The sequence below is a fragment of the Serratia sp. CY33525 genome (assembly GCF_052169115.1).
GTDB lineage: Bacteria > Pseudomonadota > Gammaproteobacteria > Enterobacterales > Enterobacteriaceae > Serratia > Serratia sarumanii.
Window position 1 is genome coordinate 1 of sequence record NZ_JBJNLK010000004.1, and the last position, 57,671, is coordinate 57,671.

Below are 57,671 nucleotides of genomic sequence, written 5' to 3' on the forward strand. Positions count from 1 at the left end.
TCTGCCGAGCGGCTGTCGCCCGCCTGCTCCAGCGCCGCCAGCGGGCTCCACGGGCTGGCCGGATCGTAGCTCCAGCTGCGGCGGCTGCCGTCGTCGCGCTGCTCCTGCAGCAACCGGTAACCCTGCCACAGGAAACGAGTCGTCTGTTCGGTTTTGCCCTTGTAGCGCACCGCCTTGCGGCTGCGGCGGCCCAGCGCGTCGTAATGGTACTGCACCTCGAACTCGCCCTGCGGGCCGCGGCCATGCGCCTGCACCAGCCGGTTGTCAGCGTCGTAGCGGTAGTGCTGTTCATACAGGCCGTTGCGCCGGCTGATCAGGTTGCCCCAGGCGTCGTAACGGTAAAACAGTTTTTGCCAGTGCGTCAGGCGGTTATCGGCGATCGGCGCCAGCGGCAGGTGCGCGTCGATGTCGCTCTGCGGGCTGCGCTCGCCCAGCAGGTTATCCGCCAGATCGTACACCAGCCGCGCGCCCGGTTTGCCCTGATTGGGTTCGCGGTGTTGCAGCAAGCGGCCTTCGGCGTCGTAACCGTAGTGCACTTCGCCGCGCAGCGCGTCGCTCACCCCGGCCAGCTCGCCGCGGCCGGTGTAACGATAGGCGCGCCACAGCACGCCGTCTTCCGGCCGGGTCAGTTTGTCGTGGCCGAAGGCGCTGCTCTGCCAGCTGCGGCGGCCCATGGCGTCGTAACGCCGCTGCTGCTGCAGCGCGCCCTGGCTGCGGCCGGTTTCCCGGTGCAGGCGATCGCGGGTGAACTCGCTCACCACCTGCTGGTTGAATTTGATGGCGCTGGCGTGGCCGGAGCCGTAATACAGCCACTGCAGGCGATCGCCCTGCGGCAGCGTCAGCGCCTGCAGGTTGGCCAGCGCATCCCACTGGTATTGCAGCTCGCCGTTCACGCCCTGCTCGCCGAGCAGCCGCCCGGCGGCGTCATAGCGCATCTGCACGCTGTCCGGCTCAATGCCCAGCGCCGCGCCGCTCGCCGTCGGCAGGCGGTTCAGCTCGCGCAGCCGCCCCATGGCGTCGAAGCGGTAATGCCATTCCGCGCTGGCGTTGCCGCGCCAGACCAGCTGCCCGGCCTCGTCGAAGCGGAAGCGCTGTTCGCGCTGCGTCAGCTCACCCGCGCTGCCAGGCAGGCCGACCTCGCGGTGCTCCTCCAGCAGCCCGGCCGCGCCGTAGCGATAATAGTGGCGGGTGTCGTCCGGGCGCTCTTCGGCCAGCACGCGGCCCACCGCATCGTAGCTGAAGCGGTATTCGCCGCCGTTGCCGTTCTCCAGCCGCGTCAGCCAGCCCTGCGGGCTGTAGTGATAGCGCCGGGTGCGGTTGATGCGGTCGGTGATGCTGACCGGCAGCCCCAGGGCGTTGTACTGCCAGCGGGTCAGGCTGCCCAGCGCGTCCTGATGTTCGGCCAGCTGGCCGTGTGCATTCCAGTTAAAGCGCTCTTCACCGCCGTCCGGGTGGATCAGGGTGTGCAAGCGCCCGCCGTTATCCCACCGGTAGCGCGTCTGGTGGCCTTCGGCATCGGTCTGCGCCGTCAGTTGCCCCAGCGCATCGTAGGTATAAGCCGTCACGCTGCCGGAACAGTCGGTGTAGCGCGTCAGCTGGCCGCGGGCGTCCCACTCCAGCTTCACTTCCCCGCCCAGCGCGTCGATCACGCCGGCCGGCAGGCTCTCTTCGTCATCCGGATAGCGGTACAGCGTGGCATTGCCCAGCGCATCGACATAGCGCGTCGGGCGCCCCAGCGTATCCCAGTGCTGCGCCTCGCTGCTGCCGTCCGGGTACGCGACGGCGAACAGCCGGCCGCTGTTGCGCGAATATTGATAGCGCGTCACGCGGCCGAGCGGATCGGTCTCCGACAGCAGGCGGCCGTAAGGATCCCATTCGCTCTGGCGCTGCGCGCCGCCGGGCAGCAGCACGCTGCACAGTTCGCCGCGTTGGTAGATAAAACCGTAGCGGCGCTGGTCGAAGTCGGTGTACTGCGCCACGTTGTCGTCGTCATCCAGCCGCCACTCCGCGCGCTTGCCGTCGCCGCGCACCGCGCTGCGGCGCCCGCCGGCGAAGTCATAACCGAACTCCAGCGATTCTCCGGCGCTGTTGCGGTAGGCCGTCACGCGCGGCACGCCGTCTATCTCTTGCCATTGGTATTCGTTCAGCAGCCCGGCGGCGTCCTGGTGGCTGATCATCAGGCCGTCGCGCCAGCCGAAGCGGCGCGTTACCTCAGCGGCGCGGTTGTTCACCGTCGTCAGTTGGCCCTGCTCATCGTAATCGTAGCGCGCCAGCGTCCGTTCGCCTTCGGCGGTTTGCAGCGCCACTTCGCGCAGGCGGCCCTGCGCATAGCGGCACATCAGGCGCTGCCCGGCGCTGTCCACCAGTTCGCTCAGCAGCCCCTCGTCGTCGTAAAACAGCGAGGTGGCGTTGCCGATGGCGTCGGTGATCATGCTGAGCCGGCTCGGCTGGTCGCCCGCCAGCGGCGGGTAGTGGAAAATCTGTTCGCCGACGTCAAACAGCTGCCAGCTGCCGTCGTCGTTGTGCATCAGCCAGCATTTTTCGGCTTCGCAGTAGGTTTTGTGGCCGCGCGGCACCCTGGGGAAAGCGACGAAGTCGCCGGAAGGCGCGCGCCACACCAGGCCGTCCTGATACGGCTGCAGGCTGCTCTCCCAGAACAGGTTCCAGCCGCGGCCCAGTACGCCGTCGCCGGGGTTGCCGCTGCGCCAATAGCGCTGCCAGGCGACCGGCAGGCGCGAAGGCAGCACGAAATCGAGATCGTCTTCGCCGTCGAGGAATTTCTGGCCGCTGACGATATCCACCGGCCGGGCGATAATGCCGACGGCGGCGGTGGCGGTCATCAGGGTGCCGGCGCGGCAGGCGATGCGCGCCAGTTTGTTGATGCCGGGCAGCTTGCCCAGCAGTTTGCCCAGCGCCCCCAGCTTGCCGGCGGCGCCGCCCACGCCGCCCACCAGGCCGGCGAACAGCAGCGTCAGGTCAGAGACCTTGTACAGCCAATCCGGCACTTCGGGCTTGATCGGCAAGGTGGTGACGGTGCCGCCACCGATAAACACGTTGGGCGAACCTTCCATCACCTGCGCGTCGCAGTTGGTTTTGTCCCCTACGCGCGAGGCGGGCTGGCCGTTGATGCTGACCTTGTCGGAGCCCTGCGCCATCTGCATGCTCGGGCCGTCGTCGCTGCAGGCCACCTGGCTGTTGGTGGCGAGCGCGGCGGGTTTGCCGTTGATGAAGACGTTGGGGGAGCCGGTGACGATATTGCCTTTGGGGGTCAGGCTACCGGCACCGGCGTCGGCAATGCCGTCGCGCGCCGCGGTGGCCGCCTCCCCGGTGAGATACCCCACCGCCAGACTGGCGCCGATGAGCAGCACGCCGACGCCGATACAGGAAGCCGCCAGGCCGGCGACGAACAGCGCACCCGCCGCCACCGCGCCTGCGGCGGCGATCAGGCCGCCGACAATCGTGCCGGCAATCATGCCGGCCAGGGCATGGGAATGCCCGATGGTATCGCCGACGCGAGCCGCTTCGGTCATCGTAAGGTCCTTTTACGCAAAGAGTTCATCGTTAGGCCGCCCGGTAGCTGCTCAGCACCTGCTGCAGCAGCGCGTCGTCTTGCGGCGTCAGCTTGCGCGCCATCGCCAGAGTGAACACCAGCACCCGGCCCTCCGCCAGCGCGAACACCGCCTGGTTTTGCCAGATGCGCTTGCCGTCGCGCAGGTAGCTGGCGCGCACCCATTCACCGGCGGTTAATCCATCGCCCAACGTCGCCGGCTCGCGGCTTTTGAATGCCCAGCCTTTCAGCCCCTGCGCCAGCGCATCAAGCTGGCGGGTGACGTAGCCTTCCAGGTTTTCCGCCGGCTGCAGCGCATCGCGGGAAATATTGATTGAGGGGGAAACATCATCGCCGGCCAACAGCACGTTGACGGTGCGATCGGCATAGCCTTCCGGCAAAGCGACGCTGCCTTCGCTGAAAGCGCAGCGGGATAAAGCGGACATGCGAGGATCCTTTTGCATAAATAATGCTTAAGCATCGCATAACTTAGCCTTGAAATAAAACCATCAGGCACCGCCAATGTTGCGCGGCGTGACCGCGTTCACTGTGTACAAGGCCGTGGCCGGAACCTTGCCCGGGATCGGGCCGTAACATTACAGAATTATCTGAAACTGCTGGCGCGCCGACGCCCTGATTGTGGCTATACTCGGCTATCGTCCGTTTTTCAGGAGATCAGGATGCTGAGATTTACCCGTCGCGCGCTGCTGTGCGCCACGCTGGCCGCGTTCCCCGCCGCCGCCGAAACGCCGAAGTTCGGCCCGGAGCTGCAGGGCTTTCACTACCCTTACCCGCTGCAGCAGTTCAGCTTCACCTCGCAGGGGCAGCCGTTAAAAATGGGCTATATGGACGTGCCGCCGGAAGGTGCCGCCAACGGCCGCACCGCGCTGTTGCTGCACGGTAAAAACTTCTGCGCCGCCACCTGGCAGGACACCATCAAGGCGCTGAGCAAGGCCGGTTACCGCGTCATCGCGCCGGATCAAATCGGCTTTTGCTCCTCCACCAAGCCGGCGCATTACCAGTACAGCTTCCAGCAGCTGGCGCAAAACACCCACGGCCTGCTGCAGAACCTGAAAATCAGTAAGGCCATCGTCATCGGCCACTCCACCGGCGGCATGTTGGCCACGCGCTACAGCCTGATGTATCCGCAGGCGGTGGAGCAATTGGTCATGGTCAACCCGATCGGCCTCGAGGACTGGAAGGCCAAAGGCGTGCCGTGGCGCAGCGTCGATCAATGGTTCGAGCGCGAGCTGAACACCACCGCCGAGGGTATCCGCAACTATGAGCAGCGCACCTACTACGGCGGCCGCTGGAAGCCGGAGTACGATCGTTGGGTGGATATGCTGGCCGGGCTGAACAACGGGCCGGGCCATCGCCTGGTGGCGTGGAACTCGGCGCTGATCTACGACATGATCTTCACCCAGCCGGTGTACTACGAGTTCAAGGATCTGCAAACCCCCACCACGCTGATGATCGGTACCGCCGACACTACCGCCATCGGCAGCGATATCGCCCCGCCGGCGGTCAAGGCCAGGATCGGCCATTATGACGTGTTAGGCAAACAGGCGGCGAAGCTGATCCCGCACGCCACGCTGATCGAGTTCGCCGGGCTGGGCCATGCGCCGCAAATGGAGGAGCCGGAGCGTTTCCATCAGGCGTTGCTCAAGGCGCTGCAGCCCTGAGCGGCCGGTTGGCGCAGCCGCCGCGCGGCGGCTAAACTTTCAGCTGGCACTCAACGGCAGGAGACAGCCATGCGACAGATTATTGCCAGCGCCTTCGTCAGCCTCGACGGCGTGATGCAGGCGCCCGGCGGGCAGGACGAAGACCGCAGCGGCGGCTTTCGCTTCGGCGGCTGGACAGCCCCCTACTGGGATGACGCCATTGCGGAAACGATGGGCGATCTTTTCTCTGCGCCGTTCGATCTGCTGCTGGGGCGGCGCACCTACGACATCTTCGCCGGCTACTGGCCGCAGATCACCGACGAGGCCGACCCGTTATCCGCCGATATCGCCCGCGTGTTCAATCAGGCCACCAAGTACGTCGCCACCCACCACGGCGAGACGCTGGCGTGGCAGAACAGCCAGTGGCTGGGGCGGGACATCCTCGCCCGGCTGCGCGAGCTGAAACGCGCGCAGGGGCCGGTGCTGCTGGTGCAGGGCAGCAGCACGCTGATGCAACAGCTGCTGGCCAACGATCTGGTGGACGAACTGCGCCTGCTCACCTACCCGGTGCTGCTCGGCGGCGGCAAACGGCTGTTCGATGACAACGCGGCGCCGGCGGCCTTCACGCTGGCCCAATCGGTGGTCTCGCCCGGCGGCGTGATCGTGGCCCACTACCGCCGCGCCGGCGCGGTGGCAACCGGCTCCTTCGTAGCGGAAAGCGCCGCGGTGGCCCAGCCGTAAAAAAAGGGCCGTTCGGCCCTTTTCTCTTTCCCCTGCATCGCCCTCAGGCAAACAGAATATCGCTCTGCTCCACCTGCCCAACCACGTGGATCTTGAAGTCGGCGGCATAGCTGTTGCTTTGGGTGTTCATCAACAGATCGGTGGTGCCGTTGAAGGCGTCGAAGTTGAGCTGGATCTCGCCTTTCTGGCCGCTGAAGGCGCTGCCGCTGTCGATAAAGCGCAGCTCGCTCAGGCTGTTGTTGAAGCGTAGGCCGGAGAGATCGATCTTGTCGATGCCGTGCTCGAAGTCTTCAATCACGTCGAACGCCGCCACCGTGGACTCTTTGGCATTGAGATAGACGAAATAGTCGGTGAAGTTGTTGGCGTCTTTGCCGCCCCACAGATGATCCGCCCCCAGGCCGCCGTACAGGATGTCGGAGCCGGCGTTGCCCGCCAGCAGGTTGTCCTGATCGTTGCCGATGATCACATCGCGCCCGCTGCCGCCGATGGCGTTCTCGATGATCGCCCCGCGCGCGATGGCGACGTTCTGCGTGCCGCCGCCGACGCTGGAGAACGCGCCGTCGTTCAGGTTGATCATCTGCTGCTGGCTGTAGCCGGAGAAGTCCAGCGTGTCGTTGCCGCCGGCGTCCCACACCGCGAAGTTGACCGGTTTGCCGTTGTCCGCCGTGGCGGTCAGGAAATCGCGCCCGGTGTTGGAGTTGAAGCCGTACACCGTGTCTCCGGTGCGGGTGCTCATGTTGGCGCCGTACAATTTTTGGATCGCGGCGATGTCATCCACCATCGGGCCATAGCCATACACCCCTTTGGTGTCGGCGCCGGTGTAACCGGCGTTGAAATAGCTCATGATCGAGTATTGCAGCGAATCCTGATAGTAAGCCGCGTCGTTCTGGTAGCTCGGGTTGCCCAACGAGGCGTCATAAGATCCCGGATGCGCCAGCCCCAGGGCATGCCCCAGCTCGTGGGTGAAGGTCTGGCTGCTGAAATCGCCGCTAACCGGCGCCTGATGGGTGGCGAAGTTCTTGTTGAACCACACCGTGCCGGCAAAGGCGTTATCACTGCCCGGTTTGGAGCTCGGCGGGTAATAGGCGTAAGCATTAATGGCATTCGGGCCGCTGCCCTCAGCGGTGCTGCCGTCGGCGCGCTGGGTGAAGTACGCGAAGGTGATGTCCGCGCGATGATTGATATCGGTGGACGCCGTTTCGGTAAAGGTCACGTTCGCCACGTCGGCCCAGGCCTGCATCGATTTCAGCGCCTGCGCCTGCGCCGCCTGGGTCAGCGGCTGCAGCCCCTTGTCGCCGTCGCCGGTCTGGCCGATGCGGTTCAGCGCGCTCTGCGTCAGGAAGGAATAGGTCAGCGCGATCGGCTGGTGATACACCTGGTCGCCGTTGTGCGTCAGGCCCGGCCGCGTCAGCTGGTCGGCGGCGCGATCGAAGCTGAAGTTATCGCGGATTTTACCCAGGTTGTTGATGGCTGCCCCACCGCGCTGGTTACTGTAGAGGTTGGCGTTGTCCAGCGTAAACAGCGCGCCGTAGCCCAATCCGTCATAGGGGCTGCCGGGCTGGTGATAGTAAAATTGATAGTTATGATCGTTGGGGGATGTGGCGGCCAGGCTGGTGAACTCATCATCATCTTGCAAAATGTCATTGTGGCTACGGCGCATTGCATTCTCCTTTTACACAATAGGAACCCACTCGCTTTGTAAGACTATTCATCAGTCGTTCTAATCTAATCCAAGGCTTAGGAATGACCAGTATAGTGACTCACCCCGGCGGCGCGAGCCCGCCCGGCCTGGCTTCACCGTGCCGGGCATTGAGATGGAGATACTCGTAACAATTTGTATTCTCACTATATTAATGAGAAAAATAAGTGTATTAACGGGTTAATCATTCGTCTTTTTGCGCATTTTATCGCCGGTTAGATCAGAATAATCGAGGATTAAAAAACCTAATCCTTCCCTCATCATCAAGGTGGGTACGTGCTAAAGTGTGAACGGACAGCCGAAAGGAGTGACCCGATGCCAACCTTTTTTCTTATGCGCGCCTTGCGCCGCGCCAGCCTGACGGGAGTCGTTATGAGCGTATTGTGCAGCAGTGCCCTGGGCAGTTCACTGCCGTTGCTGGAACCCGCCGCGCTGAAGGGCGACTGGCAGCTCGCCGCCATCGGCGACGGTAAAGCCGTCTGCGAGGTGCAGCTGAGCGACGAAGCGGTGGCCAACACCAACGCCTTCCGCTTCAGCGCCTCCGCCCAGTGCCTGCAGCCGCTGGCGCTGCAAACGTTGCCGGTCGCCTGGCGGCCGACGCCGGACGGCATGACGCTGACCGACGCCGAAGGCGGCATGGTGGCCTTTCTGGCCCTGACCGCGCCGAAGCGCTATGAGCTGATCGATCGCAACGGCCCTTCACGCTTTATGCTGATCCCGCGCTAATCCCTCAGGCGAACAGCAACCCGAGCAGCGCGCCGCCCGCCAGCACCCACAGCGGATGGAGGCGCTTGCTCATGCTCAATCCCGTCGCCAGCGCCACGATCGCCGCCAGCCGCCAGCTGGGCGCAGAAGCCTCGGCGATCAAGATGCCGCTGGCCGCCACCAGCCCCACGGTCAGCGGCACCAGACCGGCCTGCACGATGCGGCGCCACGGGCGATCCTTAAAGCGCCGCCAGGCGCCCATCACCAACAACGTAACGATGGAAGACGGCCCGAACTTGGCGACCGAAGAAACCAGCAGCCCCGCCCAACCGGCCACGTGCCAGCCGACCAGCGGCACGATCATCATGTTCGGCCCCGGCGCGGCCTGCGCCATGGCGAACAGCGCGCTGAACTCCTGGGCGCTCATCCACCGATGCACCTCCACCACCTGCCGCTGCATCTCCGGCAGAATGGTCATGCCGCCGCCAAACGCCAGCAGAGAAAGCTCGGTAAAGATCAGCGCCAGCGCAATTAAAACCCCGCTCATGACGGCCACCGCCACATCAGCAGAATGCTCAGCGGCGCCAGCACCAGCATGGTCGGCAACAGTGGCAGGCGCAGCCAGGCGATGGCGATCAATGCCAGCGCGACGATCGCCAGCGCCGGCCATTTACCGCGCAGCGGCAGCAGCATCTTGATCCCGGTCGACAGCAGCAGCCCGGCGGCAGCGGCGGCCAGCCCGGCGAACACATGCTGCACATGCGGATCGTTTTGGAAGCGGGCGTAGACCACGCCCAACCCCACCACGATCGCCGTCGGCGCGCTGATGAGGCCCAGCAAGGCGCACAGCGCGCCGCGCAACCCGCGAAATTCCATGCCCACCGCCACCGACAGGTTGATGACGTTGCCGCCGGGCAGGAACTGGCACAGCCCGAGCAGCTCGGTGAACTGTTCGCCGCTCAACCAGCGCCGGCGCTCTACCAGCATGCTGCGCGCCAACGGCAGCACGCCGCCGAAGCCGATCAGCCCCAGCCACAGAAAGCCCACAAACAGCTCCGCGTTGCCCGGCGCTGCCGCCGGGTGCGGTTTTAACGTATTGATATCTGACATGACATTGCCGTTCCACATCGCTTGTTTTGATGTCTGGTATCATGCGCGCCGCCGTGCCATGATGTCTAATGCATTCCGGAACAACCAAAGATACCTTTGAGGTATGGCTATGATCGAACTGCGTCGCCTGCGGGCGTTCGTCACCGTGGTGGAAGAAGGCAACATCACCCGCGCCGCCGAGCGGCTGTTTATCCAGCAGCCGCCGCTGACCCGCCTGCTGCAGGGGCTGGAAGACGAACTGGGCGTAACCTTGTTGCAGCGTCTGCCGCGCGGCGTGCGCGTCACCGAGGCGGGCGGCGTGCTGTTCGAAGAGGCCCGCGCCCTGCTGGCGCGCGCCGAACGCCTGCGCGAAGCGGTGCAGCGCGCCGCCCGCGGCGAGCAGGGCCACATCGCCATCGGCTTCACCAGTTCCGCCGCGCTGCACCCGTTCGTGCCCAACCTGCTGCGCCGCTACCGCGACATCCTGCCGGGCATCACTACCCAGTTGGAAGAGGCCGGCAGCGGCGAACTGATGGAGGCGTTGCTGGAACAGCGCCTCGACGCCGCCTTCGTGCGCTCGCCGGCCAGCGGCATTCCCGGCCTGAGCGTGGAGCCGGTGCTCAGCGAGCCGATGATCGTCGCCCTGCCGCTGGGCCACCGGCTGGCGCATGAGACGCAGCAACCGCTGCCGCTGGCCGAACTGGCCCACGAAGCGTTTATTCTCTATCGCCGCCCGGCCGGCCAGGGGCTGTACGACGCCATCCTGGCCGCCTGCCACCGCGCTGGCTTCAGCCCGCGCATCGTGCAGGAAGCGCCGCGCCTGCCGGCCACCCTCAGCCTGGTGGGCGCCGGGCTGGGGTTGTCAGTGGTGCCCGGCTCGATGCGGCGGCTGGGCGGCGACGGCATCGTCTACCGCACCCTCGCCGAAGAAGCGCAGCTCAGCGCCCCACTTTACCTGGCGCTGCGCCGCAGCCCGGCTTCGCCAATCGTCGAGCGCTTTCGTCAGCTGGTGTTGGAGACCGTGGCGCAGTCATAAAAAGCCCGAACGGCCAATAATAAATGAAGTTCGTTTATTATTTATTTAAACTATTCGTCGACTAAATTTAATTCCACTTAATGACTATTCAACTTCCGATTAATTAATTAAACCCGCTCTCACTTAGTAACAAACGCAAACAAATAAGCGCCTACGCAATACATTCCAGCCGCTAGGATTTAAGGGTCGCAGCCTATTTCGCCGATGACAAAACACCTTTCAAGAGCAATTTTGCCTTCCCTGCGCCTGCCTATTCAGACGCGCGGTTTTATATTGGAGAAAATGCTATGCTATCGCGTCGTGATATATTGAAAGTCTCCGCCGTCAGCGCGGCCGCCGCCGGCATGATCGGCGGCATCGTAAAAAATGCCGCTGCCGACGATCATCGCAATATCGTCCCCCCCAGCAGCTATCAGCCGCCTGCCGATGCGCAGCATCTCTATAAATACAAATTCACCGACAGCAAGAAACGCAGCCTGCCCAGCGGCTGGGCGCGCGAAGCCACCGTCGAGCAATTTCCGATCTCCGAAGGCGTGGCGGGCGTGGACATGACGCTGGAGCCGGGCGGCGTGCGCGAGCTGCACTGGCACGCCATCGCCGCCGAATGGGCGTTTATGCTGGAAGGCCATGCTCGCATCACCATCCTCGATCCCGAGGGAAAATGCGAGGTGGCGGATTTCGGCCCCGGCGACGTGTGGTATTTCCCGAAAGGCTATGGCCATTCCATTCAGGCGCTGGCAGATGGCGCGCATTTTATTCTGGCGTTCGATAACGGCCATTTCTCCGAATTCGGCACCTTCAGCATTACCGATTGGGTGGCGCATATGCCGAAAGAGGTATTGGAAAAAAGCGTCAACATGCCGGCGGCGGTATTTTCCAAGGCCAAACAGGGCGAGGCCTATATTGTCGGCGGCGCCGTTCCGCCCACCTTGCCATTGCCGAAAAACGACGGCGGATTAAATAACGCCCCGCTGACCCACCGCTATGAATTAATGAAGCAAAAACCGTTCTTTGAAAATGACGCCGGCAGCGTGCATTTGGTGTCGTCGAAAGAATTTCCCATCTCCACCACCATGACCGGCATCATCGAGATCGTGAAACCCGGCGCGATCCGGGAATTGCACTGGCACCCCAATGCCAACGAATGGCAATACTATATTGCCGGTAAAGGCCGCATGACGGTGTTCAGCTCGCACGGCCACGCGCAGACGGCAGAGTACGCCCCTTCGGACGTCGGTTACGTGCCGCAGGGTTTCGGCCATTACATCGAGAACATCGGCGATGAGGATTTGAAGGTATTGATCGTGATGGACAACGGCATTTATCAGGATATTTCGTTGTCCGACTGGCTGGCGAAAACCCCGGCCTACCTGCTGGCGGACAACTTCAATAATCAGATTGAGGACTGGCAGGATAGACCGAAAGACAAGCGGGTCATGTCGCGCCGCAGCCGCTGACGCCACGGCGAGGGAGAAGCTCCCTCGCCCCCTGGCCTGCCTCTTACAGCGTGGTTTTAAAGAATGGCACCAGCTTCTCCAGCGCCCGGGCTACCGGCTCCGGTTTGTCGTAGAGATCGTAATGCGACCAGCCTTCCACCACCACCAGCTCTTTGTGCTGCGATTTGGCGCGGCGCACAATCTCATAGCCGTCGCGCAACGCGCCGAACAGGCCGGGCTTGCCGCCGACGATCACCAACAGCGGCTGGGTCAGCAGCACTTCCGCCAGGTGGAACGCGTCCCAGCCTACGGCCGCCGCGTTGTGGGAATACAGCGTCTTGTTTACGCCGTTCGGCTTCTCGCCGCGCGCCGTACGGTAGTACTCCGTCGCTTCGCGCAGATCGATATCGGCGCCGTCTTGTTGCGCCGCCTCAACGCTCGGATACAGGCCTACATCCACGCGCAGCGCCGCACCGCGCGCCTCTGCGGTGCGCTGCCGGGCAATATCCTCAAGAAAAGCCACAGGATCGCCATTGGCCAACACGCCCTCGCGCATCACCCGGCCATAGTTGGCGCCGGTGATGGTCGCCACCGCTTTGATGCGCCGCTCCGTCATTGAGGCGTTGATGGCGTAACCGCCGCCGCCGCAGATGCCGAGCACGCCGATACGCTGGTCATCAACGTAATCCAGCGTCACCAGATAATCGGTCACGACGCGAAAATCTTCCACGCGCTGGGTGGGATCTTCGATAAAGCGCGGTTCGCCGCCGCTCTCGCCCTGGAAGCTGGCGTCGAACGCGATGACCACAAAACCGGCTTTCGCCAGCGCCGCGCCATAGACGTTCCCCGAGGTCTGCTCTTTGCAGCTGCCGATCGGGTGGGCGCTGATGATCGCCGGGTACTTTTTCCGCTCGTCGAAATCCGGCGGGAAATGAATATCCGCCGCGATGTCCCAATACTGACGCTTGATTTTGACCGTTTTCATCATGAGTTCCTCACAGGGTTGCTGGCTCGGGAAACGCGCTCGGCATCGCTTCCGCTGGGATAACGCTCACTTTAGACGCCGTATTGTTCTTTGAGAAGCCCAGGGAATGGACTACAGTGTTAAGCTGTGATTTACAATGCGGAACGTATCGATGGATCCTTCCCTGCTTCCCTCACTGGCGTGGTTCGCGCATATCGCGCAGCATCGCAGCTTTACCAAAGCGGCGGCCCAAATGGGCGTTTCCCGCGCCGCACTGTCGCAAAATCTAAAGGCGCTGGAAAAACAGCTGAACGTCAAGCTGCTCTACCGCACTACCCGCGATATGTCGCTCACGGAGGAAGGACAACGCCTGCTCGAGGCCCTGGCTCCCGCCCTCAACGCGATCGAACACGCCGTCGGCACGCTGGAAGAGAGCCGCCACGAGCCGGCGGGGCTGCTGCGGATAAATGCTTCGCGCACGGCCGCCAAGCACTTTATCGAACCGCATGTCGGTGAATTTCTGGCGCGCTATCCCAGGCTGAAGCTTGAGCTGGTGATGGACGACGGCATGGCCAGCATCATTTCCGAAGGCTACGACGCCGGCGTGCGGCTGGGTGAAAGCCTCGCCGAGCATATGGTGGCGATCCCCATCACCCCGCAGGTGGAACTGGTGGCGGTGGCCACGCCGCAGTACCTCAGCCGTAACGGCACGCCCGCCACGCCGGCGGATCTGGTCAACCACAACTGCATCGCTTTTCGTCACGCAACCAGCGGTGCCATTTATCAATGGGAGTTTTCCACTATCGAGCGGCACGCGCGCCATACCTTTTCCGTCGAGCCGCAAGGCAGCGTGATCACCAACGACGACGACGGCATGATCCGCGCCGCGTTGCAGCATGTCGGCATTATTCAGCACTTTGATTTCGCCGTGAAGGCGCTGGTGGAACGCGGTGAATTGGTACGGATCCTGCAGCCCTGGTCGCAGCCGTTTCCCGGCTTCTACCTGTATATCCCCTCCCGTGAGCACATGTCTTCCAAGGTCAGGGCGCTGCTGGACTTTCTGGTCGAGAAGCGCGCAGGCTAAACCGGCCCGCGCGCCTTTTCGCTTTACTGCTTGCGCTGCTCCGCCACCTGTTTGGCGGTGACTTTGCCCTGCTTATCGCCGAAATGGCCGACCACGAAGTTGGCGACCGCCGCCACTTCCTCGTCGGAATAGGCGCTGCCGAACGCCGGCATCATTTCATGCCGTTCGCCGATGCTGATGCTCGTCCCCTTCAGGATGGCCTGCACCACGCTGCGCCCCTGCGGATCGTTCACCGCCGTGCTGCCCACCAGCGACGCATACTCGCTCTGGCGGCCCGGCCCGTTCCACTGGTGGCAGCCGCTGCAGTCGTTGGCGAACACCCGCCGCCCTAGCGACTGCTCTTGCCCGCCCGGCAGGATCGGCGTGGAAGCCCCCGCGCCCTTCGGCTGCAGATTTACCGCCGCGGCGGCGTCGCCGGCGATCGGTTCGATATCGCGCAGGTATTTCACCAGCGCCAGATTATCTTCCGGCGTCAGGAACTGCAGGCTGTTTTCCACCGCTTCCGCCATCGGGCCGGCGGCGCTGCTGCGCCCCGGCGCATGGCCGGTGGCCAGATATTGCGACAGCTGCTGGTCGCTCCAGCCGCCGATGCCGCTCTGTTTGTCCGGCGTGATGTTGGCGGCGAACCAGCCCTGCACCACTTCACCGCTCAGGTGCTTGCTCTGGTTGAGGCCGAACCCCAGATTGCGCGGCGTGTGGCACTCGCCGCAGTGGCCCAGCGCGGTTGCCAGATAGGCGCCGCGGTTCCACTGCTCGTCCTTGTTGAGATCCGGCGTAAAGCGTTGCTCATGGAAGAACGCCAGGTTCCAGAATTTCATGCCCCAACGCTGATTGAACGGGAATGACAGATCGTTTTGCGGGTTGGCCTGCTTCACCGGCGGCAGGCTGAACAGATAGGCTTTTATCGCCAGCACGTCGTCGCGGCTCAGCCCGGTGTAGGAGGTGTACGGCATCGCCGGATACAGGTTGCCCTGCGGGCCGATGCCCTCACGCACCGCGCGTACGAACTGATCGTCGCTCCAGTTGCCGATGCCGGTCTCCTTGTCGGCGGTGATGTTGGTGCCGTAAATGGTGCCGAACGGCAGTTTGAAGGCGAAGCCGCCCGCATAAGGCGTGCCGCCCGGCGCGGTGTGGCACGCCACGCAGTCGGCGGCGCGCGCCAGGTACTCGCCGCGCGCCAGTTTATCGGTGATGCCGGCCGGCGCTCCGGCGATCGGCGCCGCAGGCTCCGCGCCGGTGGGCCGCAGCAGCGTGTACAGCGCATATCCTCCCGCCAACACCACCACGGCGATAATCAGCCATAACAGCCCTTTCAAGGCGTTGCTCATCGCATCTCTCCCTAACCCAACGCCTTGGCGGCCTGGTGGATGGCGGCGCGAATGCGCACATAGGTGGCGCAGCGGCAGACGTTGCCGCCCATCGCCGCGTCGATGTCCGCATCGCTCGGATTTTTACTTTGCGCCAGCAGCGCGCTGGCGCTCATGATCTGGCCGGACTGGCAGTAGCCGCACTGCACCACATCCAGATCAAGCCAGGCCTCCTGCACCGCCTTGCCTTCCGGCGTGGCGCCCACGGCTTCGATGGTGGTGATTTTTTTGCCGACGGCGGCCGAAATCGGCGTCATGCACGACCGCACCGGCACGCCGTCCAGATGCACGGTGCAGGCGCCGCACATGGCGATGCCGCAGCCGAACTTGGTGCCGGTCAGGCCGGCTTCGTCACGCAAGAACCACAGCAGCGGCATGTGCGGATCGCCCTCGAAGGTCAGCGGCTGATCGTTTACGGTTAATTGAATCATCAGGTTCTCTCCTTGTCAGACGCCGGGTTCGCGGTAGGATTATGCAGCGGTAGGCTCAGCGAGGTGCGCGGCCGCCCGAGCAGCGCCAGCGCATTGCCGACCGCCGGGGCGATGGTCGGCACCCCCAGCTCGCCCACGCCGGTCGGTTTCTCGTTCGAGGGCACGATGATCACTTCGATCTCCGGCATCTCATCGATGCGCAGCGGGCGGAAGTTATTGAAGTTGGACTGTTCGACCACGCCGTCTTTCAGCGTGATGTTGCCGTACAGCGCCATGCTCAGGCCGTAGCCGATGCCTCCCTCGATCTGCGCGCGGATCACGTCGGGATTCACCGCCACGCCGCAGTCCACCGCACACCACACCTTGTGCACTTTCGGGATGCCACCTTCGCCGATCGACACCTCGGCCACCTGCGCCACATAGGTATCGAACGCCTTGGCGACGCCCACGCCGCGCGCGCGCCCGTCCACCACCTTGGCGCCCTGCCAGTCAGCGGCTTTCGCTACCGCCCGCAGCGCGCCCGCCGCGCGCGGCGCGTCGCCCATCAGCGCCAGCCGCCCTTCGACCGGATCCTGGCCGGTTTCCTGCAGCAGTTGATCGATAAAGCTCTCCACCGCGTGGCCGGTGTGGGTGCTGGCGACCGACCGCAGCGAGGTAGTCGGCACCTTGCCGGGCACGATGTGCGCATCGCAGCGGAAGGCTTCAAAGCTGTATGACACCTCGCTGGCGCCCTCGACCATCATCTGATCGAGGCCGTTGACCACCAGCGCATCCATCGCGCTGTGCCGCGTCCAGGAGTGGCCGACCACGGTATCGGTCCAGCCCACCACCTTGCCGCCGCGGATGGCGCCGCGCAGGCGGTGCAGGATCATCGGGCGATACCAGCCGTTGCGGATGTCGTCCTCGCGCGTCCATACCACCTTCACACCGTGGCCGGGGCCGATGCCCTTGGCCGCCGCCGCCATGTCGGCCGCCAGATCCGGCCCCAGCGTCGGGTTGCCTAAATCGATGCGCCGGCCGAAGCTGCCGCCCGCCAGAATGGTTTCAATCTGCACCTTGTCCGGCGGCAACTCGAACAGATCGCACAGCTGCTTGTGATCGAGCGTTTGAATTTGGCAACCGTAGCGCGCCTTGACGCTCTCGCCGTCCCAGAACAGATAGCCGTCCAGCGGCTCCATCGGCGCGTGGGCGACGTACGGGAAGGTGTATTCGGCCTCGATCACCTTGTCGGCCTTGTCGAACACCTCGTCCGGCTTGCCGTGGCTCTTCGCCACCACGCCGGTTTTCTGCGCCACCTGGCGGAATTCGGCGTAGATCTCCTCGGTGTTGCGCCGTTCGGCCTGCGCATCGTCCCACGTCACCTTCAGCCGCTCCCGCCCCTGGATCGCCGCCCAGGTATTTTTGGCGTAAACCGCCACGCCGGTGGCGATTTGCTTCACCGCTACCACCCCCGGCACCGCCAGCGCCCGTTCGGCGTCGAAGGCCGCCACCTTGCCGCCGAAACGCGGCGGTTTCTTGATGGTGACGGTCAGCATGTCCGGCTCATGGATATCCTGCGAGAACTGCGCGCTGCCGTTGGTTTTCGCCAGCGAATCGACGCGATGCAGGCCGCGCGTTTTGCCGATCAGGGTGAAATTAGCCGGTTCCTTCAGCGTCAGGCTGGCGGGATCGGGCGGCGGCAGCGTGGCGGCCAGCGCGGCGAATTCGCCGAAGCCCGCTTCGCGTCCGCTGGCGGCATGGCGAATCTTGCCCGCCTGCACGGTAATTTCCTGCGCCGAGGTTTTCCAGCTCTGCGCGGCGGCCTGCACCAGCAGCGCACGCGCCATGGCGCCCATGCGGCGCATTTGCTCATAGGCATTGGCCACCGAGCTCGAACCGCCGGTGCCCTGGAATCCGAAGCTCAGGTTTTTGTAGATATGGGTGTCCACCGGCGCGGCGACGACCCGCACCTGCGCCCAGTCGGCATCGAGCTCTTCGGCAACCAGCGTCGCCATGCCGGTATAGACCCCCTGGCCCACTTCGGTGTGTTTACTGATGACGGTGACGACGCCGTCGGCGCCGATCTGAACGAAGGCGTTGGCATCAAACGCTGCCGCGCCGGAGGCGGCCGGGGCATTCGACCGCGCCAGCGCGCCGGTGGACGGCAGATAGGCGCCGATCACCAACGCCCCGGCGCCGACGATAAACCGCCGCCGCGAAAGCGGAACTTGGGATATGCTCATTGCTCATGACTCCAAAAAAGCCGAAGGCGTCACTGCCTTCGGCGAAACAAATCTTGTTATGGGAATGGGTTGTTGCGCCCGTCGGGTGACATAGCGCAACAGAGCAATAATTAGCGTAGCCTATTATCCAGCAGGCCTAATCTTGATAAGGGATTTTTTCGTTGAGGAATCGTGCGCTGCGGGCGGGTAGCCCGCACATCGTGCATCAATTCTGCGTCGTCGCCAGATACGAAAAGACGCTGAGCAGGTGGATTGGCGCCGCCATGTTGTCGCTGTCGAAGGCCACGGTGAGCGCGTCCTGGCGCTCCACGCCGGGCACCAGGCTGAACAGATCCGCCAATACCGGTTTGGCCGCCATCAGTGTCAGCCGGTAAGGCGGCATGAAGCGGCGCTCCACCGGCAGCTTCCCGCCCTGGCGCACCTGCTGCATTGCCCGTTCGCGGATCTCGGCGCGCGCCCGCTGCGGGCTGAGCGATTCGGCGGCGGTTTGCGAGATCGCACGCTTGACGCAGGCATAGCCGACGTGCGGGTAACGTTCCGCTACCCAGCGTTGCAGCTCGTCGTCGCCGCTCACCAGCCACAGCGGCACGTTCAACTCGGCCGCCGCCGCCGCGTACAGATCGCTTTCGCCCACCGCTTCGCCGTTCAGGCTGACGCGGTAAAAGGCCCGGCCGTTGATGGTATGCGCCAGCACGCCATGCTCGCCGGCGGCGCTGTGGTAGCCGATGAACATCAGGCCGTCGTAACGTTGGTGTTGCAGCCCTTCCACCATCGACAGCCCACGCGGTTTACCCTGCACCAGGCGCGCGCGCCCATCGAGGCGATCGGCGCGCAGATTCTGCATCATGGCGTGGCTGTCGGCCACCGTCACCGCGGTGGCCCCGCCGGCGAAAGCGCCGTCGATGGCCGCGTTGACCTCCTGCTCCATCAGCTCGCGCGCCGCCGCATAGTCGGCATGGGCCGGGTTGCATTGCTCCGGCCGCATTACGCCGGCGATACCTTCGATATCCGCAGAGATAAAGACTTTCACGTCACGCTCCCGTTATTTAATTTTCCGCCAGCCGATCGAGCAGCGGGCCCAGCGCCATGCGATCGTGCCGCTGGAAACCGCTGACGCCCTCGGCGCTCAGCAACGCATCCAACACCGCGTATTCGGTGGCGTCCGCCGCCGCCGCAAACAGCGGCTCCAGCCGTTCGTCCGGCAGCGTCGCCCCCAGCAACCGGGTGGAAAACGCCAGCGCAATATCGCCGGAGCCGTGCCCCCAATGGCTGCCCACTCGCCCCAGGCCCGCGCCCGCTCGGCGGGCGATGCGGTTCAGCTGGCGGCTGTCCAGCGCCCGATCGCAGGCGATGATGATAATGACCGAACCGGCGTCCACCTGCGGCGGCGGATCCGCCAGCAGCCTGCCCAGCGCCTGGCCAACGCGCACGCCGCTCAGCGTCAACGATTCAAGGGTGCCGAAGTTGGCCAGCACCAGCACGCCGAGCGTGGTGCCAAGCCCCGGGCAATAGCGCGAGGCGGTGCCGATGCCACCTTTCAGGCCGAAGCTGCTCATGCCGCGCCCGGCGCCGACGCTGCCGCGCGCAAAGCGGGTGGAATGGTTATCCAGCGCGCTGAAGACGTGCTCCTCGCGCACCGCCATCGCCTGAATATCGTTGAGGTAGCCGTCGTTGCACTCCAGCACCAGCGGGTTGATGGTGGCGCTGCCGCGGCCGATCTGCGGGTAGCGCAGACAGCTGCGCCGCACCATGGCATTGAACAGCGTGCCGACGGCGAAAGTGTTGCTCAGCAGGATCGGCGTTTGCAGCACCCCCAGCTCGTTCAGCTGCACCAGCCCCAGCGGTTTGGCGAAGCCGTTGAGCACCGCGCTGCCGCACGGCAACGGCTGGTTGAACAGATCGCCCGGCGGCACGATGGCGGTAACGCCGGTCTGGCATTCGCCGTCGGCCAAGGTGTGATGCCCGACGCTGACGCCCGGCACGTCGCACAGGGTGTCGGTCGGGCCGGCCGGATAGCGCGCGCCTGGCAGGCGGCGATGGCGCCGCCAATAGCTCAGCAGATTGTCGAGGCTTTGTTGTTCAAACGCCTGGCTGTCCGTCATGGTTCCCTCATCCGCCGTTAGCCCATCAGAAAACCAGAATATCGCGCAATGTAAGCGCCCAGTAAATTGAAAACCGGAGCGGGCAGAAAAAATAGCCTTGCTCCGTCGCCGTTCAGACCAACTCGCCGGCATGTGGGGGACCATTTTGGCGGCCCGCAGGCCTGAGCCTTATTGGGTTTTTAGGGGGCAAAACAGGGTTAACGGCCGGTGCCGCTGGTGATATCCCCCCTTATCCAAAATGGATGACCCGATCTGCCGACGCAATGGTCGTTTCACGGTGGGCAATGATCACCTTAGTGATATTGAATCTCTTGATGGCCTGATTCACCACAGCTTCGCTCTCCTTATCCAGTGCGCTGGTGGCCTCATCCAGGAACAAAATCGCCGGCTTCTTGTAAATCGCCCGGGCAATGAACAGGCGTTGCTTCTGCCCGCCGGACAATCCTTCCCCCAGCTCGCCGATCGGGGTTTCATACCCCATCGGCATACGCATGAGCACGTCGTGCAGATAGCTGGCACGGGCACAGGCTTCCATCCAGGCGTCGTCCACCTCATCCGCGAACCCGCAGATATTTTCCCGGATCGAGCCGGAGAACAGCTTGTCGTCCTGCATCACACAGGCGATCATCTTGTGGTAGTTGTTGATGCCAAGCTGCCGGATATCGACGCCGTTCACCTCAACCCGCCCTGAGTCCGGGGGAAACAACCCGCACAGCACCTTCATCAGCGTGGTCTTGCCGGCGCCCGACGGCCCCACGATGGCCACGCTCTCGCCCGGCGCAACACTGATGTCCAAGGCATCGAAGACCGCCGGTGACTGGCTGTCGTAACGATAGCTCAGGGCATGGGTCGTCAATCCCAAAGGTTGCAGGCCCGCCGCGTAAGGAAGGTCCGGTTTACGGTTTTCTCGTGGGTGCAAGGCGATATCGGCGATGCGCTCGTTATGCAGGCTCATCATGCGCAGCTGCAGCAAAAATTCCGTCAGCGACCCGATGCGGTCGGAAAACTGCCCGCGAAAGGCGCCGAACGCCACGAACATGCCGAGGGTCATCTGGTTATCGATCACCAGGCTGGCTCCCAGCCAAAGAATAACGACCTGATCGCAGGCGGCAATGAAGGTGTTGATCCCGCCAAACAGCATGTCCATGCGGGTGACCCGGATACCGGTATTGATAGTGTCGATTTCAAGGTTGAGCCAATGGGCAATGCGACGTTCCGCCATGCCCTGCATCTTGACGGTGGCGATACCGTACAGCGTCTCCATAAAATACGAGCCGGCGCGGGCCTCCCTGACCAGCGCTTCTTCGGACAGTTGGCGATAATAGCCGTAGGTCAGCAGCCGCATCAGCACGTAGAGCGCGGTGAACGCAATCACCACCCAGGTCAGCCAGCCGCCATACAGCACCATCATCACCAGCACGCCGATCACCATGATGCCGTCCATGATGGCCCCGACAATGCTCGTGGTGAAGGTGCTGCGCAGCGTATCCAGCGAGCCGAAGCGCGATTGAATGTCACCCAGCTTGCGTCGTTCAAAGTAGCCCAGCGGCAGGCGCAACAGGTGGGTAAACAACCCGGATTGCCACTGCACGTTGATGAGCGTCGACATGACCAGCCCGGACCAGGCGCGCACCATGCCGACAGCTGCCCGCAGCAGGATGAACAGCATCAGACCAACGCAGATGAGCGTCAGTAACCCGCGATCCCCGGCGGGAATAGCATGATCCATCACCAGCTGCGTGCCGATGGGCATCACCAGGTTGATGGTTTCGAACACCAGAGACAGGCAAAAGATTTTGCCGAGCGCCCCCTTAAGACCGTGTACGCTGCCAATCAGCGTGCGCAGGTGAATGCGGTGGCGGACGCTGTCGGCGGTGAAGGCGCTGCCGGGCCAGGCCTCAAGCGCCACGCCGGTAAAACTGTGCGAAAGTTCCGTCAGGCTGATGGCCCGGCGCCCGCGCGCCGGATCATGCAGCACCGCGCGGTGCCCCTTGATACTGACCAGCACCACGAAATGGTTGAACTCCCAGTGCAAAATACAGGGGAGTTTCAGCGCGCTGAGCTCGTCAATATCAAGTGATAGAGGGCGAGTGGCCAGGCCCAGCTGTTCGGCTATACCGGTTAACCCGGTCAGCGTGGCGCCGCGGGTCGACAGGCTGAACTGCCGACGCAGCGCGATCAGGTCGACGTTTTTACCATAGTAACCGCAGATCATCGCCAGGCAGGCCAGCCCGCATTCTGACGACTCGGTCTGGTGCACCATAGGAACCCGGTGGCGCAGCCGCAGATCCAGCTGGCTGATCCGCTGTTTGAACGTGGGCTTACTCATTGATCGGCCCCGTCGCGCTGTGTTTCATGTCGTAGAACGGTGACAACATCCACTGATAAATCTGCCTTTTTTCCAAAAACAGGGTGCTTTGCGCTTTCATGCCGTTTTCCAGGCTCAGACGTTTACCGTCATAGGCAATGACCTGTTTTTCCGGAATGACGATCGTCTTGTAGTACGGCACGGCGGCGGTCAGCGCCGCTTTGGGCGCCCCCTGGTAGGTCAGCATTTCCTGCGGTGAGGCCGGGGCTTTGGAGATGACGGATACCGTAGCGGCAAACTGGCCGAATTTCTCCGCCGGAAAGGCGTCATAACGCACATTGACTTTGTCACCGGCGGCGATGTAGGGGATGGCGTCGTTGGGCACCCATAGCACCAGGGCGTAGTGAGCGATATTATGGGGAATCACTTGCAGCAGACTGTCACCGACGTTGACCATCTGGCCAACCGTGACGCTCAGCGAATCGATGCGGCCGTCGGCCAGCGCGCGAACGATGATCGCCCCGCCGGCATCAATGTTGAGCCGCTCCTTCTGCAGCTCGTGGCGCTGCAGCTCCATCTGGTAAATCTGGTTGTCGAAGTTGGCGGCCTGGATATGGATCTGGCTTTCCAGCGCGGTGATCTGCAGCGCATTCTGTTCGTTCTGGCCGGACAGGCCCAGCAGGTTGTTCTGCTGCTGGTAATACAGCGCCACCTGGTTGGTGAGCTGATCCTTAGTGATCAATCCCTTGGTTTGATAGTGCCGGTAATTCTCCATATTTTCCTTCATGATGCGTATCCCTTCCTGGGCGCGTTTGAGGATGTCGGTTGAACGGGTGAACGCGGCGGTATACTGCGCCTTTTGTTTTTCCAGCATGGTAAGCGTGGCCTGCTTGCTGCTTTCCAGCCGGCTGATGATTTGCGCAATGCGCGCCAGCTGGCCGTCGATATCCCGCTGCTGGTTATCGCTGACTACACCGCTGCGGGTGCTTTTGCTGACGTCAATCTGGTAAATGGGCGCGCCGGCGGCGATCACCTGCCCTTCGGTGACGAATTGTTTGACCACCACCCCCTGGACGGCGGAATAGACGTTGGCGGCCCGGGGATAGGTGCTGATTTCGCCGGTCACGTTGACCCGCCGGGTATAGGTGCCGGCGATTGCGAAGGTGAGAAAAGCAATGAGAAAAAACAGGCAGAGCCCTGCCGTGAGCCAAAAGGGAATACCGGGTAGCAGGATGGCCCGACCACGCCATTTCATTTTCTGATTATCGATCGCTTCCTGGCGAAACATGATCAGCGTCCCTTATTGAAAGCTAATATTCAAATTCACAGGCTATTGCATTGGTAATCAAACAAGCGGAACGTCAGTTAATCTGCATTACAAACCATCCCTTTTTATTTGCGCCACGTGGAATAGGCGCCATCAGGGGTATCTATGGTGTGTTGAAACAATGCAATTCCAAAATCAGGATTTTGCATATGTTCCGCAATGCTGGATGGCTCTATCAGACACCCAATATTAAAGGCCTTATAAGCCAACCCCAATAAAACCTCAACAATTAAACCCGGCCCCGTTAAGACCGAGGTAACGCAATAGTTCCTTGTTGTTAACTCGCTCCTCCATGGTAATATCCTGGTCAGATAACACCTTGACCCATCATCAATATAACAGTCAAATATGCAATTGTTTCTTTCTAAAAAGCGGTATCTTTTTTTCATTACTCTAAGAATGATCCTTACCGCCTTGGATTTTTGGTGAGAGGATATGAAGTTATTAAAATAAACACCTTTAAATCTTCTGAGTGATCCTAGCGCCAATAAATTTTTATGAACGTATGTCTCCCCCAATGGCAATATCATATCCAGAGAAAAATCAGTGAGGTCCAGTTCGATAAGCCTTTTTATTTCTTCAAATCCAACAGCATCTAGCCCTAACTCATTTTCATCGCAGCCGATCACGGCTTCAGGCAGCCCCCCTTCTGAATTTATCTTTTTTAAAAAACATACGGTTTTAAACAATAGAAACGAGTCACTCTCGACAATGCCCTCTTTTCTTATATATTCATTTAATTTATGATATATATTGTCAATGTATGGGAGCGTATCAACATCTATATAAGTACCGCCATACTGATAGATAATTAAAAGCCTGACAATGTCACTTGCACTGGCAATGTTATGCCTTAGTATAATCTCATAGTGATAATACCTCATAAAATCATCGAAATCATTGCAAAAAAGCTCCGTTATAGACTTTTTTATAAAACCTCTGTTGCCAAACCATGCGTCTTCAATCGCTTTTGGCGGTCTCTGATAAGGGATTTCATGCTTGGTTAAGAATTCAATAACGAGCTCATCAAAAGAAAAACCTGTCTTTACTTTTGGATATATATATTTGAAGGCTTGATTTTTTATTTTTAATTCAGCCTTAACTTTATTTTTAATTTTTTTGACGCTGACGAAATCGCGTATGGCATTGTTTAGCAAATGGCACAGTGAAGAGTCTTGGTCATACCAAAAGAATATCTGCTTATCTTTGTTTGTTTTTTTCCATATGTCGATATAATGCGTATTTACTTCATTTAAGTCACCAATCCATACAAAATGCAGGATATTTGGAACGGATGACCTTTCTACCTTTGATAAATCAATACCCAATGCCTGATGGCTCATTTAAATCACCACGAAAACTATAGTATGGAAAACTTGAATGATTCAATGCTGGATTATGGCTTAGCTAAAAAAATAGACGATCGCCATCACAATAACACAAATAGAACAGAGCAATAAATCACCGGAAAAATTTTTCAATGAATCCAAATAGTCATTGCTGTTCTTATTTAATTTGTTAATGGCATCGCTTTCGTTATCAGCCTCTACTTCGACATGATGCTTTCTGAAGCCCTTCAGCTTCATATCCTTAATGATTTCGCGTGTAACCACGTCCTTTCTTAGCACTCTTGATTCATCACTCTTTATAAAAACAACATATCTATTCATCATATACCCCATAAAAGCACAGAATTTTACTTCTGTGCTGGGATTGCATCAGTTAATTAGCGTTTGGTTCCGAATTCTCTGGCTTCTCTCGGCCCAGTGCCATTGCCGCCATACCCATTTCTTGCAGAACTGCCATTCCCCCAGAAACCACTGGCGCCGGAACCACTGCCATACGGGCTATTTTTTGACAGGAATGACTGAAGCCCGCGGTCACCGCCGTTATTTCCGCCGCGACTTGAAGAACCGGAACCTCCGTTATCAGACGATCTTTTTCCACTCCCATCTCGATCCTGCCATCCACCCGACACCGCATCAAGTTGGCTGCTTAAAATTTCCTTCATCAATATTCTCCTATGGATTCACTGGGGTTACCCCGTTTAAAACGGGTTGTAGTTGCAAAAGTAAAATACACTAATAACAATCCATAACCACTCTGTATTTCATAAACAAACCAATAAGCAAAGTGTATTTTAAATATCGAAAACAATCATATTAGAATAAAACCCAGAATAATATACCGAACCTGATTACACGTAGATGCTATCGATTCAATTAATTGAACGCCAAATAATCTCAACGCCCAAGATGAATAACCCAATAAAGAAAAGGCGACGAAAAATCAGCGGGCTGCTGTGACGACGCGCGATCCCGCCCAGCCACATGCCGGCCAACGCCGGCAGCAGTGCCAACAGCGAAACACCGAGCAGCGCGCCGGGCAGCGCCTGATGCCAGGCTAATCCGGCGGCCAGCGCCAGCGTCGAGACGGTGAACGACAGCCCCAGCGCCTGCACCAGATCGTCACGCGCCAGGCCCAATGCGTTCAGATAGGGCACCGCCGGTATGACGAACACGCCGGTGGCGCCGGTCAGCACGCCGGTCAACAGGCCGCACAGCGGCCCCAGCCACGGCTCCGCCGCAGCGGAAACGCGCCAGTCGAAACGGGTAAAACCCAACAGCGCATAGCCGGTCAGGCAAATGCCCAGCGCCAGCGGCGCCAGGCGGCCGTCGATGGCGGTGAGCGTGCCGGCGCTCAGCAAGGTGCCCAGCGTGACGCACAGCATCATCGGCCAGAGCCGACGGCACAGCGCCCCCAACCGCGGCCCGCACAGCAGTTGCCACAGGTTGGTGATCAATGAGGGCAACAGCAGCAGCGCGGCGGCCTGCCCCGGCGGCATCATCAGGCTGAGCAGCCCCATCGACACCGTCGGTAATCCCAAACCGATCGCCCCTTTGACCGTGCCGGCCAGCGTAAAAATGCCCGTCAGGGCGACAATTTCGAGTAACGTCAGCGACATGCGTCTATCCTTATGGCGAATCAACGGCCCGATTGTGGCCGGCGCCGCGCCACGGCACAATGCGGCAATGGCAGAGCCTGCCTGCGGCAAAGACAGAGGAAGAACGCATGCATTTTGACTTTATCGATCTGCGGCTGTTGGCGGCGGTGCTCGAGACCGGCAGCATCACCGCCGGCGCCGAGCGCGTCGGGCTGTCGCTGGCCGCCGCCAGCGCACGCATGCGCGGGCTGGAGCAACAGGCCGGCGTGGCGCTGCTGACGCGCAATCCGCGCGGCGTCCAGGCGACGCCCGCCGGTGAACGCCTGTTGCAACACGCGCGCGTGCTGCTGCAGCAGCGCGACCGGCTGCGCGGCGACATGGCCGAGTTCGCACCGGGCCAGCGCAGCCAGCTGCGCATCGTCGCCAATACCGTCGCCGCCGACGCTTTTCTGCCGGAACTGCTGGCGGATTTTCTGGTGCTGCACCCGTACACCGACATCGCGCTGGAGGAGCTGCCCAGCCCGGCCATCGCGCAGGCGATCGCCGAACGGGCGGCGGATATCGGCATCGTGGCGGATCATGCCGATCTGCGCGGGCTGGCAAGCTACCCCTTCCGGCAGGATCGTCTGGTGCTGGCGCTGCCGCCGGGGCATGCGCTCAGCGGCCGCCGCCAGCTCAGCTTTGCGGACGCCCTGCCTTTCGACTTTATCGGCCTGCCGGAACAGAGCGCGCTGCAACAGCATTTGGAGCAGCTGGCGATACGCAGCGGCGGCCCGATGCGGCTGCGGGCGCGCGCCGCCAATTTCGACGCCATCTGCCGCATGGTGCTGCGCGGCGCCGGGCTGGCGGTGGTGCCGGAAGAGAGCGCCCGGCGGCTGCCCGAGATCCTGCGCAACGCCCTGCCGCTGACGGACGACTGGGCGATCCGGCGTCTGTCGATCGTGGTGCGCGAACGGGCGCAGCTGCCATTGCCGGCGCAGCGGCTGGTGGCATTTCTGCGCCAGGAGGAGGACGATATTACAGGTGCTCGTTGAACCAGGCGATCTGACGGCCGATGATGCCGGCGAAATGCGGGCCGGCGTACATGTCGTAGTGCTTCGCATTCTGCTCGACGTGCAACGCCTTTTTCGCGCTGCCTACCGCCTCATACAGCGCGATGCCCTGCTCCGGCGGGTTGACGGTATCGTTGCCCGCCACCACCACCAGCACCGGGCATGTGACGCGCGCCGCATTGTCGCGCGGCTGATAGCGCAGCGTTTCGCGCACGGTCAGGAACGGGATCTTGATGTCCATCGCCGGGTAGCGCGCCTTGTTCTCCTCGAAGAACGCTTTCGACTCGTCGTCGCTCAACACCCGGGTGACGGCGACAAACATCTCTTTGCCGGTGGCCTGTTTCTTCTCCGCCATTTTGTCCAGCGTGGCGATGAACGCCTGTTTTTCGTCGGCGGCCATTTTCCCCGTCACGATGGTTTCCCCGTCGGCGAAGGCCAGCTGGCTAACGATGCACTTGATGGCCGGATCGGCCGCGGCAGCGCCGAACACGTGGCAACCGCCAAACGATGTACCCCACAGGCCGATGCGCTCACTGTCGATCTGCGGCTGCGTTTGCACCCAACGGCTCACCGCCAGAATGTCCTCAATCTGCAGCGCCGGCACCAGCCGCCCGCGTTCACCCTCGCTAGCGCCGAAGCCGCGATAGTCAAACGTCACCGCCGCAAAACCGGCGTTGACGAAGGCCTCGGCAAAGGCCGGCAGCAACAGCTCCTGAATGCCGCAGAAGCCGTGACACAGAATAATCGCCGGAACTTTGGCCTGATTCTCAGGTAAACGAACTGTTACGGCCAGGCCGCTTTCCATTTTATGCGTGGTTAATGCCATGTTAACTTCCTGTTTTTTATAGGTAAGGTAAAAATCAGGCTAACATTAATCACCAAATGAGCGCCGCCAGTCAATAACCCAATGTAACAATTTACAATGTTAATGATTTCCCGGCTCCGCGCGCAGCCGCGCCACCTGCGCCTCCACGTCGCGCCAGGCCGGTTTGTCGCCGGCATAGCGTTGGCGCAGATAATTCACCAGCGCCGTCACCTGCCGATCGGAAAAGCTGTCCTTAAAGCCCGGCATAAAGCCCAATTCGGCGGTAGCCGGTTTGGGGATCCCTTGCAGGATCACCTTGATCAGGTTATCGGGGCGATCGCTGAAGATATTGGTGTTATTGGCCAGATCGGGACTGACGCCGAACAGCTGCGGCCCGCCGGCGGCGGCGCTGTGGCAGGCCTGGCAAGCGCCCTGAAATAACCGCTCGCCGGCCAGTTGCCCCGCCGCCGGCAAGGCGCGGGCCGCCAACTGCGCCTGCGGTTCCACATTCAGCGTCGCCTTGGTGCTCAGCGACATCACATAGTTGGCCATCGCCCGCAGATCGCTCTGCGGCAACGTCGCCAGTTCGCTGACCACCGGCCCCATCGGCCCGGCCGCCACGCCGTGCTCGGCGGAATGCCCGCTGCGGAAGTACTGAAACAGCTGTTCCTCGGTCCAGGGCTTGTCCGCATTGGCCAATTGATTCAGCGCCGGCGCTTCCCACCCGTCCACCATTCCCCCCGCCAGGAAAGCCGCGCCGCCCTTTTCCGCCCCCAGCAGATTGCGCGGCGAATGGCAGGCGGCGCAGTGGCCGAGCCCGTTGACCAGATAGGCGCCGCGGTTCCACTGCGCGCTTTGTTGCGGATCGGGTTGATATTCCCCCTGGCGCAGGAACAGCGCGTTCCAGCCGGCCATCAGCGGCCGCAGGTTAAACGGGAAGCGCATCTGATTGGCCGGATTGCTCTGGCGCACCGCCGGTTGCGACATCAGATAAGCGTACAGCGCCTGCATGTCGCCGTCGGTCATTTTGCTGAAGGCGGTGTAAGGAAATGCCGGATACAGATGGCGGCCGTCGCGGGCGATGCCCTGGCGCATCGCCCGATCGAACGCGGTAAACGACCAGTTGCCGATGCCGGTTGCCACGTCCGGGGTAATGTTGGTGCTGTAGAGCGTGCCGAACGGCGTCGCCATCGCCAGCCCGCCGGCGTTGGTCGCCCCTTCCGACGCGGTATGGCAAACCGCGCAGTCTCCGGCAGCGGCCAACTGGCGGCCGCGCTCCAGCGTGGCCGCCGACCAGGTGCCGGCGCCGGGCGTCGCCACCGGCGCGATCTCCGCCCGCCACGGCAAGGCGCTGCCGGCGATGCCCAGCACCGCGCCGAACAGCCCCGCCGCGCCGCCGAACCACCATTTGCCGCGCTTCTTTTTCTTGGGCGGGGCGGCCTGCCGCTCGGTGTCCGGCCCGTTCAGCGCCTCGCGCAGTTTGTCCGAGGTGATCGGCAGCTCGCGAAAACGAATGCCGGTAGCGTCGAATACCGCGTTGGCGATGGCCGCCGCGCTGGGCACCGACGCCGATTCCCCGGCGCCCAGCGGCGGATCGTAAGGGCGCGGCATCATCACCACGTCCACTTCCGGCACCTCCGGGAAGGTCAGGATCGGGTAAGCTCCCCATTCTTTGGCGGAGACCGTCGATTCCTCAAAGGTCACGCGCTCTTTCAATACCCGGCTGGTCGATTGCAATACGTTGCCGTGAATTTGGTGGCGCACGCCGTCCGGGTTGACCATCATGCCCGCGTCGTGGCCGACCACGATGCGCGTCACCACCACTTCGCCGCTGGCTTTGTCGATCGCCACGTCGGCCACCCAGGCGGCCCAGGCCGCGCCAAAGCCGGGAAACTTGCTGTGGATGTAACGGGCGTAGGCAAAGCCGCGCCCGCGCAGCACGCCGTCTTCCGCCGGGGTCTGCATCGGTTCGGTATGCGGCGTCCAGCCGGCGCGTTCTGCGGTGCTGCGCATCAGCTCACTGGCGCGTTCGTCATCGATATAGCGCAGCCGATATTCCAGCGGATCGACGCCGGCGGCGTGGGCCAGCTCATCGATATAAGATTCGTGGGCGAAGGTGTTCGGCAAGGCGGAAACGCCGCGCATCCAGGAGGCGCGCACGATCGGCGCCATGTCCTCGATGCTGACGCGCAGCGCCGGATATTCATAAGGCGGCACCGAGGTGCGGTCGCCCATTTCATAGGCCACCGGCAGCGGCTCGACCCGGCCGGTCAGCAGCAGCGCCAGCGTCGGCGCGCCGTTGGAAGGATAATAGGTGCGAAAATCGTAGGCGACCGGATGCCCGGCGGCGTCCAGCCCGCCGTCCACCTCCATCAGCTGCGCGGTACCCTTTGGTTCCCACACATGCTCTTGCTCGCGGGTCAGCTGCACCCGCACCGGCCTGCCCACCGCACGCGACAGCAGCGCCGCGTCGGCGCAGACGTCATCGGCGCAATTGCGGCCATAGCAACCGGCCGCCTCCATGCGAACGATCTCGATCTGCGCTTCCGGGTATTCCAGCAGCCAGGCCAGATCGGCGCGCAGCAGGTGCGGGTTCTGGCTGCCCGACCAGACCTGCAGGCGCTCCGGCCGGTAGTCCGCCAGCGCGCAGGAAGGGCCAATCGAGGCATGCAGCTGATACGGCCACAGGTAGCTGCGGGTGAAACGCCTGTCGGCCGCCGCCAGCGCCGCGTCCACATCGCCGGTATCGTGCACCACCCGGGTCGAGTGCGGGTTGTCGCGCAGCGCCTGCGCCACGTCGGCCATCTGCGGCAAATTGCGCCGCCAGTCTTTCCAACTGACCTGCAGCGCCTGCGCCGCCTTGATCGCCTGCTCTTCGCGCTCGGCGACAATGCCGATGAAATCGCCGATCACCACCAGTTTGACGATGCCGGGAATATGCGCGATCGAGGTTTCATCCACCGCCAGCAGGCTGGTGCCGACAAATTCGCCGCTGTCGTACCCGGAATAGGGCGGCCGCACCACCCGGCCGTGCAGCATATTCGGCAGGCGCATATCGTGTACGTAGGTGGTTTCGCCGGTCGCCTTGGCCGGAATATCGACGCGCGCGGCGCTGGTGCCCACCAGGCGATATTCCGCCTGCGGTTTCAGCGGCGCGTCGCCGGAAATCGACAGCTCGACATGACCGCCGTCCACCAGCTCGGCGTAGCTCAGCGCCTGCCCCTGCGGGCTGCGGATCACGCCCTCCTCCAGCGTCAGCTGTTCCACCGGCGCATCGAAGCGCTGCGCCGCCTGGCGCAACAGCCAACGGCGCGCTTCGGCGGCGGCGTTGCGCAGCGGCACGGCGGAGATCTGCAGCGTGGCGCTGGCGATGGTGGCGCCCTGATTCGGCGCGCGCTCGGTATCGCCCAACACCATGCGCACCTGATCCATGCGCAGATACAGCTCTTCGGCGACGATCTGGCCGAGCGCGGTGCGCACGCCGGTGCCGAGATCGACATGGCCGTTAAAGGCATAGATTTCGCCGCTGTCGCACAGGGCGATAAACAGCCCTTGCTCCCTCGGCTTCAGCACCGGCGCTTGCCCTTTGGGCACCGGCCCCGAAGGCGGTTGCACGCTGCCGACGATCAGCAGCACGCCGTCGCGCTGCAGCAATTCGGCCTGGCTCGGCGATGAGGGACGGGAATCAGTCATAAGCGTGGGCGCCCTCATCGCGGCAGAGAATGATGGCGCGCTGAACCGCACGCAGGATTTCGAGATGGGTGCCGCAGCGGCACAGGTTGCCGGACAGCGCCTGACGGATCTCCGCCTCGCTCGGAGCGGGATTGCGATCCAACAGGGCTTTGGTGGTCATGATCATGCCGTTGAGGCAGTAGCCGCATTGCGCCGCCTGCTCTTCGATAAAGGCGCGCTGCACCGGATGCAGGCGCTGGCGATCGCCAAGGCCTTCCAGGGTCACGATCGCCCGGCCGGACACGCCGAGCGCCGGGATCACGCAGGAGCGCGCCGCCACGCCGTCGATCAACACGGTACAGGCGCCGCATTCGCCCAGGCCGCAGCCGTATTTCGGGCCGTTGAGCGCCAGATCGTTGCGCAGTACCAGCAAGAGCGGCGTATCCGCCATCACCTGCGCATGAAGCTGTTCGCCGTTCACCGACAGCATCATCGGATGCTCCGTCAGCGTGGTTTTCGCGCCTTCCCTGGGCGATTGCACTTCAGATATCGCCATTGTTCGCGTCTCCGCCTGCACTTGATGGTCTTATGGGCTGGCCTCTCGCCACCGACCACCAGGCAACCGACGTTGCGCGGGCGAATCAGCCGGTGGGCGGATCTTCCAGCATTTTATTCAGCAGGAATATCAGCGCTATCCGTTCGGCCGGGTTGAGCGTGCCGAACGTCAGCTCTGTGATTTTCGCCGCCTGCGGCACCGTTTCCGTCAGCAGCACGGCGCCGGCGTCGGTCAGGCCGACCACCACCTTGCGCCGATCCACCGGATCCGGCGTCACCGTGATCAGATCGCGCGCCTTTAGCCGCTCGACGATACCGCGTATGGTGGCCTGATCCACCGCCGTCACCTGCACCAGCTCGGTCAGCGAGCTCGGCCCCATATCGCGCACCGCGCACAGGGTGATGAACTGCACCGCCGTCAGCTGCGAATCGCCGACGTTTTGCTGAAAAATCGCCAGGTGGCGCTGATAAACCTTGCGCAGCAGGTGCCCGACTTGCTCGGTAAAATGATAATTTTCGGGTTGGCCGCTCACGGCTGACGGGTATTCGGGGGGCGTCATTGCGTTACTCTCACCATCTATGGAATTCACGAGAATAGTACAAACCCCCGCCGTTGGCAGCAACGATTAAGCCCGACGCACGCGCGAGGCCTCCGGCGCCACCACTTCCCCGTCCGCCACCACCGTTTGCCCGTCGAGGCGGATGTCGCAGCGGCGCAGCGCGATGTCCATATGGCAAGGCGTTTTGCGCGTGCCGCCCACTTCGGTATTCGGCCCGGTGGAGAACAGGAAGTTGCCGTAGAAAGCGCGCGCGTCCATGCACATGCCGTCGTTCTTGTCGTGCAGGCCCATCGCCGTCCACTGGGCGCGCGGCTGCAGGCCCCAGCCGATATGCGAGATGCCGTACACCTCCGGATCGTCGAAGTATTTCATGTATTCGCGCAGGTATTCCGCCTCGAAGCCGCCGTGAATGCGGGTGACGAAGCCTTGTTCGATCTCCAGCGTGATGCGTTCGCGCGCGTAGCTTTTAAACGGCAGCAAGATATCGCCGACCTCCAGCACCAGCACCCCTTCCGCCTGCTCCTCATTCGGCCAGGTGAACAGGAAACCGCTCGGCCAGTGATCCCAGCGCCCCGGTTCATCGGCATAGCCGTACTCGGTCACCGTCGGGTATTGCCCGAGCGGCGCGCGGAAATCGCTGCCGGCGGCGGACGTCACCTGCATCAGCTTCGCCTGCTCCAGCACGGCGGCGGCGGCCAGCACCCGCGCCTTGTCTTCCGCGTTAGGCAACATGCGCGCCAGCACCTCCGGCGGCTCCACCGCCAGCAGGATGCGGGTGCCGGTTTTCAGGATCTGCTCCTGCTCCGGCGAATGCAGCAGCATCATGGTATCGACGATCAGGTCGGCGGCTTCCAGCGCACGCTGCGCCGCCAGGTTGCCGGTCAGCGCGGTATCGCCGCAATAGGCGGTCATGTCGTTGCCCATCGCCCGCGGATGGTTGAACGCCGGCAGCTCGACGGCATACACCCTGGCGCCCAGCCGCAGCGCCGCGTCGGTCGCGGCGCGCACCGTGCGCGCATCGGAATAATGGCTTTTCAAAATCGCCACGCTCTGCGAAGCATCGACCTTCGACAGCGTAAGCACCTGCTCGAACAGCTGTACCAACTGGGTTTCATTGACCGCCATGGCCTGTCTCCTGTCTCGTCAAGGGTGTCCGACGCCCGCAAGGCGGCGGTGATTTTTCAAACAATTTAAAGCGAACACACTCATTTTTATCTAAGTCAAAAAATCAAAGGAAAGCAAGCTGCGAATATCCACCATAAGAAAGTCCTATTTCATCCCTTGTCAATCCTGTGATTAACATGAGTTTAACAGTAAAGCGCTGTCAATTAGCGTGAGCGAGATCTGATTTAACACTTTTGCAACTTTGCGTTATCTAGCGCATACACTATAAATCGATCGTCCAGCCATGCGTTGGACCTACGCTGAAAAAGCCAACAGACAGGGGAAACATGATGAGCAAACAACCACGCATCGCCGTCGTCGGCGCCGGGCTGGGGGGCGCCGCCGCCGCCGGGCTGCTGCAAAAAGCCGGCTTTACCGTCGATCTGTATGAACAGAGCCCGGCGTTCTCGCGCCTCGGCGCCGGCATTCACATGGGGCCGAACGTACTGAAGATTTTCCGCCGGCTCGGTATTGAGCAGCGGCTGGAGCAGATGGCGTCTCATCCCGATTTTTGGTTCAGCCGCGACGCCGAAAGCGGCGACTACCTGTCGCGCATCGAACTGGGCGGCTTTGCCCGCCGGGAGTACGGCGCCGCCTATGTGACGGTGCACCGCGGCGATTTGCAGGCGTTGCAGCTCTCCGCGCTGCAGCCCGGCACCCTGCACTTCGGCAAATGCCTGAGCAAGATTGAAGATCGCGGTGACGAGGTGGTGCTGAACTTCATCGACGGCACCTCGGCCCATGCCGACATCGTGATCGGCGCCGACGGCATCAATTCGCGCATCCGCGAACATCTGCTGGGCGCCGAAGCACCGACCTACAGCGGCTGGGTGGCCCACCGCGCGCTGATCCGCGGCGAGAAGCTGGCGAAATACAACCTGACGTTCGAAGACTGCGTGAAGTGGTGGTCGGCGGACCGCCATCTGATGGTCTACTACACCACCCAACGGCGCGACGAGTATTACTACGTCAGCGGCGTGCCGCACCCGGCCTGGGATTTCCAGGGCAGCTTCATCGACAGCAGCCGCGAAGAGATGTTCGAGACCTTCGCCGGCTACCACCCGATCGTGCAGGCGCTGATCGAATCCAGCGAGCAGGTCACCAAATGGCCATTGCTGAACCGCAAACCGCTGCCGCTGTGGAGCGAAGGCCGCCTGGTGCTGCTCGGCGACGCCTGCCACCCGATGAAGCCGCACATGGCGCAGGGCGCGGCGATGGCGATCGAAGACGCCGCCATGCTGACCCGCTGCCTGCAGGAAACCGGCCTCGGCGACTACCGCACCGCCTTCCAGCTGTATGAAGCCAACCGCAAGGAGCGCGCTTCACGGGTGCAGGCGGTGTCCAACGCCAACACCTTCCTGCGCACCCAGGAAGATCCGGCCTGGGTCTACGGCTATGACCTGTACGCGCAAGCGCTGAAATCGGAGAACGCCGCATGAGCACCTTCCTCTACGGCGCCCACGTTCACGCCAACGGCATTCGCCAACACTACCTGCGCTATGGCGGCCACGGCCCGGCGCTGATCCTGATCCCCGGCATCACCAGCCCGGCGATCACCTGGGGTTTCGTCGCCGAGCGGCTGGGGGAAAAATACGACGTCTACGTGCTCGACGTGCGCGGCCGCGGTCTGTCGTCCAGCGGCCCGGAACTGGCTTATGACGCGGAGACCTGCGCGCAGGACGTCAACGCCTTCGCCGTCGCGCTGAGCCTGGACAGTTACGCCCTGCTCGGCCATTCGATGGGCGCCCGCTTCGCCCTGCGCGCCGCCGTTTTGCAGCCCGCCGGCGTGCGGCGGCTGGTGCTGGTCGATCCGCCGGTTTCCGGCCCCGGCCGCCGCGCCTATCCCGGCCAATGGCCGTGGTACGCCGACTCGATCCGGCAGTCGCTGCCGGGCATGAGCGCCGAGCAGATGCGCGCCTTCTGCCCGACCTGGAGCGAAGAGCAGCGCCGGCTGCGCGCCGAGTGGCTGCACACCTGTTACGAGCCGGCGATCCAACGCGCCTACGACGATTTTCATCAGGTGGACAGCCACCGCGACTACCCGCTGCTGACCATGCCGACGCTGCTGATGGCCGCAGGCAAAGGCGGCGTCATTCAGCCCGAAGACCGGGCGGAGATCCGCGCGCTGCAGCCGGAGATCGCCATCGTCGAGGTCGAGAACGCCGGGCACATGATCCCGTGGGACGACTTCGACGGCTTCTTCCGCGCCCTGGGCGATTTTCTGGATTAACTGAGGAACACCGACATGAGCAACCACTACCGCATCGGCCAGATCGTGCCCAGCTCCAACACCACGATGGAAACCGAGATCCCGGCGATGCTGGGCGCGCGCCAGCTGATACGCCCGGAGCGCTTCACCTTTCATTCCAGCCGCATGCGCATGAAGCACGTCAATAAAGAAGAGCTGGCGGCGATGGACGCCGAGTCCGATCGCTGCGCGCTGGAGCTGTCCGACGCGCGGGTCGACGTGCTCGGCTACGCCTGCCTGGTGGCCATCATGGCGATGGGGCTGGGCTACCACCGCGAATCGCAGGCTCGGCTGGCGCAGGTGACGAAAGACAATCAGGCCGCCGCGCCGGTTATCAGCAGCGCCGGCGCGCTGGTCAACGGCCTGAAGGTGATCGGCGCCAAACGCATCGCGCTGGTGGCGCCCTATATGAAACCGCTGACCCAGCTGGTGGTGGACTACATCCAGCACGAAGGCATTGAGGTCAAGGTATGGCGCGCGCTGGAGATCCCGGACAACCTCGAAGTCGGCCGGCACGATCCGGCCAGGCTGCCGGGGATCGTCGCCGAGATGGATTTACGCGAGGTCGATGCTATCGTGCTGTCCGCCTGCGTGCAGATGCCTTCGCTGCCGGCGGTTCCGACGGTGGAGGCTCAAACCGGCAAGCCGGTGATCACCGCCGCCATCGCCACCACTTACGCGATGCTGACCGCGCTGGAGCTGGAACCGATCGTTCCCGGCGCCGGCGCCCTGCTGTCCGGCGCCTATTGAGGAGGCAGAATGAACGACACCCTCAGCGACAACTACCGCGGCGTCTGGGGCCAGCGCATCGGCTTCGGCCGGCGCCCGGCGCTGCTGGCGATCGACTTTATGCAGGCCTACACCACCGAAGGCGCGCCGCTGTTCGCGCCGGGCGTGGTGAGCGCGGTCGAGGAGAGCCGCGAGCTGCTGGCCTGCGCGCGCCGCACGGGAATTCCTGTCATCCACACCCATATCCGTTATCATGCAGGCCATTTTGCCGATGGCGGTTTGTGGGTCAAAAAAGCGCCGGTGATGAAGGACATGGTGGCGGGCAACCCGCTGGCGGCGTTCTGCCCGGCGGTAGCGCCGCTGGCCGATGAGGTGGTGCTGAGCAAGCAATACGCCAGCGCCTTCTTCGGCACCGCGCTGGCGCCGCTGCTGGTGGCGCAAGGGATCGACACGCTGCTGATGATCGGCTGCTCCACCAGCGGCTGCATCCGCGCCAGCGCGGTGGACGCGGTGCAGCACGGCTTTCGCGCCATGGTGGTGCGCGAGTGCGTCGGCGATCGTCACCCCGGCCCGCACGAAGCCAACCTGTTCGATATCGACAGCAAATACGGCGACGTGGTGCACAAACGGGAGGCGCTCGACTACCTGAACCGGTTATGAGTCAAGGATTCACCTGCAACGACAATAACGAAGGCGCAAACAGCGCCTCACGCGACCGCCCGAAACAGGGCGGCGCCCATGCAACGCAAACACAACAGGCGCCTCCTGCGGAGGCCAATACGCACCACCTGGAGACAACATCATGGCCATTGTCGACACCCCGCTGGCGGGGAAAGCGGACGCAGAATCGCTGCTGCTGTACCGCAAAATCACCTGGAAACTGATCCCGTTTCTTTGCCTGTGTTACCTGGCGGCCTACCTCGATCGCATCAACGTCGGGCTGGCCAAGCTGCAGATGGCCGACGCGCTGCAGCTGAGCGAAGCGGCCTTCGGCCTCGGCGCCGGGCTGTTCTTCGTCGGCTATATTCTGTTCGAAGTGCCGAGCAACCTGATCCTGCAGCGCGTCGGCGCCAAGATGTGGATCGCCCGCATCATGATCACCTGGGGGCTGTTGTCTACCGCCACCATGTTCGTCACCACGCCGACCCAGTTCTACGTCATTCGTTTCCTGCTCGGCGTGGCGGAGGCCGGTTTCCTGCCCGGCGTGCTCTTTTACCTGACGCTGTGGTTCCCGACCTATCGCCGCGGCCGCATCATCGCGCTGTTCATGATCGGCCTGCCGCTGTCCAGCGTGATCGGCGGGCCGCTGTCCGGCTGGATCATGGGCCATTTCGACATGCTTCACGGGCTGCACGGCTGGCAATGGCTGTTTTTGCTGGAGGGCATTCCCAGCGTGCTGTTGGGCGTGCTGACCTTTTGGCTGTTGCCTAACACCTACCAGCAGGCCAAGTGGCTGACGCCCGAGGAGAAACAGCGCATCGCCGACGATCTGGCGCGCGACGACGCCGAGGCCGATCACGGCAAGCACAGCTTCCGCGACGGCTTCTTCAACCTGAAAGTCTGGATGCTCGGCGGCATCGACTTCGCCATTCTGCTCAGCGCCTACGCCATGGGCTTTTGGATGCCGACCTTCATCAAAACCGCCGGCGTCACCGACATCACCACCATCGGTTACCTGACGGCGATCCCCAGCGTCGCCGCCCTGCTCGGCATGCTGCTGATCGGCAGCAGTTCCGACCGGCTGCGCGAACGGCGCTGGCATATCATCGTGCCGTTTATCGTCGGCGCGCTGGCGATGGCCGGCAGCACCTTCTTTACCCACAACGCGCTGGCCACGGTGCTGCTATTCTCCATCGCCCAGGCGGCGATCATCGGCGCGGTGCCGGTGTTCTTCAGCCTGCCGGCCACCTTCCTGCGCGGCACGGCGGCGGCGACCGGCTTCGCGCTGGCCTGTTCGCTGGCCAACATCGCCGGGCTGGTGAGTAATTCGCTGATGGGGCTGGCGCTGGATCTGACCGGCAAGAGCGGCGGCGCGCTCTGGGCCTTCGCCGGCTGCCTGCTGCTCAGCTCGCTGCTGGTGGTGGCCCTGCCGGCCAAGGTGGTGAACCGCTGAATGTCGACCAAGCCAAAAAGACCAAGGGCGCATAACGCGCCCTTTTGTTTGCTTACCGGGAGTGGCCGAACTTACTCGTCCTTCAGCCCGCGGTTGATCAGCATCGGTTCGATGCTCGGCTCTTTGCCGCGCCAGTCGATGTACAGCTTCTCCAGATCCTGACTGTTGCCGCGCGACAGGATCATGTCGCGGAAGCGCTGGCCGTTTTCGGCGGTCAGGCCGCCGTGTTCGGTGAACCACTGGAAGGCGTCGTCCGCCAGCATTTCCGTCCACAGATAGGCATAGTAGCCCGCGGCATAGCCGTTACCCCAGATGTGCTGGAAGTAGCTGGAGCGGTAGCGCGGCGGCACGTAGCTGAGATCGACCTTGTCTTTTTGCAGCGACTCGGCCTCGAACTTGTCCACGTCCTGCTGCGGCTGATCGGCGGTCAGCATGTGCCAGTGCATGTCCAGCAGCGCGGCGGACAGCAGCTCGGTCATGCTGTAGCCCTTGTTGAACTTGTCGGCCTTCTTGATCTTGTCGACCAGTTCCTGCGGCATCGCTTCGCCGGTCTGGTAGTGCTTGGCGAAGTGGCTGAACACTTTCGGATCGCTGACCCAGTGCTCGTTGAACTGCGACGGGAACTCGACGAAGTCGCGTGCGGTGTTGGTGCCCGACAGGCTCGGGTATTCCTGATCGGCGAACATGCCGTGCAGCGCATGGCCGAACTCGTGGAACATGGTGATTACGTCGTCATACGACAGCAGCGCCGGCTGGCCCGGCGCCGGTTTGGTGAAGTTGGCGACGTTGTAAATCACCGGCTTGGTGCCGTTGAGCTTCGACTGATCGACGAAGTTGCTCATCCAGGCGCCGCCGCCCTTGTTGTCGCGCTTGAAGTAGTCGGTGTAGAACAGCGCCAGCGACTTGCCGTCCTTGTCGAACACTTCGTACACCTTGACGTCCGGCTGATAGACCGGGATGTCCTTGCGCTCCTTGAAACTGATGCCGTACAGCAGGTTGGCGGCGTAGAACACGCCGTTGTTCAGCACGTTGTTCAGCTCGAAGTAAGGCTTGATCTGCGACTCGTCCAGATCGTACTTGGCCTTGCGCACCTGTTCGGCATAGAACTGCCAGTCCCAGGCCTGCACCTTGAAGTCGCCTTTCTGCTGGTCGATCACCGCCTGAATGTCTTTGGCTTCACGCTCGGCGCGCGCGGTGGCCGCCGGCACGATGTTGCGCATAAAGCTCAGCGCGGCATCCGGCGTCTTGGCCATCTGGTTTTGCAGTTTCCAGGCGGCGTAGTTCGGGTAGCCCAGCAGCCTGGCCTGCTCGGCACGCACCTTGGCCAGACGGGAAATGGTCTGGCGGGTATCGTTGCCGTCGCCCTTCTCCGCACGCGTCCAGGAGGCGTCGAACAGCGCCTGGCGGGTGTCGCGATCTTTCAGGCTCTGCAGCAACGGCTGTTGCGTGGTGTTTTGCAGCACCAGCAGCCACTGTTTCTCCAGCTTGCGTTCGGCGGCCGCCTGGGCCGCCGCAGCCAGCTCGCCTTCCGACAGGCCGTCCAGCTTCGCCTGGTCGGTTATCGCCAGCGCGCCGTTTTTGCTCGCCGCCAACAGTTTGTTGGTGAACTGGGTGCTCAGCGTCGCCGCTTCCTGGTTCAGCGCCTTCAGCTTGGCCTTGTCGGCGTCCGACAGGTTGGCGCCCGCCAGTTCGAAGTTCTTGTAGGTCACTTCCACCAGCCGGCGCGACTCCGGATCCAGCTTCAGCGCGTCGCGATCCTGATAGATGGCCTTGATGCGCGCGAACAGCTTGCCGTTGAGCATAATGTCGTCGTTCAGCGCCGCCAGCTTCGGCGAGGTTTCTTCATCCAGCTTTTGCAGCGCGTCGCTGGTGTTGGCCGAGGTCATGGCGCCGAACACGTTCATCACCCGCGTCAGCAGCGAACCGGCCTGCTCCAGCGCCACCAAGGTATTCTTGAAATTAGGCTTGGCCGGGTTGTTGGCGATCTTCTCCACCTCTTCCCGCTTTTGCTTGATGCCCGCTTCGATCGCCGGCGCGTAGTCGCTCTCCTTGATCAGGTTGAACGGCGGCGCCTGGAACGGCAGACGGCTTTGATAGAAGAACGGATTTTGAGTCTTTTGCTTGTCGTGCTGATTGGCTTCACCGGTCACGTTAGCCTCCTTCGCCTGGCCGCTGGGCAGTGCGCTATGGTCGGCGTGAGGTTGGGTTTCTGCTGCCTGTGCCTGCGAGCCCAGCGCCATGCCGATCGCCAGCACCAATGTGGATAAACGCATCAAATCGAAACTCCTCCATGTCCACGGAATAAGGTCTCGGGGAATCGCTCCCTCTGAGTCACCTCCTAGCTTAGGTGCAGTTGGCAGTTTGAGCAAAAACAAGTGATTAGAAGTTAGCCGCCTCGCCGGCCGCTGCCAGAAGCGCCAGTGACATCTTTGTTTTTTATCATCAATATATAGTCACATAATGTAATTAGTTTATTGGAAATTAATTCAATGCCATTGATAAATAAAGAAGAATCATAAAATACCCTGTTGACTTATCAGGTTACTCAATGTAACTTGATGTAAATTTTGATTAATGGAGCTAATCAAATTGCAACTTATAACGGAAATAGTTCTTATTGTCATTTTCATCCTCATTATCAGTGCAACTTATAAAAACGCGAAGAAAAAAGGCTTGCGCACGTACCATATCGTCATGCTGTTCTTGATATTCCCCCTTGCCGTATTTTTAGACTACTGCCTGCAGCGCCAAGCGATCCTTTTGGATACGGCCGCCCTTAAAATCACGGCAATGTATGGTTTGTCGATGGCAGTTATTTTTTCGCTTGTGTTATCTATTACCTCTCGCAAGAAGGAGCTTAAATGAGAGCCTTAACGGAAGTTGAGTTGTCATGTATTAACGGTTCTGACGGCAATGATTCTTATAATCCGACTTCACTTATTGTCGGCAGCCTGAGCACAATAGCGAAATTGCCCACCCCCGTATCATTAGCCGTGGGCGTGGGCACGGAAATCGCTATTCAGGCCGCACCGCACATGCCGGTTAACGTTGCTATTCCACAGGTTCCCATGGGCCCAACATGGAATGGCAGTGGCGGTGGTCGCCATTCACCGTCGTCGTCACTTTCAACACCGGATTCTTCAAATTAAAAAACGTGGGCCTTATTATCCCTTGAACAACAAGGCCGATATTTAACTTGCCCTGCACCCATAAAAATAACGATTAAAAAAATGAAAAACCTCGCCATGCTTCACGAAAGCTTGATTCCTTTTGTCGCAAAAAAGACAGGTTCTCAATTACTCTGGCACAACGAATTAAGCCCTGCCGAGCAGGACGAACTGAAAAATGAGGCCAGCTATCTCATCGAAGAAAATAATCGTCATGCTATTTTTGATGACGGCACGCCGCTCTTAAACGATGAAAAAGTCTTTTTCGCCGAACGTTATGGCGGCGGGGCTATTTCGCGCAACGGCGGTGGCGCACGCTGTGGCTTTGATGGGCGATGGCAGGTTAAAGGCATCGGAGCCAATGCGTTAGTCGGTCAAGGGGCAAAGCATGTCGATGGCGAGTTGACAATGACCGGCGCAGTATTGGAGGCATTGTGGGGAAACGTCATGGCCAAACTGCTGCCTTACGGCGCCGTGCCCAATAAGGCGATCTTGCTGACCGACAACCCCATCGCCACCCTCTCTCCTGCATCGGCGGGAGATGTCCATAACCGCAAGGCGTTGCTGGTGCGCGAACCCGTCGTGCGCCCTGCACATTTTTGCCGCGCGCCCTACTATCATCCTCATGATGCGATGCAAAGGCAGCCTTCGGATATTGAGCGGACCGAAAAGCTCATTGTCGCCGCACCGTCCTTTCTGCCTCGTCCCTCTGAGTTTGACGCTGTGCGCTGGTTGGCATTGCCGCAGGAAGAACGAGCATTCTACGGGCTCTGCGAGCTTGCCCGGCGCCTTGCGACGCAGATAGCTTACTGCCGTACCCGCCATTTGGTGATGATGACCTCACCCTCCAATTGCGATATGGCCGGCAGGCTGCTGGACTTTCATGGTGTTCGCAGCGTTTTTCCCGCAGAACGTCGAGATCCCGGCCGCAGCTACATTCAGCACAACAAACTCAACGAAGACGCCCCTTTGTTGCTGAGAGGCATGCAAGATCTCGCTTTTTATTTAGCCAAGCATCAATTTGGCCCGGCATTTCTCGCGGCAGCGCACCAAGGCATCGGCGCGGCCTTTAGTATGGCCTACAAGCGAGCCTGCCTGCTGGATAATCTCGGTATGGCGGGTTTTGCCCCTGCATTTTTACAACGCCTGCCTCTCACCGCCGAATGGTTCGCCTTAGGCGAACGCTTGCAAAAAATGTTCGATTTGGCTCCCGGCGTCTTTAGCCGTCGACAAGGTCTGGGCCAGGGGAATGCTCATCCGGCGATTGCCCTGTTGCATCGGCTCATCGACTCGCCCGTAAGGGTTTCCGCCGAACAACAGGGTACGACAGCAGAGGAGAAATTTTCTCTGGCATTCCAGCGGTTATACGCGAAGTACCTTCAGGAAACATCAGCGGATCAAACCGCCGCCGGATTACAACAGGCGATGAAGCAGACCGTCACCCGAAGGTTGGGCTCCCGCGCGTTCATGCGCCGTGAAGTGATTTTTCAAGAAATTGCCGGCTGGCGCGGTGAAGTCAGCGAGATCAGCGAACAGTTGCAAACCTATCTGGATCGTTTCGAGCGCCAGGCGATCAACGTATTACAATAATAACGCTGAGGATATTTCGTGAGTTTTATCAAAGAAAACCAGCAGGGTAAAAGTAAGTTCAGTCAATACGAGAGCCTGGGCTTCGCCGTTAACTGTATGCTGATGAATAAAAATTACAGTTTGTACCATATAAAAACGTTGCAGCTATGGACTCAGGAAGCGATTAATCAAAACCAATTCAAAATATTATTCGACCATTTGGACAATCCGTTAGGATATATAACCTGGGCCTACCTGAGAGATGAGACGCTGGGTCGATTTATTAACGATCCGCAGTTTCTTCTCCATACCTCAGAATGGGATGAGGGCGGCACGCTGTGTATTTTAGATTTTTGCTGCAAGCCAGGCAGCGCGCATTTATGTTTGGAACACCTTAAAACAGTTCACCCAATCGCAGAACGTCGCACGGTTGTATGGCGTTCCCGCCGAACGGGCAAACTGATGACGTTAAAAAAATAAAGAAAAATAAACATCAGGGATGAGCCGATGAGCAAGCATCAACTATTGGATTCACAGGCGGGATTTTACTACGGCACCAAGATCGGCGATGACAAATCGAGCTATAATATCGCGGAATATGTCGAAATAAATCACACTCTCGATATCGCAAGAATGAAACGTGTCATTCATCGCGTCATCAGCCAAACGCCGACGCTGCACGTTCTGTTTGATGAAGATAACGGTACGCCTTATCAATATCCCGTCACCGCCAACATCTCAGTGGAATGGGTAGATCTTTCGCAGCGCGCCAACAATATGGCCACCGCTATCGAATTAATGGAAGCGGATGCCAAGCGCCCGTTCTCGTTGAACGCTGCGCCGTTATTCAGACAAAAAATCATTAGACTGGGTGAGCAACGCTTTCTGTGGTATTTCTGCAGCCACCATCTGCTGCTTGATGGTTACGGCACTTATTTGCTGATCCACCAAGTGGCACAGGCCTACCGAGGCCAAACGCAGCAACCGCAAGACGTACCTGCGATCGATGCCTTGCTCAGGGCTGAATCTGAGTATAAACAGTCAGCCGCCTATCAAGCGGACCGACATTTTTGGCAAGCAGCCAGCGCCTCACTGCCAGACCCGATGACATTAGCCTGCGCCAATATTCCCTCGGGACAAACGATCCGCCATGTGACTTCGTTGCCCTATCCTGCCGAGCGCCTTGCGCTGCAAACCGGGCACCCTTCTTGGCTGGCGCGCACTTTCGTGGCAGTGATGGCATATTTGTACTTGTGTACCGGCGAGAAACAGCAAACGATCGGCGTCCCAATGATGGCGCGAACAGACTCCCTGACGAGGCAGGCGCTGACTTGCAAAACCAACGTTGTTCCTTTGACGCTCGATATTGAGGACACGGCCTCATGCCGACAGTTGGCGCAAACCATTGAACGCATGCTCAGGCAACTCAAAAAACATCAAGCGTTCCGTTACGAAGAGATAAAAAGTCTGAGGAGCGTCACCAGCCGCTCGCCGCTGTTCAACATCGTGGTCAATATCATTCCCTTTGAAGCGGCAGCCTCATTTTCTTCCGCGCAGCGCAGCGAAATCCGTAATTTACGCTCAGGAGGCGCGCAGGATCTGGTCTTCAACATGCGTCCCGATCTCGATAACCAAACGCTTCGGCTGGAGATCGATGCCGACTCAGGGCTTTACGATGCGGCCAGCCTGGTGCGGCACAGCCAGGGGATACAGACCTTGTGCGACTTGCTGTATCACGACCCGGAAAATCTTTCCGTCGCGGCATTGCGACAACGTTTCCCGCTCTCGCTGCAGGGTAAAGCAGCCAACGAGAACGTGGTCGATATAATGCAACGTATCGATCGTGCCGTCGTTCAAGCGCCGCAACGCACGGCGATCCTCACGCCCGCACACGCTTCGTTGTCGCTAAGAGCGCTGTCTTATGCCGTTTTGCAGCAACAGTGGCGTGCGCTGGCCGATACCCTGGCCCCCGCCCGTGCTGCATACACCGTGCTGTTGCTCGACTTGCCGCAAGGGCCGGAAGCCATCATCTGCATGCTTGCTGCGCTGCAGTTGAAAATGCCGTTCGTCAACCTGAATGCCAAAGGGGATGGAGCGGCTCATCGTCAACTGCTTGAACAGTTTAGCGACGCTATCCTGATTACCGATCGCACACTTCCCTCCTTTCATTCCGAACCTGACGCATTGGCGCATTGGCGCGCATCGACACTCGATATGCCGGCGGATTTCGCGCACTTCACCGTGTTTCGCCGGCAAACAGCGGCAGAGGCGCCGCCATTCCCGGCCGGAACCGGCTATATCATGTTTACCTCCGGCTCGACGGGAATGCCTAAAGGCGTGATAGGCGCCCGACATGCTCTCAACGTTTTTGTCGATGCGGCGATAAAATGCTATGGCATTCAACCGCATGAACGCGTGTTGCAATTTGCGCCCTTGCATTTCGATGCGTGCATTGAAGAAATTTTCATGACGCTGGGTGCCGGCGCCCACCTGTGTATCGCCCCTGAGGCCGTCAAGCACAGTTTTGCCGCTTTCTTCACATTCTGCGCCGATCATCAAATCAGCCTGCTGGATCTGCCGACTGCCTACTTTAATGAGATGCTGTTCGCCTCCGGCGGCGAACAGACGCTGCCGCCGGCCGTCACGACCGTTATCATCGGCGGCGAAAGCCTTTCACCGCGAGCCAAAGAAAGCTGGTTCGCGCACTATCCCAAAGGCAGAAAGTTATTCAACTCCTACGGCCCAACCGAGACAACCGTGGTGGCGACGGTCGCCGAAATCAAAAACGATGGCGCCGCCGTGACGATAGGCGCACCGTTGGACGGTATATACACGGCGATCGTCGGCGAGGATCTCAGGCTGTTGCCGCTCGGCTGCAGCGGCGAATTACTGATAGCCGGAGCGACCGTCAGCCTGGGATATTTGCATCAGCCAACGCTGAGCGCGGAAAAGTTCGTCACCCTTGAGGTTAACGGCCATCCCATGCCCGCCTTTCGTACCGGCGATATCGCCTGCCAGCGCCAGGATGGGCAGCTGGTGTTCCTTGGCCGCAAAATTCGTGAAGCGAAAATCGCCGGGCAGCGCGTCAATATGGGTGAGATAGAAAGCTGTCTGGCCCGGTTGCCTGCAATTGTCGAAATTGCCGTGCTGGCCAAAAGCGGCGACGCGGGAACGGAACTGTACGCGCATTATCACAGCCGGCAGCCGCTCAGCGAGGCAATGCGCCGCACGCTGTATGGCGAACTGCCCAATGCACATATTCCTCAGCGCTTCGTGCATCACCCAACGCCGCTGGCCAAACTGGCTAACGGCAAGATTGATTATCGCACCCTGGAAAGACAATCCCGGCTGCCTGAACCCACACGGGAATTGCGTTCGACGACATTCAACACCCTGGTGAATGAGGTTTGGCTCGCGACGCTGGGCAGTGACGATGGCGACTTCTTCACGCTCGGCGGCGAGTCGCTGCAGGCCATAAAAATCATTAACGCGCTTAACGCCCACTGTCGGTTGGATCTGAACCTGAGCGATATTTTTGAACATCCGAGACTCGCCGATTTCTGCCGACACCTAACGCAGCTGGCCCATGCACGCTATGGCCTGGATCCGCAGCATCTGGACATCCGCTGCGCTATCGGCCGCCGCCTATCAACCGAGGCGCCGGCCAGCAGCCGGCTGTTTATTCAATCTCCCGAAGGCGCAGATGAACGACTTTTGTTGGCCGCCCTCGCCGACAAACACGGTGTGGACATTCTGTCACCGCAGGCGCTGCCGTTGCATGCTGAATGGCCGCTGAACGCGGCCATATTCAACGTACCGAACGAAGCCACGCAATATGCCAGTTGGCTTGATGCGCTTTCGGCCCTGCTGCTCGTCCTGCCCGGCCGAGTTAACTACATGATCTTTATGCATGATACAGCCGGCGGCGCCAGACTCACGCAAAGCCTGCTGCGCGATTTTCGGCATGAGCGGCTGCTGTTGCTGCATAAAATCGATTCGCGCCGCCAAGCCGTCGACGCCGGCGTTACTGAGTTGATAGCCTTTTCCGCGCGGCTTGGCTATTTCCCGCACATCCGGTTCGATACGGCCAATGAGCGATTGAACGGCTGCGTACTGAGGATCTTCGGCTTCGATGATGGCGAGAATATCGATCATCGCGCAGCCTTCACAATGGCACAGCGGAGAAACCCGGGAGTGCAGTTGTGTAGCTTGTCGCATTGGCTGAATTTGATTTCCGCCCACAGCGACAAACGCCCGAATAAAAGCGGTCGAACAGGGAAAGCTATCGACGTCAACATAGAAGGAGTGCACTGATGAGCGTCATCGGCCTGATCAATCTGATGGAAATGGCGAAACAGGGAGCAACATTCGGCGAGCTGTCGCCTCGACGCCAAACCATTGAGCATGTCGACGCCGCCGCCCTCAGTGCGGTGCAGGAAGACATCACCGCATTTTTATCTGTCTGTACGCCAGATAATGCAGTGCGAGACACCGGGGAGAAGCCTTGTTACACCGTCAATCACTACGCGGGGCAATACCTGTGGCTGTATGAAAACTTCACCAAGAACAGCCCGCTGTATAACATTCCGATCGCCAAAGAGATTCTGGGGCCCTTTGACCCCACGCGTTTGCTCGCCGCGCTGAAAAAACTACTCAAGCGGCACGGTGCGCTTTGCGGCCGCTATCGGCTAGACGGGGAAGCCATCACCGTTGACATCGTGCACCCTGATGAAACCATTTTCGAACACAGTCTCGAGGACATCAGCGGGCAGAATAGTGAGGAGCAGCAAAAAAGTATGCTAGCGGCGCTTAACGCCCAGTGCACGATTCCGTTTGATCTCGGTGCCGAGTATCCCCTGCGCTGCCGGATCTTGAGAAAGAGCGCGCAGCACCACTATCTGTTCTTGACTTTTCACCATTGCGTGGTCGACGGCTGGACGGCCAATTTGCTGGTGGATGAACTGAGCCGTGGCTATCACGCGCACGAAGAGCATTGCCATTATGACAACGGCCAGGCGTTTTTCCGCTACCTTGAAGACCCTTTCCTCGCCGTCGCCAATGTCGATGACAGCATGGCGTTTTGGCGCGATGAACTGGATGGTGCGCCGGAAAAACACGCGCTTGAATACGATATCGCCATCACCGCGGCAGGAAAAACACAGAATATCGTCAGAACATCGCTGACGAACGAACTGCAGTCGGCTCTGGCCCAGTTAGCCAAACATAACGGTACGACGCTGTTTACGCTGTTGCACTCCGCCTTCGCGTTACTGATTGCCAGAGAATCTGCGACGGATCGCGTGGTCATCGGTAGCCCGATCGCCAACAGGAACGAGCCAACGTTAAACGATGCCGTGGGCAGCTTCGTCAACACGATCGCTCACCAATTTATCATCACTGGCGACGACAGTTTCACCGCGCTGCTGCAAAAGAACGCGAATAAATTTGCGCGCGCTTTCAAACATCAGGGTTTGCCATTCTCTTACCTGGTTGAACAACTCAAGCCCACGCGCGGCAAGTTTCACCCCATTTTTCAAATCATGTTCGTCTGCCAACATCGCAAAAGCAATGAGCTGAATGTTGGCGGTGCGCAGGTTAACACCCTGCCGAGAGGCTATGCGCCGCCCAAGTTTGATCTGGTTCTGGAAGTGATTTCCAGCGCGGAGGGCATTCAGTTGGAATGGCAATACAACGCCAAGCTGTTTACGCCGGAGCGCATTGATGGATTGGCGCAAGCTTACGCATTGCTGCTGCAGCAAATTGCCTGCGATCCCTCGCGGGCCGTCGGCCACTATTCGCTGGCGTCAATGGCCGATAACCGGCAATTGCGTCAGCTCTCCATCGGACAGGCAATGCCGGCATTCTTGCGGCAACCTCTTTCCGATCGGCTGTTACGCACTGCCCACCAGCATGCGGATCGCCCGGCGTTATACGAGGGCGATAGCGTATGGCATTACGATCGACTGTTGCGGCACGCCGGCCTCGTGGCGCATTGGCTGATCGCCCATACCGCCCCAGGCGCGCTCATCGCCATCGATCTTCCACGCGGCGCTCATCAAGCTATTGCGGCGCTCGGCGTGATCCTCGCCGGACGCGCCTACTTGCCGTTGGCCGAAGGATTGCCGGATGCCCGCGCAGCGGCCATTATGCGGATATCAGGTTGCGCCTGGGTTTTGAGCAACCAGGCTCACCATCGCGCCCGCTATCCGCAGACTACCCGCATTCAAGATCTGGAGGCGCTGTTTTCCCCTCATGTCACAGACACAGCGACCTTCCCGCCAGGCGAAGCGGAAGCGCTCGCCTATGTCATTTATACGTCGGGGACGACCGGCACGCCAAAAGGTGTGGCTATGGAACAGGGTGCCGTCACCAATACCTTGCTGACCATGAACCGACAGTTTAACGTTTCTCATCGTGACAACGTATTGGCGCTCGCCGATCTGGCCTTCGATTTATCGGTCTATGACCTGTTCGGCAGCTGGCTAGCCGGCGCATCGGTAACGGTGCTATCGCCGCATGAAGCGAAAGAGCCGTCAGCATGGCTAAATGCGATACGCCAGCGGCAAATCAGCATCTGGAACTCGGTTCCCGCCATCTTGCAAATGCTGGTGCAATATTGCGCACAAGAAAACATCCTGTCGCTGCCTCAACTGCGGCATATTTGGCTGAGCGGCGATCGCATCTCTTCGCGGCTGATCGCCGAGGCACATCGGCTTTGCCCCAACGCCACCATCACCAGCCTTGGCGGTGCAACCGAAGGGGCAATATGGTCAATTTATCATCCGGTTACACGAGATACGCACTACAGAAACGCCATCCCCTATGGAACCGCATTGCCAAATCAGAGCATGTGGGTGTTGGATGAAAAACTCGAGCCGTGCGGTTTCGGCGTTACCGGCGACATTTATATCGGTGGCGTTGGGGTTGCCCGCGAGTATTGGCGCGATAGCCAAACCACCGCCGGCAGCTTTGTGCTTTTCCCAACCACCGGAGAACGCGTGTACCGCACCGGCGATCGCGGCCGTTGGCATCGCAGCGGTTACATCGAGTTTCTCGGCCGCGAAGACCAACAGGTGAAACTGCAGGGTTTTCGCGTCGAATTGGGGGACGTCGAATTCGCGCTCAAAAGCAGCGAGCTGGTCGCTGAAGCGTGTGTCGTCTGTCGCGATGAAACCGGGAACGGCACACCGCATCTGGAGGCCTACATCACATTGACCGAGGCGGGGAAAACCTGCATTCAAGCAGAGCAAAGAATACGCGAGCAGGTTACGGCCGCATTGCCCACGTATATGGCGCCATCCCGCTATCATCTCATTGAACGTTTCCCGCTTTCACGCAACGGCAAATTGGATCGCACCTTGCTATCGCCAGGCACCGAACGGAGTCAGGCCAGCGATGTTGCACCCACGGCGTCCGCGGAACTCAAGCTGCTACGAGAGCTGTTGGCGGATACATTAGGCTGTACCCCAGACAAGATCGACCCCCATGCCAGCTTCTTCAGCAATGGCGGCAGCTCGCTTTCCGGCATCACGTTTTTGGGCAACATCAAGCGCGCCCTTAATGTGGAATTAACCCTGGCGGAAATCCTTGGCTACTCACAGCTCGATAAACTTGCCGAGCGTCTGCGCGCGAATGCGCCCCTGCCGTTATCGATGCTGTCCGGCTCAGCCGATCGCCCCTCTCTGCCCACCTTGTATTTGGTGCATGGCGCCGGCGGCCAGGTACATCAATATGCAAAGTGGACAAAACAGCTTTGCGCCTGCGCCAACATCATTACCATCGCCAGCCCGGGGTTGGCCGCGCCAGGCGCAGACGACACACTCACCCTGCAGCGATTGGCCGCCTCCCACTTGGCGGCCATACCGCGTGCCAAACGCGACACGGCCGTTATCGCCGGCTGGTCATTGGGTGGCCAATTAGCTGTCCATATGGCGGCGCTGGCCACGGAACAAGGCGCGCCCTTTGCGCATGCGGTGGTTGTCGACAGCGGTTTTCCCGCCCAGCAGCCCGCAGTGAAGCGACGTTTCAGCGTGGCCCAAAGTTACCTCAGTCTGTTCGACTCCCTCGGTATTGCGCGCCATTTGTGTCGGCGTCAAGAAACGAATGCGATAGACAGCTTCGCCAACGAGATAAAAATGCACTATGCGCTGAATCAGAGCGTGCTTGCGGAGAAGATCACGCTGGAACATGCCGAAACCTTCTGTTGGGCGCTGAAAAAATCGTTCGAACTAACGAATAACGCCGGCCCCCTGCCGCAGATAGCGATACCGCTAACGCTTTGGCTCAGCCAGCAACGTCAGCGTAAACACCCCCATCTTGCACAACGCTGGGAGATGCAATCCTCGCATAGCGTTCAACTCAGTTATTGTGCAGAAACGCATTACAGCATTTTAAACAACGCTCAACTTCTTCGAGCGCTGACGCAATTGCTGCACGCGTTGTCAACATCATTGGAATAACGCGAGAAGATACCCCCTATCAATCAAACCTATCGAGGCACTGATGAAATTACCAAGCAGTTGGATTTTTTTGTTCTGCTTTTACTACACATTTATGGATATTTTTTATTCTTTATTTTTTTCCGAAGACAGGAGGTTTACCAGCACAATCATTCAATCCTTTATCTTTTCAACCTTGCTAGTGGCATTTTTCTGGTATCGGAAAACTGCAAAAACCAAAAACCAATAATATAAGGAAGTCATTATGAGAGAGCTTACACTTAATGAAGTGAACTTTATCGCGGCAGCTGGGGATTTCAGCTATGCAGAGTTGGGCGGTGCAGTCGCTGCCGGCGCGGTTGGTGGAGCGATGACCGGCGCCATGGCTGGCGGCGTCGGTGCTGGCCCAGGCGCTGTTGCCGGTGCCGTTATCGGTGGTGCCGCCTATACCGCTGGCAAAATGGTGGAATCCATGTTGGGTGGCAATAAACAAACATCGACGAACAATCCTGCCGACAGTAACTAATGCAGGAAGATTCGTATCCATCATATGAAAAGATTATTCATTATATTGTTCGCCATTTTAATCGGGCTTGTTGTTGGCGCGACTGCGGATTATTTCAGCCTCAATCGTTTCTTGAAATACGCCCTTATCGCCTTTGCCGTTATCGCCACGCATAAATTGCTCAATAGCGATCGCGGGCGACGCTCAGCATGATCAACGTGGCTTATTTTAAAATTTAATTACTAAGGAGCAAGTATGCGCAATCTTACCTCTGAAGAATGTTCAATCATTTCCGGTGCAGGAGATCGCAGCGGTACATTGACGGTTTCCGCAGAAACTGTCGGCGCAGCGATCGGCGGCGGCATCGGCTCTATCGGTGGCGTGGCGGGCGGCGTTGTCGGCACTATTGTCGGCGGTGCTGTCGGTAACTATGTCACCGGCGATCGTGCCCCCGGCTCAGTTGGCCCATCAGGCATTCCCTGGGGCGGGAGCAACGGCGGCGGTACCATGTGGGGGAACAACAACAATACCGATTCGAACTGATCGGGGCCCTGCAAGCCTCGCGGTTGACCTCTGCGGTTAACATTGGCTTCAGCGCCTAAAGCGTCACATCATGCCAGGGTTATCATTGTGATAACCCTTTTTTCATGGGTTCACCGCAGGATGAGTGCGCGGTTGACGTAGCGAAAATATCGGGGTGAAGAGGCCAGGTAAAGCGAAGCTGACATTACCCGAGTCGAATGACTCTATCCGCAGAGGCAATCGTCGACGGACGGTGCGCAATAATCACGCGGGTAATGTTCAGTTGTGAAATAGCGCGGTTAATATGTGTTTCATTATCTAGATCCAGGTGGCTAGTCGCTTCGTCCATAAACAGAATGCTGGGGCGACGATAGAGCGCACGGGCTATCAATAAGCGCTGTTTCTGCCCGCCAGAAAGGCTCCCCCCCAGTTCGCCGATCAATGTTTCATAGCCCATCGGCATGTTTTGAATATCATCATGCATATTGCAACGTCGTGCGCACGCCTCAATACGCTTCAGATCCATTTCGGCATCAAATCCTGAAATATTTTCAGCGATAGATCCCGCCAGCAGCTTGTCATCCTGCAACACGCAAGCGATACATTGGCGATAATTATTAACGCCAATGTTGCTGATATCCATACCGTCGACCAGCACGGCCCCTTCATCCGGCGACAGCAACCCACACATTAACTTCATCAACGTGGTTTTACCCGCGCCGGAGGGACCGACAATCGCCACGCTTTCTCCCGCTGCAATGCTGAGATTCAAATCCGCGATAATGGGTTTCGCCAAGCGATCATACTGGTAGCGCAGATTCCGCACCTGAAGCTCCGCGGCTTTGCCTTTTGTGAAGAGCTGGCGCGCAGGCATTTGCGATTCCGGTGACGAAAGCACAATGTCCGCCACCCTTTCATTATGCAAACTCAGCATTCGCAGCTGAAGCAGCATGTCGATCAGGCTGCTGGCACGCTCCGAAAACTGCCCGCGGTAGGCGTTAAACGCGATAAACATGCCGATCGTCATTTGATTGTCTATGACCAATGCCGCGCCTAGCCAAAGGATGATCACCTGATCGCAGGTGGCGATAAACGCCCCTAGGCCGCCAAACATCATGTTTAATTTGGTCAGCTTGATACCGGCATTGATCGTTTCTACGTTTAGATTCAGCCAATACTGCGAACGGGTTTCAGATAACCCCAGCGCCTTTAACGTACTGACGCTATACAACGTTTCCATGAAATGAGACCCGGCTCGTGCCCCTTTCACCAACTGCTCTTCCGACAGCTGCCGATAATATTGATAGGTCGACAACCTGAGAATAACGTATATCGCCGTAAAGCCGAGCACCACCCAAACCAACCAGCCGCCATAGAGCAGCATCATGATAAATACGCCTACGGACATGATGCCATCAATAATACTGCTGACGATGCTGGTAGTGAAAGTCGCTCTTATCGTATCCAATGAGCCGAAACGGGATTGAATATCACCCAACTTGCGCTTCTCAAAGAAGGAAAGCGGCAATTTCATCAGATGATCGAACACTCCCGCCTTCCATTGCACGTCTATCAACGCGCCCATGACGATAGAGATCCACGAGCGCAACATGGATACGCCGGTACGGAATAAAATAAAAAACAGCAATCCTATGCATATCAGCGCTAAAAGATCATGATCGCCGGCCAGAATCACATGGTCCATGACCAACTGCGTACCGACGGGCAACAGCAGATTAACCGTTTCAATCACGATCGACAGACAGAAGATCTTTAGCAAGGCCCCCTTGAGGCCGCGCACATTGCTCATCAGCTTGCGAAAACGCAATCTGCTTTGCTGTTTGATCGGCTGAAATTCACTGTCTGGCCACAGCTCAAGCGCTACGCCGGTAAAATGCCGCGACAGTTCATGCAACCCCAGCACTTTACGGCCAAAGGCAGGATCATGGATCACCGCCCGCCCTCGGCTGACACTGACAAGCACCACGAAATGCTTCATGTCCCAATGCAGAATACAAGGCATTTTCAATGCCTTAAGTTCATCGATATTCAGCGATAACGCTCTGGATTGCAGTTTCAGTGCGCTCGCGATGTCAATCAGCGCGGACAGCGTCGCCCCGCGTGAAGAAAAGCCGTAGCGGCTGCGCAGATTAAACAGATCGATTTGCAAGCCATGGTAATGGCATACCATCGCCAGACTGGCCAGCCCACATTCCGAGGCTTCAGTTTGCAGGATCTGCGGCACTTTGCGGCGCAGCGACAAATTGAGTTTGCCCTTTAGCGTGTCGAAATAAGATTCAGTCATTGATTGGCCCCATCAGGCTGTTTTTCATATCGTAGAAAGGCGAGAACATCCATTGATATAAAGGCCTTTTTTCCAGAAACAGCGTGGATTGAGCCCGCATGCCGTTAGTGAGCTGCAACGCCTTGCCCTGGTAACTGATATGCGTTTCATCCAGGGAAACGGTGACCTTGTAATAAGATGCCGTTTGCGCGTTGGGCTGATGCACGGGAGAACTGCTGTAAGTTGACATTTCTTGCATGGAGGCCGGCACATAAGCGATGCTTTCTATCCTGCCGGGAAACTGGCCAAACTTCTCATAGGGGAAAGCATCATAACGAATGTTGATGGCGTCCCCCGCTGAAACATAAGGCACACTGGCGTTCGGCAACCATAAAACTAGCTGATAAATCGCGCCATTACGTGGAATAATCTGTACCAGACTGTCACCGCTATTGACCATCTGACCCGGGGTAACGCTGAGAGATTCAATGCGGCCATCGCTCGGGGCGTTCACGATCAATGCGCCGCTGGCATCGGCTTCCGCTAACTGCCGTTGCAAATCATTACGCTGAAACTGGTACTGTGAAATTTGATTATCGAAATCTGCCGCGCGCGTAACGATGTCGCTTTCCAAATTCGTAATTTGCAACGATTCCTGAATGTGTTGGCTATGCAGGTTTTGGAACAGACTTTGTTGTTGATAAAACGAATAGGTTTGTCCGCTAAGCTGATCTTTGGTAATCAGACCGCGCTGCTGATATTCCTTATAGGAACGCATGTTGTCCTGAGCAAATGCCACCCCTTCTCGTGCGTTATCCAACAGCTGTTTGGACTGCATGTGCGCCAATTCATACTGTTTTTTTTGCGCGCGTAGATTTTCCAGCGTCATGCGCTTGTTGTCTTGCAACTTAAGGATGATGCTGTCAACGTGTTTTAACTGGTTTTCCAGCGCCAGGCGCGTATTGGCGCTCACTTTCCCGTTATCCGTCACCCGGCTGACATCAATCTGATAAAGACGCTGGCCTTTTTTAACCACGTCGCCCACTTCGACGAAGCGTTCCGAGATAAAACCCTGCTGGGGTGCAAACACATTGACTGAGCGGGGGAAGGTGGTGATTTCACCATAAACATTAATGCGGCGCGTATAATGACTGAATATAAGAAAAGAGAGGAAAACAAGAATAAATAAAAACGATAAAAGACCAAAGCACCAGGCGGGCAAGCCGTTTATCAATAAGGCCTTACCCGCCCATTTCGCCCGCTGATGATCCGTGGCTTCCTGTCGAAACAAATCACGCATGAAATCCCTTTCCAGAAATAAAGCTCAAGCCAATCCTGGCTCGTAAAATGCAGAAGTACACCGAAAAAACAGCAACAGTGATTAAAACAAGCCTGTTGCTTTTTAAGCAGCGATATCGTAAAGATAATTATTCTCATTATGATATAGAGCCCCCCGAAGAAATGCAATGCTTTTTACGCACTTATCCAGCAACATGGCTGTATATCACTAGGTATATTCATAAAAAACCAATAAAGAGTCCCCTAACCAAATAATCGTATTCAGACTACATCTCGGCATGTCCAATAAATAATCATGCGCCGCCCTTCCATTGTCTGTTTTTCGT

Annotated in this window: 46 protein-coding genes; 21 read left to right on the top strand and 25 right to left on the bottom strand. The window is 59.8% G+C overall.

The genetic code is table 11. From position 1 onward, the window contains the following. Nucleotides 1-3,530 (bottom strand): PAAR domain-containing protein (locus ACJ8IM_RS11370; protein ID WP_442516236.1); only part of this gene is annotated, 3,530 nt, incomplete at its 3' end. Nucleotides 3,531-3,561: 31 nt separating this feature from the next. Then, complete coding sequence (locus tag ACJ8IM_RS11375; protein WP_033655257.1) at nt 3,562-3,993, bottom strand: DcrB-related protein; 432 nt, start codon at nt 3,991-3,993, stop codon at nt 3,562-3,564. 234 nt (nt 3,994-4,227) lie between these two features. Here ACJ8IM_RS11375 and ACJ8IM_RS11380 point away from each other — a divergent pair, with 234 nt between their 5' ends. Continuing rightward, a complete protein-coding gene (locus ACJ8IM_RS11380; RefSeq protein WP_033655259.1) occupies nt 4,228-5,229 on the top strand; it encodes an alpha/beta fold hydrolase in 1,002 nt (333 codons plus the stop codon). Nucleotides 5,230-5,298: 69 nt separating this feature from the next. Next, nucleotides 5,299-5,949 carry a dihydrofolate reductase family protein gene (locus ACJ8IM_RS11385; protein WP_033655260.1) on the top strand — a complete coding sequence of 217 codons (651 nt, stop codon included), beginning with the start codon at nt 5,299-5,301 and terminating at the stop codon, nt 5,947-5,949. A 43-nt stretch (nt 5,950-5,992) separates the two neighbouring features. On the opposite strand, the gene ACJ8IM_RS11390 is transcribed toward ACJ8IM_RS11385, so the two are convergent. Continuing rightward, nucleotides 5,993-7,609, bottom strand: coding sequence for a serralysin family metalloprotease (locus ACJ8IM_RS11390; protein WP_033655262.1), 1,617 nt, complete (start codon nt 7,607-7,609; stop codon nt 5,993-5,995). Between the two features lie 411 nt (nt 7,610-8,020). On the opposite strand from ACJ8IM_RS11390, the gene ACJ8IM_RS11395 reads away from it, so the two are divergent. Continuing rightward, complete coding sequence (locus ACJ8IM_RS11395) at nt 8,021-8,374, top strand: AprI/Inh family metalloprotease inhibitor (RefSeq protein ID WP_033648487.1); 354 nt, start codon at nt 8,021-8,023, stop codon at nt 8,372-8,374. Nucleotides 8,375-8,378: 4 nt separating this feature from the next. On the opposite strand, the gene ACJ8IM_RS11400 is transcribed toward ACJ8IM_RS11395, so the two are convergent. Together ACJ8IM_RS11400 and ACJ8IM_RS11405 are read right to left on the bottom strand one after the other, a co-directional pair. Then, nucleotides 8,379-8,900 carry a chromate transporter gene (locus ACJ8IM_RS11400; protein WP_033655286.1) on the bottom strand — a complete coding sequence of 174 codons (522 nt, stop codon included), beginning with the start codon at nt 8,898-8,900 and terminating at the stop codon, nt 8,379-8,381. Continuing rightward, nucleotides 8,897-9,463, bottom strand: coding sequence for a chromate transporter (locus ACJ8IM_RS11405; protein ID WP_033634481.1), 567 nt, complete (start codon nt 9,461-9,463; stop codon nt 8,897-8,899). Before ACJ8IM_RS11405 ends, ACJ8IM_RS11400 begins: the two co-directional genes overlap by 4 nt. A 103-nt stretch (nt 9,464-9,566) precedes the next feature. Here ACJ8IM_RS11405 and ACJ8IM_RS11410 point away from each other — a divergent pair, with 103 nt between their 5' ends. Continuing rightward, on the top strand, nt 9,567-10,478 hold the full coding sequence (locus ACJ8IM_RS11410) for a LysR family transcriptional regulator (protein WP_033655263.1): 912 nt from the start codon (nt 9,567-9,569) through the stop codon (nt 10,476-10,478). 287 nt (nt 10,479-10,765) lie between these two features. Further along, nucleotides 10,766-11,935, top strand: a complete 1,170-nt coding sequence (locus ACJ8IM_RS11415; protein WP_033655265.1) for a cupin domain-containing protein — start codon at nt 10,766-10,768, stop codon at nt 11,933-11,935. A gap of 43 nt (nt 11,936-11,978) precedes the next feature. Here ACJ8IM_RS11415 and ACJ8IM_RS11420 read toward each other — a convergent pair whose 3' ends face one another. Next, entirely contained in the window at nt 11,979-12,899 is a 921-nt protein-coding gene (locus tag ACJ8IM_RS11420) for an alpha/beta hydrolase (protein ID WP_033655266.1), read from the bottom strand. A gap of 151 nt (nt 12,900-13,050) precedes the next feature. Between ACJ8IM_RS11420 and ACJ8IM_RS11425 the strand changes: the two genes are divergently transcribed. Next, nucleotides 13,051-13,962 (top strand): LysR family transcriptional regulator, encoded by a 912-nt coding sequence (locus ACJ8IM_RS11425; RefSeq protein ID WP_033655268.1) that lies wholly within the window; start codon nt 13,051-13,053, stop codon nt 13,960-13,962. A 23-nt stretch (nt 13,963-13,985) separates the two neighbouring features. Here ACJ8IM_RS11425 and ACJ8IM_RS11430 read toward each other — a convergent pair whose 3' ends face one another. The 11 genes from ACJ8IM_RS11430 to ACJ8IM_RS11480 form a co-directional block, all read right to left on the bottom strand. Then, the gene (locus tag ACJ8IM_RS11430; RefSeq protein WP_033655269.1) at nt 13,986-15,290 is read right to left on the bottom strand and encodes a cytochrome c; all 1,305 of its coding nucleotides are present in this window, start codon (nt 15,288-15,290) and stop codon (nt 13,986-13,988) included. An 11-nt stretch (nt 15,291-15,301) separates the two neighbouring features. After that, nucleotides 15,302-15,760, bottom strand: a complete 459-nt coding sequence (locus tag ACJ8IM_RS11435) for a (2Fe-2S)-binding protein (RefSeq protein ID WP_033655270.1) — start codon at nt 15,758-15,760, stop codon at nt 15,302-15,304. Further along, complete coding sequence (locus tag ACJ8IM_RS11440; RefSeq protein WP_101455846.1) at nt 15,760-17,982, bottom strand: xanthine dehydrogenase family protein molybdopterin-binding subunit; 2,223 nt, start codon at nt 17,980-17,982, stop codon at nt 15,760-15,762. The genes ACJ8IM_RS11435 and ACJ8IM_RS11440 overlap by 1 nt, the downstream gene beginning before the upstream one ends. A gap of 205 nt (nt 17,983-18,187) precedes the next feature. Next, a complete protein-coding gene (locus tag ACJ8IM_RS11445) occupies nt 18,188-19,012 on the bottom strand; it encodes a M55 family metallopeptidase (protein ID WP_033655274.1) in 825 nt (274 codons plus the stop codon). A gap of 16 nt (nt 19,013-19,028) precedes the next feature. Then, nucleotides 19,029-20,084 carry a P1 family peptidase gene (locus ACJ8IM_RS11450; protein ID WP_033655275.1) on the bottom strand — a complete coding sequence of 352 codons (1,056 nt, stop codon included), beginning with the start codon at nt 20,082-20,084 and terminating at the stop codon, nt 19,029-19,031. Between the two features lie 229 nt (nt 20,085-20,313). Continuing rightward, nucleotides 20,314-22,413, bottom strand: coding sequence for a peptidase domain-containing ABC transporter (locus tag ACJ8IM_RS11455; RefSeq protein ID WP_033655276.1), 2,100 nt, complete (start codon nt 22,411-22,413; stop codon nt 20,314-20,316). Beyond that, on the bottom strand, nt 22,406-23,680 hold the full coding sequence (locus ACJ8IM_RS11460; RefSeq protein ID WP_033655277.1) for an HlyD family secretion protein: 1,275 nt from the start codon (nt 23,678-23,680) through the stop codon (nt 22,406-22,408). The genes ACJ8IM_RS11455 and ACJ8IM_RS11460 overlap by 8 nt, the downstream gene beginning before the upstream one ends. Before the next feature lie 104 nt (nt 23,681-23,784). Next, nucleotides 23,785-25,062 carry a TcdA/TcdB catalytic glycosyltransferase domain-containing protein gene (locus tag ACJ8IM_RS11465; RefSeq protein ID WP_033655279.1) on the bottom strand — a complete coding sequence of 426 codons (1,278 nt, stop codon included), beginning with the start codon at nt 25,060-25,062 and terminating at the stop codon, nt 23,785-23,787. Between the two features lie 60 nt (nt 25,063-25,122). Then, nucleotides 25,123-25,389: a hypothetical protein gene (locus ACJ8IM_RS11470; RefSeq protein ID WP_033655287.1), complete on the bottom strand. Its 267-nt coding sequence runs from the start codon at nt 25,387-25,389 to the stop codon at nt 25,123-25,125. A gap of 56 nt (nt 25,390-25,445) precedes the next feature. Then, nucleotides 25,446-25,730, bottom strand: coding sequence for a hypothetical protein (locus tag ACJ8IM_RS11475; RefSeq protein WP_154231898.1), 285 nt, complete (start codon nt 25,728-25,730; stop codon nt 25,446-25,448). A gap of 207 nt (nt 25,731-25,937) precedes the next feature. Beyond that, complete coding sequence (locus ACJ8IM_RS11480) at nt 25,938-26,684, bottom strand: sulfite exporter TauE/SafE family protein (protein ID WP_033655282.1); 747 nt, start codon at nt 26,682-26,684, stop codon at nt 25,938-25,940. 107 nt (nt 26,685-26,791) lie between these two features. Here ACJ8IM_RS11480 and ACJ8IM_RS11485 point away from each other — a divergent pair, with 107 nt between their 5' ends. Then, nucleotides 26,792-27,697: a LysR family transcriptional regulator gene (locus ACJ8IM_RS11485; RefSeq protein ID WP_033655283.1), complete on the top strand. Its 906-nt coding sequence runs from the start codon at nt 26,792-26,794 to the stop codon at nt 27,695-27,697. Here the strand turns inward: ACJ8IM_RS11485 and uilS are convergent. The 5 genes from uilS to ACJ8IM_RS11510 form a co-directional block, all read right to left on the bottom strand. Beyond that, nucleotides 27,681-28,541: a UilS family quorum-quenching N-acyl-homoserine lactonase gene (gene uilS / locus ACJ8IM_RS11490; protein WP_033655284.1), complete on the bottom strand. Its 861-nt coding sequence runs from the start codon at nt 28,539-28,541 to the stop codon at nt 27,681-27,683. The two genes, ACJ8IM_RS11485 and uilS, sit on opposite strands and share 17 nt — an antisense overlap. Nucleotides 28,542-28,640: 99 nt before the next feature. Continuing rightward, the gene (locus ACJ8IM_RS11495; RefSeq protein WP_101455845.1) at nt 28,641-32,213 is read right to left on the bottom strand and encodes a molybdopterin cofactor-binding domain-containing protein; all 3,573 of its coding nucleotides are present in this window, start codon (nt 32,211-32,213) and stop codon (nt 28,641-28,643) included. After that, the gene (locus tag ACJ8IM_RS11500; protein WP_033655193.1) at nt 32,206-32,748 is read right to left on the bottom strand and encodes a (2Fe-2S)-binding protein; all 543 of its coding nucleotides are present in this window, start codon (nt 32,746-32,748) and stop codon (nt 32,206-32,208) included. The genes ACJ8IM_RS11495 and ACJ8IM_RS11500 overlap by 8 nt, the downstream gene beginning before the upstream one ends. Before the next feature lie 85 nt (nt 32,749-32,833). Next, nucleotides 32,834-33,307, bottom strand: coding sequence for a MarR family winged helix-turn-helix transcriptional regulator (locus tag ACJ8IM_RS11505; protein ID WP_033634451.1), 474 nt, complete (start codon nt 33,305-33,307; stop codon nt 32,834-32,836). A 66-nt stretch (nt 33,308-33,373) separates the two neighbouring features. Continuing rightward, entirely contained in the window at nt 33,374-34,432 is a 1,059-nt protein-coding gene (locus tag ACJ8IM_RS11510) for a 2,5-dihydroxypyridine 5,6-dioxygenase (RefSeq protein WP_015377796.1), read from the bottom strand. A gap of 326 nt (nt 34,433-34,758) precedes the next feature. On the opposite strand from ACJ8IM_RS11510, the gene ACJ8IM_RS11515 reads away from it, so the two are divergent. From ACJ8IM_RS11515 to ACJ8IM_RS11535, 5 genes are all read left to right on the top strand, one after another. Continuing rightward, on the top strand, nt 34,759-35,910 hold the full coding sequence (locus ACJ8IM_RS11515) for an FAD-dependent monooxygenase (RefSeq protein WP_033655192.1): 1,152 nt from the start codon (nt 34,759-34,761) through the stop codon (nt 35,908-35,910). After that, nucleotides 35,907-36,701 carry an alpha/beta hydrolase gene (locus tag ACJ8IM_RS11520; protein ID WP_033655191.1) on the top strand — a complete coding sequence of 265 codons (795 nt, stop codon included), beginning with the start codon at nt 35,907-35,909 and terminating at the stop codon, nt 36,699-36,701. Before ACJ8IM_RS11515 ends, ACJ8IM_RS11520 begins: the two co-directional genes overlap by 4 nt. Nucleotides 36,702-36,716: 15 nt before the next feature. Then, complete coding sequence (locus tag ACJ8IM_RS11525) at nt 36,717-37,469, top strand: maleate cis-trans isomerase family protein (protein WP_015377793.1); 753 nt, start codon at nt 36,717-36,719, stop codon at nt 37,467-37,469. Nucleotides 37,470-37,478: 9 nt separating this feature from the next. Beyond that, nucleotides 37,479-38,108: an N-carbamoylsarcosine amidohydrolase gene (locus ACJ8IM_RS11530; RefSeq protein WP_033655190.1), complete on the top strand. Its 630-nt coding sequence runs from the start codon at nt 37,479-37,481 to the stop codon at nt 38,106-38,108. Nucleotides 38,109-38,250: 142 nt separating this feature from the next. Continuing rightward, the gene (locus ACJ8IM_RS11535) at nt 38,251-39,561 is read left to right on the top strand and encodes an MFS transporter (RefSeq protein WP_033655189.1); all 1,311 of its coding nucleotides are present in this window, start codon (nt 38,251-38,253) and stop codon (nt 39,559-39,561) included. A 71-nt stretch (nt 39,562-39,632) separates the two neighbouring features. Here the strand turns inward: ACJ8IM_RS11535 and dcp are convergent, their stop codons facing one another. Then, entirely contained in the window at nt 39,633-41,834 is a 2,202-nt protein-coding gene (gene dcp, locus ACJ8IM_RS11540; protein WP_033655188.1) for a peptidyl-dipeptidase Dcp, read from the bottom strand. Nucleotides 41,835-42,150: 316 nt separating this feature from the next. Here dcp and ACJ8IM_RS11545 point away from each other — a divergent pair, with 316 nt between their 5' ends. From ACJ8IM_RS11545 to ACJ8IM_RS11585, 9 genes are all read left to right on the top strand, one after another. Beyond that, nucleotides 42,151-42,426, top strand: a complete 276-nt coding sequence (locus ACJ8IM_RS11545) for a hypothetical protein (RefSeq protein WP_060420559.1) — start codon at nt 42,151-42,153, stop codon at nt 42,424-42,426. Further along, on the top strand, nt 42,423-42,710 hold the full coding sequence (locus ACJ8IM_RS11550; protein WP_144337704.1) for an E492 group microcin: 288 nt from the start codon (nt 42,423-42,425) through the stop codon (nt 42,708-42,710). Before ACJ8IM_RS11545 ends, ACJ8IM_RS11550 begins: the two co-directional genes overlap by 4 nt. Before the next feature lie 81 nt (nt 42,711-42,791). Beyond that, entirely contained in the window at nt 42,792-44,318 is a 1,527-nt protein-coding gene (locus ACJ8IM_RS11555) for an MchC protein (RefSeq protein WP_128884729.1), read from the top strand. An 18-nt stretch (nt 44,319-44,336) separates the two neighbouring features. After that, nucleotides 44,337-44,777, top strand: a complete 441-nt coding sequence (locus ACJ8IM_RS11560) for a toxin-activating lysine-acyltransferase (protein WP_033648240.1) — start codon at nt 44,337-44,339, stop codon at nt 44,775-44,777. Nucleotides 44,778-44,804: 27 nt separating this feature from the next. After that, on the top strand, nt 44,805-48,611 hold the full coding sequence (locus tag ACJ8IM_RS11565; RefSeq protein ID WP_101455842.1) for an AMP-binding protein: 3,807 nt from the start codon (nt 44,805-44,807) through the stop codon (nt 48,609-48,611). Then, on the top strand, nt 48,611-52,756 hold the full coding sequence (locus ACJ8IM_RS11570; RefSeq protein ID WP_101455841.1) for a non-ribosomal peptide synthetase: 4,146 nt from the start codon (nt 48,611-48,613) through the stop codon (nt 52,754-52,756). Before ACJ8IM_RS11565 ends, ACJ8IM_RS11570 begins: the two co-directional genes overlap by 1 nt. 244 nt (nt 52,757-53,000) lie before the next feature. Beyond that, complete coding sequence (locus tag ACJ8IM_RS11575) at nt 53,001-53,261, top strand: hypothetical protein (RefSeq protein WP_049196799.1); 261 nt, start codon at nt 53,001-53,003, stop codon at nt 53,259-53,261. Between the two features lie 24 nt (nt 53,262-53,285). Continuing rightward, nucleotides 53,286-53,453, top strand: coding sequence for a hypothetical protein (locus ACJ8IM_RS11580; RefSeq protein WP_165791037.1), 168 nt, complete (start codon nt 53,286-53,288; stop codon nt 53,451-53,453). Between the two features lie 42 nt (nt 53,454-53,495). Then, nucleotides 53,496-53,783: a hypothetical protein gene (locus ACJ8IM_RS11585; RefSeq protein ID WP_025302730.1), complete on the top strand. Its 288-nt coding sequence runs from the start codon at nt 53,496-53,498 to the stop codon at nt 53,781-53,783. A 184-nt stretch (nt 53,784-53,967) separates the two neighbouring features. Here ACJ8IM_RS11585 and ACJ8IM_RS11590 read toward each other — a convergent pair whose 3' ends face one another. Both ACJ8IM_RS11590 and ACJ8IM_RS11595 read right to left on the bottom strand, forming a co-directional pair. Next, nucleotides 53,968-56,067, bottom strand: a complete 2,100-nt coding sequence (locus tag ACJ8IM_RS11590) for a peptidase domain-containing ABC transporter (RefSeq protein ID WP_101455840.1) — start codon at nt 56,065-56,067, stop codon at nt 53,968-53,970. Beyond that, complete coding sequence (locus ACJ8IM_RS11595; RefSeq protein WP_033648236.1) at nt 56,060-57,346, bottom strand: HlyD family secretion protein; 1,287 nt, start codon at nt 57,344-57,346, stop codon at nt 56,060-56,062. Before ACJ8IM_RS11595 ends, ACJ8IM_RS11590 begins: the two co-directional genes overlap by 8 nt. Nucleotides 57,347-57,671: the final 325 nt, after the last annotated feature.

What these genes read in the sequence shown, in the direction of transcription:
- ACJ8IM_RS11570 (WP_101455841.1), top strand. Translation starts at nt 48,611, where the DNA reads ATGAGCGTCATCGGCCTGATCAATCTGATGGAAATGGCGAAACAGGGA.
- dcp (WP_033655188.1), bottom strand. Translation starts at nt 41,834, where the DNA reads ATGCGTTTATCCACATTGGTGCTGGCGATCGGCATGGCGCTGGGCTCG.
- ACJ8IM_RS11465 (WP_033655279.1), bottom strand. Translation starts at nt 25,062, where the DNA reads ATGAGCCATCAGGCATTGGGTATTGATTTATCAAAGGTAGAAAGGTCA.
- ACJ8IM_RS11580 (WP_165791037.1), top strand. Translation starts at nt 53,286, where the DNA reads ATGAAAAGATTATTCATTATATTGTTCGCCATTTTAATCGGGCTTGTT.
- ACJ8IM_RS11435 (WP_033655270.1), bottom strand. Translation starts at nt 15,760, where the DNA reads ATGATTCAATTAACCGTAAACGATCAGCCGCTGACCTTCGAGGGCGAT.
- ACJ8IM_RS11380 (WP_033655259.1), top strand. Translation starts at nt 4,228, where the DNA reads ATGCTGAGATTTACCCGTCGCGCGCTGCTGTGCGCCACGCTGGCCGCG.
- ACJ8IM_RS11525 (WP_015377793.1), top strand. Translation starts at nt 36,717, where the DNA reads ATGAGCAACCACTACCGCATCGGCCAGATCGTGCCCAGCTCCAACACC.
- ACJ8IM_RS11575 (WP_049196799.1), top strand. Translation starts at nt 53,001, where the DNA reads ATGAGAGAGCTTACACTTAATGAAGTGAACTTTATCGCGGCAGCTGGG.
- ACJ8IM_RS11550 (WP_144337704.1), top strand. Translation starts at nt 42,423, where the DNA reads ATGAGAGCCTTAACGGAAGTTGAGTTGTCATGTATTAACGGTTCTGAC.
- ACJ8IM_RS11460 (WP_033655277.1), bottom strand. Translation starts at nt 23,680, where the DNA reads ATGTTTCGCCAGGAAGCGATCGATAATCAGAAAATGAAATGGCGTGGT.
- ACJ8IM_RS11595 (WP_033648236.1), bottom strand. Translation starts at nt 57,346, where the DNA reads ATGCGTGATTTGTTTCGACAGGAAGCCACGGATCATCAGCGGGCGAAA.
- ACJ8IM_RS11390 (WP_033655262.1), bottom strand. Translation starts at nt 7,609, where the DNA reads ATGCGCCGTAGCCACAATGACATTTTGCAAGATGATGATGAGTTCACC.
- ACJ8IM_RS11515 (WP_033655192.1), top strand. Translation starts at nt 34,759, where the DNA reads ATGATGAGCAAACAACCACGCATCGCCGTCGTCGGCGCCGGGCTGGGG.
- ACJ8IM_RS11415 (WP_033655265.1), top strand. Translation starts at nt 10,766, where the DNA reads ATGCTATCGCGTCGTGATATATTGAAAGTCTCCGCCGTCAGCGCGGCC.
- uilS (WP_033655284.1), bottom strand. Translation starts at nt 28,541, where the DNA reads ATGGCATTAACCACGCATAAAATGGAAAGCGGCCTGGCCGTAACAGTT.
- ACJ8IM_RS11450 (WP_033655275.1), bottom strand. Translation starts at nt 20,084, where the DNA reads ATGACGGACAGCCAGGCGTTTGAACAACAAAGCCTCGACAATCTGCTG.
- ACJ8IM_RS11535 (WP_033655189.1), top strand. Translation starts at nt 38,251, where the DNA reads ATGGCCATTGTCGACACCCCGCTGGCGGGGAAAGCGGACGCAGAATCG.
- ACJ8IM_RS11590 (WP_101455840.1), bottom strand. Translation starts at nt 56,067, where the DNA reads ATGACTGAATCTTATTTCGACACGCTAAAGGGCAAACTCAATTTGTCG.
- ACJ8IM_RS11520 (WP_033655191.1), top strand. Translation starts at nt 35,907, where the DNA reads ATGAGCACCTTCCTCTACGGCGCCCACGTTCACGCCAACGGCATTCGC.
- ACJ8IM_RS11410 (WP_033655263.1), top strand. Translation starts at nt 9,567, where the DNA reads ATGGCTATGATCGAACTGCGTCGCCTGCGGGCGTTCGTCACCGTGGTG.
- ACJ8IM_RS11440 (WP_101455846.1), bottom strand. Translation starts at nt 17,982, where the DNA reads ATGAGCATATCCCAAGTTCCGCTTTCGCGGCGGCGGTTTATCGTCGGC.
- ACJ8IM_RS11485 (WP_033655283.1), top strand. Translation starts at nt 26,792, where the DNA reads ATGCATTTTGACTTTATCGATCTGCGGCTGTTGGCGGCGGTGCTCGAG.
- ACJ8IM_RS11475 (WP_154231898.1), bottom strand. Translation starts at nt 25,730, where the DNA reads ATGAAGGAAATTTTAAGCAGCCAACTTGATGCGGTGTCGGGTGGATGG.
- ACJ8IM_RS11495 (WP_101455845.1), bottom strand. Translation starts at nt 32,213, where the DNA reads ATGACTGATTCCCGTCCCTCATCGCCGAGCCAGGCCGAATTGCTGCAG.
- ACJ8IM_RS11530 (WP_033655190.1), top strand. Translation starts at nt 37,479, where the DNA reads ATGAACGACACCCTCAGCGACAACTACCGCGGCGTCTGGGGCCAGCGC.
- ACJ8IM_RS11585 (WP_025302730.1), top strand. Translation starts at nt 53,496, where the DNA reads ATGCGCAATCTTACCTCTGAAGAATGTTCAATCATTTCCGGTGCAGGA.
- ACJ8IM_RS11470 (WP_033655287.1), bottom strand. Translation starts at nt 25,389, where the DNA reads ATGAATAGATATGTTGTTTTTATAAAGAGTGATGAATCAAGAGTGCTA.
- ACJ8IM_RS11510 (WP_015377796.1), bottom strand. Translation starts at nt 34,432, where the DNA reads ATGGCGGTCAATGAAACCCAGTTGGTACAGCTGTTCGAGCAGGTGCTT.
- ACJ8IM_RS11480 (WP_033655282.1), bottom strand. Translation starts at nt 26,684, where the DNA reads ATGTCGCTGACGTTACTCGAAATTGTCGCCCTGACGGGCATTTTTACG.
- ACJ8IM_RS11420 (WP_033655266.1), bottom strand. Translation starts at nt 12,899, where the DNA reads ATGAAAACGGTCAAAATCAAGCGTCAGTATTGGGACATCGCGGCGGAT.
- ACJ8IM_RS11385 (WP_033655260.1), top strand. Translation starts at nt 5,299, where the DNA reads ATGCGACAGATTATTGCCAGCGCCTTCGTCAGCCTCGACGGCGTGATG.
- ACJ8IM_RS11565 (WP_101455842.1), top strand. Translation starts at nt 44,805, where the DNA reads ATGAGCAAGCATCAACTATTGGATTCACAGGCGGGATTTTACTACGGC.
- ACJ8IM_RS11425 (WP_033655268.1), top strand. Translation starts at nt 13,051, where the DNA reads ATGGATCCTTCCCTGCTTCCCTCACTGGCGTGGTTCGCGCATATCGCG.
- ACJ8IM_RS11375 (WP_033655257.1), bottom strand. Translation starts at nt 3,993, where the DNA reads ATGTCCGCTTTATCCCGCTGCGCTTTCAGCGAAGGCAGCGTCGCTTTG.
- ACJ8IM_RS11500 (WP_033655193.1), bottom strand. Translation starts at nt 32,748, where the DNA reads ATGGCGATATCTGAAGTGCAATCGCCCAGGGAAGGCGCGAAAACCACG.
- ACJ8IM_RS11400 (WP_033655286.1), bottom strand. Translation starts at nt 8,900, where the DNA reads ATGAGCGGGGTTTTAATTGCGCTGGCGCTGATCTTTACCGAGCTTTCT.
- ACJ8IM_RS11395 (WP_033648487.1), top strand. Translation starts at nt 8,021, where the DNA reads ATGAGCGTATTGTGCAGCAGTGCCCTGGGCAGTTCACTGCCGTTGCTG.
- ACJ8IM_RS11455 (WP_033655276.1), bottom strand. Translation starts at nt 22,413, where the DNA reads ATGAGTAAGCCCACGTTCAAACAGCGGATCAGCCAGCTGGATCTGCGG.
- ACJ8IM_RS11555 (WP_128884729.1), top strand. Translation starts at nt 42,792, where the DNA reads ATGAAAAACCTCGCCATGCTTCACGAAAGCTTGATTCCTTTTGTCGCA.
- ACJ8IM_RS11405 (WP_033634481.1), bottom strand. Translation starts at nt 9,463, where the DNA reads ATGTCAGATATCAATACGTTAAAACCGCACCCGGCGGCAGCGCCGGGC.
- ACJ8IM_RS11430 (WP_033655269.1), bottom strand. Translation starts at nt 15,290, where the DNA reads ATGAGCAACGCCTTGAAAGGGCTGTTATGGCTGATTATCGCCGTGGTG.
- ACJ8IM_RS11505 (WP_033634451.1), bottom strand. Translation starts at nt 33,307, where the DNA reads ATGACGCCCCCCGAATACCCGTCAGCCGTGAGCGGCCAACCCGAAAAT.